At 58.6% G+C, this 57,671-nt stretch carries 50 protein-coding genes, 2 tRNA genes and 1 pseudogene (2 of these 53 only partly in view); 41 read left to right on the forward strand and 12 right to left on the reverse strand.

The window, feature by feature from the left end; translation table 11 throughout:
- Positions 1-285: the 5' portion of an SsrA-binding protein SmpB gene (smpB, locus tag B3N48_RS02360; RefSeq protein WP_062389795.1), read on the reverse strand. It extends 198 nt beyond the left edge of the window; the window shows 285 of its 483 coding nt (coding positions 1-285); its start codon is at positions 283-285; the stop codon falls past the left edge of the window.
- Between the two features lie 117 nt (positions 286-402).
- Here smpB and B3N48_RS02365 point away from each other — a divergent pair, with 117 nt between their 5' ends.
- From B3N48_RS02365 to B3N48_RS02375, 3 genes are read left to right on the forward strand one after another with little or no spacing between them, the layout of a single operon-like run.
- Positions 403-1,806 carry a sodium-dependent transporter gene (locus B3N48_RS02365; protein WP_296178921.1) on the forward strand — a complete coding sequence of 468 codons (1,404 nt, stop codon included), beginning with the start codon at positions 403-405 and terminating at the stop codon, positions 1,804-1,806.
- A 7-nt stretch (positions 1,807-1,813) separates the two neighbouring features.
- Positions 1,814-2,248, forward strand: a complete 435-nt coding sequence (locus B3N48_RS02370) for a type II toxin-antitoxin system RatA family toxin (RefSeq protein WP_296178922.1) — start codon at positions 1,814-1,816, stop codon at positions 2,246-2,248.
- Positions 2,241-2,561, forward strand: a complete 321-nt coding sequence (locus B3N48_RS02375; protein ID WP_296178923.1) for an RnfH family protein — start codon at positions 2,241-2,243, stop codon at positions 2,559-2,561. The genes B3N48_RS02370 and B3N48_RS02375 overlap by 8 nt, the downstream gene beginning before the upstream one ends.
- Before the next feature lie 86 nt (positions 2,562-2,647).
- Here the strand turns inward: B3N48_RS02375 and B3N48_RS02380 are convergent, their stop codons facing one another.
- Positions 2,648-3,172, reverse strand: coding sequence for an outer membrane protein assembly factor BamE (locus B3N48_RS02380; RefSeq protein WP_296178924.1), 525 nt, complete (start codon positions 3,170-3,172; stop codon positions 2,648-2,650).
- A gap of 98 nt (positions 3,173-3,270) precedes the next feature.
- Here B3N48_RS02380 and fur point away from each other — a divergent pair, with 98 nt between their 5' ends.
- Positions 3,271-3,678 carry a ferric iron uptake transcriptional regulator gene (fur, locus tag B3N48_RS02385; protein WP_110951407.1) on the forward strand — a complete coding sequence of 136 codons (408 nt, stop codon included), beginning with the start codon at positions 3,271-3,273 and terminating at the stop codon, positions 3,676-3,678.
- A gap of 206 nt (positions 3,679-3,884) precedes the next feature.
- Here the strand turns inward: fur and recN are convergent, their stop codons facing one another.
- Complete coding sequence (gene recN / locus B3N48_RS02390) at positions 3,885-5,558, reverse strand: DNA repair protein RecN (RefSeq protein WP_296178925.1); 1,674 nt, start codon at positions 5,556-5,558, stop codon at positions 3,885-3,887.
- Between the two features lie 276 nt (positions 5,559-5,834).
- Between recN and grpE the strand changes: the two genes are divergently transcribed.
- From grpE to greA, 7 genes are all read left to right on the forward strand, one after another.
- Positions 5,835-6,401, forward strand: coding sequence for a nucleotide exchange factor GrpE (grpE, locus tag B3N48_RS02395; protein ID WP_296178926.1), 567 nt, complete (start codon positions 5,835-5,837; stop codon positions 6,399-6,401).
- A gap of 104 nt (positions 6,402-6,505) precedes the next feature.
- A complete protein-coding gene (gene dnaK, locus B3N48_RS02400; RefSeq protein WP_296178928.1) occupies positions 6,506-8,422 on the forward strand; it encodes a molecular chaperone DnaK in 1,917 nt (638 codons plus the stop codon).
- Between the two features lie 338 nt (positions 8,423-8,760).
- A complete protein-coding gene (dnaJ, locus tag B3N48_RS02405) occupies positions 8,761-9,891 on the forward strand; it encodes a molecular chaperone DnaJ (protein ID WP_296178930.1) in 1,131 nt (376 codons plus the stop codon).
- A 10-nt stretch (positions 9,892-9,901) separates the two neighbouring features.
- Positions 9,902-10,711 carry a 4-hydroxy-tetrahydrodipicolinate reductase gene (dapB, locus tag B3N48_RS02410; RefSeq protein WP_296178931.1) on the forward strand — a complete coding sequence of 270 codons (810 nt, stop codon included), beginning with the start codon at positions 9,902-9,904 and terminating at the stop codon, positions 10,709-10,711.
- A gap of 274 nt (positions 10,712-10,985) precedes the next feature.
- Positions 10,986-12,122 (forward strand): glutamine-hydrolyzing carbamoyl-phosphate synthase small subunit, encoded by a 1,137-nt coding sequence (carA, locus tag B3N48_RS02415; protein ID WP_296178933.1) that lies wholly within the window; start codon positions 10,986-10,988, stop codon positions 12,120-12,122.
- Between the two features lie 124 nt (positions 12,123-12,246).
- Positions 12,247-15,468 (forward strand): carbamoyl-phosphate synthase large subunit, encoded by a 3,222-nt coding sequence (carB, locus tag B3N48_RS02420; RefSeq protein WP_296178936.1) that lies wholly within the window; start codon positions 12,247-12,249, stop codon positions 15,466-15,468.
- 2 nt (positions 15,469-15,470) lie between these two features.
- Entirely contained in the window at positions 15,471-15,947 is a 477-nt protein-coding gene (gene greA, locus B3N48_RS02425; RefSeq protein WP_296179137.1) for a transcription elongation factor GreA, read from the forward strand.
- Positions 15,948-16,040: 93 nt separating this feature from the next.
- Here greA and yhbY read toward each other — a convergent pair whose 3' ends face one another.
- Positions 16,041-16,349: a ribosome assembly RNA-binding protein YhbY gene (yhbY, locus tag B3N48_RS02430; protein WP_093465544.1), complete on the reverse strand. Its 309-nt coding sequence runs from the start codon at positions 16,347-16,349 to the stop codon at positions 16,041-16,043.
- Positions 16,350-16,453: 104 nt separating this feature from the next.
- Between yhbY and rlmE the strand changes: the two genes are divergently transcribed.
- From rlmE to B3N48_RS02545, 24 genes and pseudogenes are all read left to right on the forward strand, one after another.
- The gene (gene rlmE / locus B3N48_RS02435) at positions 16,454-17,104 is read left to right on the forward strand and encodes a 23S rRNA (uridine(2552)-2'-O)-methyltransferase RlmE (protein ID WP_296178941.1); all 651 of its coding nucleotides are present in this window, start codon (positions 16,454-16,456) and stop codon (positions 17,102-17,104) included.
- A gap of 187 nt (positions 17,105-17,291) precedes the next feature.
- The gene (gene ftsH / locus B3N48_RS02440) at positions 17,292-19,202 is read left to right on the forward strand and encodes an ATP-dependent zinc metalloprotease FtsH (RefSeq protein WP_166597063.1); all 1,911 of its coding nucleotides are present in this window, start codon (positions 17,292-17,294) and stop codon (positions 19,200-19,202) included.
- Positions 19,203-19,210: 8 nt separating this feature from the next.
- Positions 19,211-20,062, forward strand: coding sequence for a dihydropteroate synthase (folP, locus tag B3N48_RS02445; protein ID WP_296178944.1), 852 nt, complete (start codon positions 19,211-19,213; stop codon positions 20,060-20,062).
- 15 nt (positions 20,063-20,077) lie between these two features.
- Complete coding sequence (glmM, locus tag B3N48_RS02450; protein ID WP_296178946.1) at positions 20,078-21,421, forward strand: phosphoglucosamine mutase; 1,344 nt, start codon at positions 20,078-20,080, stop codon at positions 21,419-21,421.
- Positions 21,422-21,487: 66 nt separating this feature from the next.
- Positions 21,488-22,243 carry a triose-phosphate isomerase gene (gene tpiA, locus B3N48_RS02455; protein ID WP_296178948.1) on the forward strand — a complete coding sequence of 252 codons (756 nt, stop codon included), beginning with the start codon at positions 21,488-21,490 and terminating at the stop codon, positions 22,241-22,243.
- A gap of 4 nt (positions 22,244-22,247) precedes the next feature.
- The gene (secG, locus tag B3N48_RS02460) at positions 22,248-22,631 is read left to right on the forward strand and encodes a preprotein translocase subunit SecG (protein WP_296178950.1); all 384 of its coding nucleotides are present in this window, start codon (positions 22,248-22,250) and stop codon (positions 22,629-22,631) included.
- A 44-nt stretch (positions 22,632-22,675) separates the two neighbouring features.
- A tRNA-Leu gene (locus B3N48_RS02465) sits at positions 22,676-22,761 on the forward strand.
- 97 nt (positions 22,762-22,858) lie between these two features.
- A tRNA-Met gene (locus tag B3N48_RS02470) sits at positions 22,859-22,935 on the forward strand.
- Between the two features lie 130 nt (positions 22,936-23,065).
- On the forward strand, positions 23,066-23,524 hold the full coding sequence (rimP, locus tag B3N48_RS02475) for a ribosome maturation factor RimP (protein ID WP_296179140.1): 459 nt from the start codon (positions 23,066-23,068) through the stop codon (positions 23,522-23,524).
- Positions 23,525-23,571: 47 nt separating this feature from the next.
- Positions 23,572-25,053, forward strand: coding sequence for a transcription termination factor NusA (nusA, locus tag B3N48_RS02480; protein WP_110951422.1), 1,482 nt, complete (start codon positions 23,572-23,574; stop codon positions 25,051-25,053).
- 27 nt (positions 25,054-25,080) lie between these two features.
- A complete protein-coding gene (infB, locus tag B3N48_RS02485; protein WP_296178953.1) occupies positions 25,081-27,621 on the forward strand; it encodes a translation initiation factor IF-2 in 2,541 nt (846 codons plus the stop codon).
- A gap of 157 nt (positions 27,622-27,778) precedes the next feature.
- On the forward strand, positions 27,779-28,180 hold the full coding sequence (gene rbfA / locus B3N48_RS02490) for a 30S ribosome-binding factor RbfA (RefSeq protein ID WP_296178955.1): 402 nt from the start codon (positions 27,779-27,781) through the stop codon (positions 28,178-28,180).
- 4 nt (positions 28,181-28,184) lie between these two features.
- Positions 28,185-29,102, forward strand: coding sequence for a tRNA pseudouridine(55) synthase TruB (truB, locus tag B3N48_RS02495; RefSeq protein WP_296178956.1), 918 nt, complete (start codon positions 28,185-28,187; stop codon positions 29,100-29,102).
- Positions 29,103-29,252: 150 nt separating this feature from the next.
- Positions 29,253-29,522: a 30S ribosomal protein S15 gene (gene rpsO / locus B3N48_RS02500; protein WP_002555121.1), complete on the forward strand. Its 270-nt coding sequence runs from the start codon at positions 29,253-29,255 to the stop codon at positions 29,520-29,522.
- A 209-nt stretch (positions 29,523-29,731) separates the two neighbouring features.
- Positions 29,732-31,837, forward strand: coding sequence for a polyribonucleotide nucleotidyltransferase (gene pnp / locus B3N48_RS02505; protein WP_296179002.1), 2,106 nt, complete (start codon positions 29,732-29,734; stop codon positions 31,835-31,837).
- A gap of 289 nt (positions 31,838-32,126) precedes the next feature.
- A complete protein-coding gene (locus B3N48_RS02510) occupies positions 32,127-32,477 on the forward strand; it encodes a BON domain-containing protein (protein WP_296179004.1) in 351 nt (116 codons plus the stop codon).
- Positions 32,478-32,874: 397 nt separating this feature from the next.
- Complete coding sequence (locus B3N48_RS02515) at positions 32,875-34,395, forward strand: sensor histidine kinase (RefSeq protein WP_296179006.1); 1,521 nt, start codon at positions 32,875-32,877, stop codon at positions 34,393-34,395.
- Positions 34,382-35,002, forward strand: coding sequence for a response regulator transcription factor (locus B3N48_RS02520; RefSeq protein WP_296179008.1), 621 nt, complete (start codon positions 34,382-34,384; stop codon positions 35,000-35,002). Before B3N48_RS02515 ends, B3N48_RS02520 begins: the two co-directional genes overlap by 14 nt.
- Positions 35,003-35,230: 228 nt before the next feature.
- Positions 35,231-36,001 (forward strand): annotated as a pseudogene (locus tag B3N48_RS26760) (MCP four helix bundle domain-containing protein); the annotation flags it as partial.
- Between the two features lie 81 nt (positions 36,002-36,082).
- The gene (locus B3N48_RS26765) at positions 36,083-36,859 is read left to right on the forward strand and encodes a methyl-accepting chemotaxis protein (protein ID WP_414704186.1); all 777 of its coding nucleotides are present in this window, start codon (positions 36,083-36,085) and stop codon (positions 36,857-36,859) included.
- A 10-nt stretch (positions 36,860-36,869) separates the two neighbouring features.
- Positions 36,870-39,215 carry a putative bifunctional diguanylate cyclase/phosphodiesterase gene (locus B3N48_RS02530; RefSeq protein ID WP_296179011.1) on the forward strand — a complete coding sequence of 782 codons (2,346 nt, stop codon included), beginning with the start codon at positions 36,870-36,872 and terminating at the stop codon, positions 39,213-39,215.
- A 166-nt stretch (positions 39,216-39,381) separates the two neighbouring features.
- Positions 39,382-39,747, forward strand: a complete 366-nt coding sequence (locus B3N48_RS02535; RefSeq protein WP_296179013.1) for a response regulator transcription factor — start codon at positions 39,382-39,384, stop codon at positions 39,745-39,747.
- A 525-nt stretch (positions 39,748-40,272) separates the two neighbouring features.
- On the forward strand, positions 40,273-41,271 hold the full coding sequence (locus tag B3N48_RS02540) for a response regulator (RefSeq protein ID WP_296179016.1): 999 nt from the start codon (positions 40,273-40,275) through the stop codon (positions 41,269-41,271).
- Between the two features lie 3 nt (positions 41,272-41,274).
- A complete protein-coding gene (locus tag B3N48_RS02545) occupies positions 41,275-42,231 on the forward strand; it encodes a sensor domain-containing diguanylate cyclase (protein ID WP_296179018.1) in 957 nt (318 codons plus the stop codon).
- A 182-nt stretch (positions 42,232-42,413) separates the two neighbouring features.
- Here the strand turns inward: B3N48_RS02545 and B3N48_RS02550 are convergent, their stop codons facing one another.
- The 8 genes from B3N48_RS02550 to B3N48_RS02585 all read right to left on the reverse strand — a co-directional run bounded on the left by B3N48_RS02550 (position 42,414) and on the right by B3N48_RS02585 (position 50,060).
- Entirely contained in the window at positions 42,414-43,208 is a 795-nt protein-coding gene (locus B3N48_RS02550) for an ABC transporter ATP-binding protein (protein ID WP_296179020.1), read from the reverse strand.
- Positions 43,209-43,242: 34 nt separating this feature from the next.
- Positions 43,243-44,031 carry an ABC transporter permease gene (locus tag B3N48_RS02555; protein ID WP_296179022.1) on the reverse strand — a complete coding sequence of 263 codons (789 nt, stop codon included), beginning with the start codon at positions 44,029-44,031 and terminating at the stop codon, positions 43,243-43,245.
- Positions 44,028-44,939 (reverse strand): ABC transporter permease, encoded by a 912-nt coding sequence (locus B3N48_RS02560; protein WP_296179024.1) that lies wholly within the window; start codon positions 44,937-44,939, stop codon positions 44,028-44,030. Before B3N48_RS02560 ends, B3N48_RS02555 begins: the two co-directional genes overlap by 4 nt.
- Positions 44,940-44,943: 4 nt before the next feature.
- Positions 44,944-46,062, reverse strand: coding sequence for an ABC transporter substrate-binding protein (locus B3N48_RS02565; RefSeq protein WP_296179026.1), 1,119 nt, complete (start codon positions 46,060-46,062; stop codon positions 44,944-44,946).
- A gap of 34 nt (positions 46,063-46,096) precedes the next feature.
- Positions 46,097-47,008 (reverse strand): TauD/TfdA dioxygenase family protein, encoded by a 912-nt coding sequence (locus B3N48_RS02570; protein WP_296179028.1) that lies wholly within the window; start codon positions 47,006-47,008, stop codon positions 46,097-46,099.
- A 232-nt stretch (positions 47,009-47,240) separates the two neighbouring features.
- A complete protein-coding gene (locus B3N48_RS02575) occupies positions 47,241-48,002 on the reverse strand; it encodes a hypothetical protein (RefSeq protein WP_296179030.1) in 762 nt (253 codons plus the stop codon).
- 265 nt (positions 48,003-48,267) lie between these two features.
- The gene (locus tag B3N48_RS02580) at positions 48,268-49,167 is read right to left on the reverse strand and encodes an SMP-30/gluconolactonase/LRE family protein (protein ID WP_296179031.1); all 900 of its coding nucleotides are present in this window, start codon (positions 49,165-49,167) and stop codon (positions 48,268-48,270) included.
- 71 nt (positions 49,168-49,238) lie between these two features.
- Positions 49,239-50,060 carry an NAD-dependent epimerase/dehydratase family protein gene (locus tag B3N48_RS02585; protein WP_296179033.1) on the reverse strand — a complete coding sequence of 274 codons (822 nt, stop codon included), beginning with the start codon at positions 50,058-50,060 and terminating at the stop codon, positions 49,239-49,241.
- Between the two features lie 405 nt (positions 50,061-50,465).
- Between B3N48_RS02585 and B3N48_RS02590 the strand changes: the two genes are divergently transcribed.
- The 6 genes from B3N48_RS02590 to B3N48_RS02615 form a co-directional block, all read left to right on the forward strand.
- Complete coding sequence (locus tag B3N48_RS02590; RefSeq protein ID WP_296179035.1) at positions 50,466-51,410, forward strand: substrate-binding domain-containing protein; 945 nt, start codon at positions 50,466-50,468, stop codon at positions 51,408-51,410.
- Positions 51,411-51,493: 83 nt separating this feature from the next.
- Positions 51,494-53,005, forward strand: coding sequence for a sugar ABC transporter ATP-binding protein (locus B3N48_RS02595; protein WP_296179038.1), 1,512 nt, complete (start codon positions 51,494-51,496; stop codon positions 53,003-53,005).
- Positions 53,006-53,030: 25 nt separating this feature from the next.
- Positions 53,031-53,969, forward strand: a complete 939-nt coding sequence (locus B3N48_RS02600) for an ABC transporter permease (protein ID WP_296179143.1) — start codon at positions 53,031-53,033, stop codon at positions 53,967-53,969.
- A 186-nt stretch (positions 53,970-54,155) separates the two neighbouring features.
- Positions 54,156-55,241, forward strand: coding sequence for an alcohol dehydrogenase catalytic domain-containing protein (locus tag B3N48_RS02605; protein WP_296179040.1), 1,086 nt, complete (start codon positions 54,156-54,158; stop codon positions 55,239-55,241).
- 180 nt (positions 55,242-55,421) lie between these two features.
- The gene (locus B3N48_RS02610) at positions 55,422-56,954 is read left to right on the forward strand and encodes an FGGY-family carbohydrate kinase (RefSeq protein ID WP_296179042.1); all 1,533 of its coding nucleotides are present in this window, start codon (positions 55,422-55,424) and stop codon (positions 56,952-56,954) included.
- Positions 56,955-56,956: 2 nt separating this feature from the next.
- On the forward strand, positions 56,957-57,671 hold the 5' portion of the coding sequence (locus B3N48_RS02615) for an SDR family oxidoreductase (protein WP_296179045.1). It continues 23 nt past the right edge of the window; 715 of the gene's 738 nt are visible here — the first part of the coding sequence; the start codon lies at positions 56,957-56,959; its stop codon lies off the right edge, out of view.

Here is a 57,671-nt window from a genome sequence, read left to right on the forward strand (position 1 = left end):
GAGTTCACGCTTGTTCAGCAGCAGTTTGCGGGTGCGTGTCGGGTCAGCGATGACGTGGGTACTGGCTGTCGTCAACGGCGTGATATGGCTGCCCATCAGCCAGGCCTCACCGTCCTTGAGCAGCACGTAACTGTCCACCAGCTGCACCTTGTTGGCACGCAGGCTTTTTACTTCCCAACCGGCCAGGACCAGACCGGCCTCGAACTTGTGTTCGATGAAGTAATCGTGTCGCGCCTTCTTGTTTTGCGCGATGGTCCCTGTGGGGTGTTTCTTGAGCTTGGCCATAGGCGACGCATTATAGGGATCAACTGTGCTCTCGGCTATGGGGATGCTGCGTGCTTGAGCGCGTTGAGTGAATCCCGGACAATGCGCGATCTTTTTTGGGTGTGGGACACGTTAACGATGTCAACGGACAAGGTTTCAGTCCACGGGAGCTGGGCGAGTCGCTGGGTGTTCATCCTGGCCGCCACAGGCTCGGCGGTGGGGTTGGGCAGTATATGGAAATTTCCCTACATGGTCGGCGTCTACGGCGGCGGCGCGTTTGTGCTGGTGTTCCTGGCATGCATCGCGCTGATCGGCATTCCAGTGATGATGGCCGAAACCCTGATCGGTCGCCGCGCCCGGCAAAGCCCGGCCAACGCGCTGAAAGTGCTGGCCCGTGAGTCAGGTCATTCGACAAAGTGGTCATGGGGTGCATTTGCCGGGATGATCACCGCGCTGCTGATTCTTTCTTTTTATAGCGTGGTCGGGGGCTGGTCGCTGGAGTACATCGTCGATGTGGGCAAGGGTGATTTTCAGTCGGTCACACCCGATGGCGTCGGCGCATTTTTCGGTGAGCTGATCGCCGACCCGTGGCGCATGGTGGCGTGGCATACGTTGTTCATGGTGCTGTCGGCGATCACCATCGCCAAGGGCGTGAACGCAGGTCTGGAACGCAGTTTGCGCATTCTCATGCCGCTGTTATTTGTGCTGATGGTGATCTTGCTGGGCTACAGCCTGACCACCGGGCATTTCATGGAAGGCGTGCATTTCATGTTCGACTTCAAGCCCGAGCAGATCATGGAAGGCTTGCTGCCGGCGATGGGGCACGCGTTTTTCTCGCTGAGCGTGGGCGTCGGTTCGATCATGATTTACGGCGCCTACATGACCAAGGAGGCGTCGATCAGCGCGACGGTGGTGGGCGTGGCACTCCTGGACACGTTCGTCTCATTGCTGGCCGGCCTGGCTTTGTTTCCAATTGTGTTCGCGGCGGGGCTGAACCCGAGCGAGGGACCGGGCTTGATGTTCGTTACCTTGCCTTACGCGTTTGGTAACGTAGCGTTCGGCACCGTGATGGGCGTGGTGTTTTTCATTCTGGTCGCAGTGGCTGCCTGGAGCTCGGCGATTTCGTTACTTGAGCCTATGGTCGCGTACCTGGTGGAACGCACTAAACTGCGTCGCGGATGGGTGACGTTCTGGCTGTCTTTCATCTGCTGGTTCGTGGGTTTGGGCACCGTGTTCTCGTTCAACATCTGGAAGCAGGCCAAATTTTTCGTGAACGAAGGCGGCGCGTTTCACCTCTACCAGTGGGGCGCGACGGCGGGGCTGGACTTCTTCGGCGTGATCGATTTCTTCACGTCCCGGATCATGCTGCCGCTGGGTGGCTTGTGCTTTGTGATCTTTGCAGGTTGGGTGATGGGCCGTGAGGCAGTGCGTGACGAGTTGTCCGTGCGCAGTCCGGTCCTGTTCGCTCTGACGTTCTTTTTGATGCGCTATGTAGCGCCGATCGGCATTCTGATTGTCTTTGCCGCTCAGCTTTGGAAATGACGCTGACATGACTACGCATATTCAACGTTCGGCCCTTTTGCCCTACCCTGCGGAAGCGCTGTATGACCTGGTCAACGACGTGGCTCGCTATTCGGAATTTTTGCCATGGTGTTCCGGCGCCAAGGTGCTGGAACAAAGCGACACGTCCATGCGCGCACGGGTCGAAGTGGCCAAGGGCGGGTTGAGCCAGCATTTTGTGACCCGCAACACACTGACGCCAGGGCAGACGATTGAAATGAATCTTGAAGAGGGTCCTTTCAGCCAGCTGCACGGCGTCTGGACCTTCAAGGTGCTCAACGAGAAGGCCTGCAAGATCAGCCTTGACCTGTCATTCGAATATTCCGGCTCCATTGTACGGGCGACCCTCGGTCCTCTGTTCAATCAGGCCGCGAACACGTTGGTCGATGCGTTCTGCCAGCGTGCCAAAGAGCTGTATGGCTGACCCGATGATCCGTGTCGAAGTGGTGTATGCCACTGCCGAACGCCAGGTGTTGGTCGTTGTCGACGTGCCTGTGGGAACGACTGTGTTTGAAGCGGCGCAGGCGTCGGGCCTCACGCGTCAGTTCACTGAGCTGGATCTGGCGCAGAGCCCGATGGGAATATTTGGCAACGTCGTCAGCGACCCGAAAGTGCGCTCGTTAGCAGGAGGGGATCGGGTGGAAATTTATCGCCCGCTTCTGGCTGATCCAAAAGAGGTACGCCGTCTACGTGCCGAGAAGGCAGCGAAGGCAAAGAGGGCGCAAAAACCGATTTAAGTTTTGCATGGGCTCGATTGCACAGACGTAAAAAAGCCCGGGATTCCGGGCTTTTTTGTACCGCCGCTCTGAGCTTGCAGCGAGTATCAGCGTGGATTAGTGTCCAGCGGTTCCTGATTCGGGACCGGCACTGTCTCGACTTTGTCGACGTCGTTTTGGATCTGCTCAAGCAAAGAACCAGGCTTCGGCGGCTCTTCTTTCTGCGGCTGATCGCCTTTGTTTTCAGGGGTGACGCTGGTATCGCTCGGCTTGCCGAGGATCGCTTCGTCGCGGCTTACACCCGGTTTGAAGTCGCCAGAAAGGCTCGCCAGTTGATCGTTACCGTTGAAGATCAGGCTGATGCGTTCCTGTTGGCGTTCACCGCCACCGGGCTGCAGGCTGTAGAGATAGTCCCAGCGGTTCGGGTGGAAGGTATCGGTCAGGAGAGGGTTGCCCATGATAAACCGTACTTGCCGTCGGGTCATTCCGGGACGCAACTGGTCTATCATGTCTTGCGTGACGACATTGCCCTGTTGGATGTCGATTTTATAAACCCCGGGGAATGAACAACCGGCGAGTGCGAGCAGTCCCACGAAGGTGAAACTGGTTAGCAAGAGCTTGGTGTTTTGCATCGGTGGGCGACTTCCACTATCTTGGCTGGGACAACGTAAACCCCGATCATACCTGCATTAAGAGAAGCTGCGAAGCAGCGTCTGCGAGAAAGCTGACCATGGTTGAAAATAGCGAACTACGCAAAGCTGGACTTAAAGTGACTCTGCCACGGGTCAAGATCCTTCAAATGCTCGATTCTGCCGAGCAGCGCCATATGAGCGCGGAGGACGTCTACAAGGCACTGATGGAGGCCAACGAAGACGTCGGTCTGGCGACGGTTTACCGTGTTTTGACTCAGTTCGAAGCGGCCGGATTGGTGGTTCGCCACAATTTCGACGGCGGTCATGCTGTGTTTGAATTGGCCGACGGAGGCCACCACGACCACATGGTCAATGTGGAGTCCGGTGAGGTAATCGAGTTCTTCGACGAAGAGATCGAGAAGCTGCAAAAAGCCATTGTGGTCAAGCACGGCTTCGAGTTGGTGGACCACAATCTGGTGCTCTACGTACGCAAGAAAAAAGCGTAAGTTTTTTTTGGATGCGTAAAAAAGGCGACCTCAGGGTCGCCTTTTTTGTTTCTCGTAGATAACGTCGCGTCGCCGCTGATCTGGCTGTGGTATCGAATCCCTTCGCCCCTCGGAGCAACAGATTGCGAATTTTTAGCCCGCTGGCGGCTCTTGCATGAATTTGCCCCCACAGCGAGGGCGTGCTTGTTCCAGCGAGATCGAACGGATCAGGATTTGGAGGCAACCACCATTTTCTTCGCGTGAGCCAGCGATTCTTTGGTGAGGTCGATCCCGCCCAGCATTCGCGCCACTTCCTCCACACGCTCATTCTTGCTGAGCTTCGAAACGGCCGTACGCGTGACCTCTTCGTCGCGAACCTTGTGCACGAACAAATGCTGATGACCCTGGGCGGCCACCTGTGGCAAGTGCGTCACGGTCATGACCTGACCGCGCTCGCCGAGCCTGCGCAGCAACTGCCCGACAATTTCAGCCGTAGGTCCACCGATGCCAACGTCGACTTCGTCGAACACCAGCGTTGGCACCCTTGATGTTTGAGCGGTGATAACCTGAATTGCGAGGCTGATCCGCGACAGTTCGCCCCCCGATGCCACTTTCGCCAGAGCCTTGAGCGGTTGACCGGGGTTGGCGCTGACTAACAACTCGACCTGCTCAAGCCCGTTGGGTGACAACTCTTTGTCGGCGTTTGTCTTCAGTTCGATATTGAACCGTCCTCCGGGCATGCCCAGCCGCTGGATCTCATGCTCAACGGCGTGGGCCAACTCGGGTGCCGCACGGTGACGCAAATCGCTCAGCTCACGAGCCTTTTCTTGATAGTGGCGAGCGTACGAGCCCAGTTCGTGTTCCAGGCGCTCGATGGCCTCGTCATTGGCGTTGAGCGTCTCGATTTCGTCCAGCAGCTTTTGATGCAGGGCTGGCACTTCGGTGGGCTGCACTCGGTGTTTTCTGGCCAGCGTGTAGATCGTGTCCAGACGCTCTTCGATCTGTTGCAGTCTCGCGGGGTCGGCTTCGAAACGATCAAGAAAGCGGTTGATTTCGCCGACCGCTTCCTCGACCTGAATTTGGGCACTGGAGAGCAGATTGGTTGCCTCGTTCAGCGCGTCGGGTGAATTGTTGACGCTGGTCAGCCTGTTAAGGCTGGCGGTCAGTGCGTTCAGCGCATTGCCTGAATCGCTTTCGCTGCACAGCTCGACCACCTGGCGGCAAATGCCCAGCAGGCTTTCGGCGTTGGTCAGGGTCGTGTGTTCCTGCTCCAACTGTTCAAGCTCGTGCTCGCCCAGGCTTAAGCCTTCGAGCTCTTCGAGCTGGTAGCTCAACAGCTGGTGTTTGGCTCGCTGTTCATCGCCGGAGTTGGACAGCCGTTCCAGTTCCTGACGGGTCTGACGCCAGCGCTGCGCAGCCAGCTGTACTTGCCGCGCCAGATCAGTCGCGCCGGCGTATTCGTCCAGGAGCCGGCGATGGGTATCCGTTTTCAGCAGTGATTGATGTTCGTGCTGGCTGTGAATGTCGATCACCAGTTCGCCCAGCGCTTTCAAGTCGCCTTGAGGGCAAGGCGTACCGTTTATATACGAGCGTGAGCGACCTTCAGCGGTGATGACCCGGCGCAGGATGCACGGGCCATCGGTGTCCAGATCGCGCTCAGACAACCAGGTGCGCGCTTCCGGAATATCCGAGACATCGAAGGTGGCCAGGATGTCGGCCTTATCGGCACCCGGTCTCACTACGCCGCTGTCGGCCCGATCGCCGAGCGTCAGGCCCAGTGCGTCGAGCATGATCGACTTGCCAGCACCGGTTTCCCCGGTAATCACACTCATGCCTCGATCGAGTTCAAGGTCGAGGTGTTCAACGATGGCGTAGTTATGTATGGACAGGTGCAGCAGCATAAGGGCGGCTCCCAAGCGATTTGTCTGGTTATTTATACAGTGTTTCGCTTCGGGCTGACAATGCCCGGCCTTAGCTCGTTTCGAGAGGTGGCCCGGCATTTTTAGCACTAACGCTTTGAATTGGCAGGTCGAAACGCGATGCGAGTCATGTCGGAAATTTTGTAGGGGTATTCGCGTTCTCCTTCGCTCCGAGCCCTTGAAGCCGAAAATTCCGGCCCCATATAGCCGAACAGAAGCGTGAGTTAGGCTCACGGACGTCATTGGAAGGAGAGAGTTATGGCCGACGAACAGAACCCGGATATGCAGGCTCAGGATCAAGCTGCCGATGCAGCGCATTCCGGAGAAGATTTGGCAACCCGCGTGCAAGTGCTGGAAGAGCAACTGGCGGCAGCGAAGGACCAGTCTCTGCGTGTCGCTGCGGATCTGCAAAACGTCCGCCGCCGTGCTGAGCAGGACGTGGAGAAGGCTCACAAATTCGCATTGGAGAAATTCGCCAGCGACCTGCTGCCGATCGTCGACAGTCTGGAGCGCGGTCTGGACCTGTCCAACCCGGATGACGAGAGCATCCGTCCGATGCGTGAAGGCATCGAGCTGACCCTGAAAATGTTTGGCGACACCCTCAAGCGCTATCAGCTTGAAGCCATCGATCCGCACGGTCAGCCATTCAATGCCGAGCATCATCAGGCGATGGCAATGCAAGAGAGCGCCGACGTTGAGCCGAACAGCGTTCTGAAAGTGTTCCAGAAGGGTTATCAGCTCAATGGCCGCCTGCTGCGCCCGGCCATGGTTGTGGTCAGCAAGGCACCGTCGCCTGTTGCACCGTCAATTGACGAGCAGGCTTGAAATCAGCTGAGTGGCCCCCATTTACAGGCCATGCGTTTAAAGAATTACCGCAATTTGTAAACGCAGTTGCGGCAACCTAATTGAAGTTTCGGGAGAGTCAAAACATGGGCAAGATTATCGGTATCGACCTGGGGACCACCAACTCCTGCGTTTCGGTTCTGGAAAACGGTAAAGCCAAGGTGATCGAGAACGCCGAAGGCGCGCGGACCACCCCTTCGATCATTGCGTACGCCAATGATGGCGAAATTCTGGTCGGCCAGTCGGCCAAGCGTCAGGCTGTCACCAACCCGCACAATACGCTGTACGCGGTGAAGCGTCTGATCGGTCGTAAATTCGACGAAGAAGTCGTTCAGAAAGACATCAAGATGGTGCCCTACACCATTGCCAAGAACGACAATGGCGATGCATGGGTGTCGGTCAACGACAAGAAGATGTCGCCGCCTCAGATTTCCGCTGAAATTCTGAAGAAGATGAAAAAGACCGCCGAAGACTACCTTGGCGAGTCCGTTACTGAAGCAGTCATCACTGTTCCGGCCTACTTCAACGACAGCCAGCGTCAGGCGACTAAAGACGCTGGCCGTATCGCCGGTCTGGACGTCAAACGCATCATCAACGAACCGACCGCAGCCGCTCTGGCTTACGGTATGGACAAAGCCAAAGGCGACCACACTGTCATCGTTTATGACTTGGGTGGCGGTACGTTCGACGTCTCGGTCATTGAAATCGCCGAAGTCGATGGCGAGCACCAGTTTGAAGTGTTGGCCACCAACGGCGACACCTTCCTGGGCGGTGAAGACTTCGACATTCGCCTGATCGACTACCTGGTGGACGAATTCAAGAAAGAAAGCGGCATGAACCTCAAAGGTGACCCGCTGGCAATGCAGCGTTTGAAAGAAGCTGCCGAGAAGGCCAAGATCGAGCTGTCTTCCAGCCAGTCCACCGATGTCAACCTGCCGTACATCACTGCAGACGCCACCGGTCCTAAGCACCTGAACGTCAAGATTTCTCGTGCCAAGCTGGAATCGTTGGTCGAGGATCTCGTTCAGCGCACCATCGAGCCTTGCCGCATTGCGCTGAAAGACTCGGGTATCGACATTGGCGCGATCAACGACGTGATCCTGGTGGGCGGTCAGACCCGTATGCCGCTGGTTCAGAAGGCGGTCACCGATTTCTTCGGCAAAGAAGCCCGTAAGGACGTCAACCCTGACGAAGCCGTCGCCATGGGTGCCGCGATTCAGGGTGCGGTACTGGCCGGTGACGTGAAAGACGTGCTGCTGCTGGACGTCAGCCCGCTGACGCTGGGTATCGAAACCATGGGCGGCGTGATGACCGCGCTGATCGAGAAAAACACCACGATTCCGACCAAGAAATCGCAAGTGTTCTCGACCGCCGACGACAACCAGAGCGCCGTGACTATCCATGTCCTGCAAGGTGAGCGTAAGCAAGCCACTCAGAACAAATCGTTGGGCAAATTCGACCTGGCCGAGATTCCACCCGCTCCACGTGGCGTCCCTCAGATTGAAGTGACCTTTGACATCGACGCCAACGGCATCCTGCACGTTGGCGCTAAAGACAAGGCCACTGGCAAGACTCAATCGATCGTGATCAAGGCCAACTCGGGTCTGTCGGACGAAGAAATCCAGCAGATGATCCGCGACGCCGAAGCGAACTCGGAAGAAGACCGTAAGTTCGAAGAGCTGGCCGCTGCCCGTAACCAGGGTGACGCACTGGTTCACTCGACTCGCAAAATGGTCGCTGACGCGGGCGACAAAGTCACTGCCGAAGAGAAGACCGCAATCGAAGCGGCTGTTGTTGCGCTGGAAGCTGCTGTCAAAGGTAGCGACAAAGCCGACATCGACGCCAAGGTCGAAGAGCTGTCGAAGGTGTCTGCGCCAGTCGCTCAGAAAATGTACGCCGAACAGGCTGAAAAGCCTGAGGCTGGTGCCCAGGCGGCGCAGGAAGAGCACAAGGCTGATGACGTTGTCGACGCTGAGTTCGAAGAAGTGAAAGACCAGAAGTAATGCAAGACAAGTAGGCGCAGGCTCACTTGATCGCCGGTTGACCGCTGTTGTGCGGTCGCTGGTAGGATGTCGCCGCGCGGGGGCTTGCTCCCGCGTTGGCGTGTCTGGAATACAGGATTTTTTCTGAGGCTCGCGACGCGTCGCTGCGAGCCTTGTGGCAAAGCCGGATGCTCCTGCAGTCCGGCTGTTCTGCCGCTTTTTTCGGTAGATCGAAGGCCGTTGAACCAAGACCAGGATCGTTGAATTGACGTGAGTTGGGTCCGGGCCTGAAAGGGGCTCAACGAGTTCGGCAAACTCAGGAGGGTTATGCCGGACGTCCTCAAGAGTGCAGAAAACTTATGTCAAAGCGTGACTATTACGAAGTATTGGGGGTGGAGCGGGGCTCCAGCGAAGCGGACCTGAAAAAGGCATACCGTCGTCTCGCAATGAAATATCACCCTGACCGCAACCCGGGCGACAAAGCCTCGGAAGATGCGTTCAAGGAAGCCAACGAAGCTTACGAAGTGCTGTCCGATGCCAGCAAACGCGCGGCCTATGACCAGTATGGTCATGCCGGCGTCGATCAAGGCATGGGAGGCGGCGGCTTTGGCGGGGGTGGCGCGAATTTCTCCGACATTTTCGGCGATGTCTTCAGCGACTTTTTCGGTGGCGGCCGCGCCGGTGGCGGTGGTCGAGGCGGTGCGCAACGCGGCAGTGACCTGCGTTACACCTTGGAACTGAACCTTGAAGAAGCTGTGCGTGGCACGACTGTCAGCATTCGCGTACCCACGCTGGTGAACTGCAAACCTTGCGATGGCACCGGGGCCAAGAAAGGTTCTTCACCTGTGACCTGCCCAACCTGCGGCGGCATCGGTCAGGTGCGTATGCAGCAGGGCTTCTTCTCGGTGCAGCAAACCTGTCCGCGTTGCCACGGCAACGGCAAGATCATTTCCGACCCTTGCGAGTCCTGCCACGGTGAAGGCCGTGTCGAAGAGTACAAGACGCTATCGGTCAAGGTGCCTGCGGGCGTCGACACCGGCGACCGTATTCGTTTGTCGGGCGAAGGCGAGGCGGGTGTTCAAGGCGGGCCGACGGGCGACCTCTACGTCGTGATCAACGTGCGCGAGCACGCGATCTTTCAGCGCGATGGCAAGCACCTGTATTGCGAGGTGCCGATCAGTTTCACTGACGCAGCGTTGGGCGGCGAGCTGGAAGTGCCGACCCTGGATGGTCGCGTCAAATTGAAGATTCCTGAAGGCACACAGACCGGCAAGCAATTCCGTCTGCGCGGTAAAGGTGTTGCGCCGGTGCGTGGCGGTGGTGCAGGTGATTTGATGTGCCGCGTTGCAGTGGAAACCCCGGTCAATCTCGGTCGTCGTCAGCGCGAATTGCTCGAAGAATTCCGCGCGTCGCTGGAAGGTGACAGCTCTCATTCGCCGAAGGCCAGTGGCTGGTTCGAAGGTGTGAAGCGTTTCTTCGGCGACCTCTAAGGAGCAGGGCATGCGACGTATTGCGGTAATGGGCGCTGCCGGGCGTATGGGTAAAAACCTGGTAGAAGCCGTTCAAGAACGTGCGCCACTGACGGGACTGACGGCGGCGATCGTTCGCCCAGGCAGTACCATGATTGGCGCCGATGCAGGCGAATTGGCTTCGCTGGGTCGGATCGGCGTGCAATTGACCGGTCATCTGGAGCAGGTCGCGGACGAGTTTGATGTCCTGATCGACTTCACTCTGCCGGAGGTCATGCTGAAAAATCTGGCGTTCTGCCGTAAGGCCGGGAAGGCCATGGTGATCGGTACGACAGGGCTGAGTGCCGATCAAAAGCAGCTGTTGAGCGAAGCGAGCCAAGAGATTCCGATTGTCTTCGCCTCCAACTTCAGTGTTGGGGTGAACCTGTCCTTCAAGCTGCTGGATCTGGCGGCGAGGGTGATGGGGGGCGACGCCGACATCGAAATCATTGAGGCGCATCATCGCAATAAAGTCGATGCGCCGTCGGGCACTGCGGTCAGCATGGGCGAAGTGGTGGCCAACGCTTTGGGTCGTGATCTGAGCAAGGTGGCGGTCTATGGTCGCGAAGGCCATACCGGCGTTCGTGAACGCGAGACCATCGGTTTCGCCACTGTGCGTGGCGGCGATGTAGTCGGAGACCACACGGTGTTATTCGCGACTGAAGGTGAACGCCTCGAAATCACACACAAAGCGTCCAGCCGCATGACGTTCGCCAAAGGTGCGGTGCGGGCAGCGCTTTGGCTCGATGGAAAAACGCCGGGCCTTTACGATATGCAGGACGTGCTCGACCTGCGCACGTAGCGCACAAGCGTAATCCGGAACGCGGGCGATGAGGCTTTTTGACTGTCTCTTGCCCGCGGTTTCAACTTGCTTGGTGATGTTCTGTCGCATTCCTCCGGCTTCAAGGCGTTTTAGCGGTGGATTAAAAAACACTTTTTCTGTAAGCTACAGCTTTAGTGTGTCCACTAAAAGCGCGCAGATAATTCGATGAAAAAGCGGGGTGACGTGTCCAAACGTCATTCCGCTTTTTTACAACCTGCGATCGCCCTTTCAGGCTTTATTACGGGAGGTCTTCTTGACTAAGCCAGCCATACTCGCCCTTGCTGATGGCAGCATTTTTCGCGGCGAAGCCATTGGAGCCGACGGTCAAACCGTTGGTGAGGTGGTGTTCAACACCGCAATGACCGGCTATCAGGAAATCCTTACCGATCCTTCCTATGCCCAGCAAATCGTCACCCTGACCTACCCTCATATCGGCAACACCGGCACCACGCCGCAAGACGCCGAGTCTGACCGCGTATGGTCCGCAGGCTTGGTGATTCGAGACCTCCCGCTGGTAGCGAGCAACTGGCGTAACAAGATGTCCCTGGATGACTATCTGAAAGCCAACAATGTCGTCGCCATCGCGGGTATCGATACGCGTCGCCTGACCCGGATTCTGCGTGAGAAAGGCGCACAGAACGGCTGCATCATGGCCGGTGACAACATTTCCGAAGAGGCGGCCATTGCAGCTGCTCGTGGCTTCCCGGGCCTGAAGGGCATGGATCTGGCGAAAGAAGTCAGCACCAAAGAAACCTACGAATGGCGCTCTAGCGTATGGGGCCTGAAAACCGACAGCCATCCGGACATCGCTGCTGCCGACCTGCCGTACAACGTCGTCGCCTACGACTACGGCGTGAAGACCAATATTCTGCGCATGCTCGTCGAGCGCGGTTGCCGCGTGACTGTGGTGCCAGCACAGACGCCGGCCAGCGAAGTCCTCGCTCTCAAACCGGATGGCGTTTTCCTGTCCAACGGCCCAGGCGACCCTGAGCCTTGTGACTACGCGATTCAGGCGATCAAGGACGTGCTGCAAACCGAGATTCCCGTATTTGGCATCTGCCTGGGTCACCAATTGCTCGCCCTGGCCTCTGGCGCCAAGACGGTCAAAATGGGCCACGGTCACCACGGCGCCAACCACCCGGTTCAGGATCTGGACACCGGCGTCGTCATGATCACCAGCCAGAACCACGGTTTTGCAGTAGACGAAGCCACGCTGCCGAGCAACGTTCGTGCGATTCACAAATCGCTGTTCGACGGCACGCTGCAAGGCATCGAGCGCACCGACAAGGACGCGTTCAGCTTCCAGGGTCACCCTGAAGCGAGCCCGGGCCCGAACGATGTCGCGCCGCTGTTTGATCGCTTCATCACTGCCATGGCCAAGCGCCGCTAAGCCGCTGACGTCGACCATAGCGAGCAGGTGACTGCGGCGGGCCGGATCAGATCCGACAGCCCGCCCGGCACCTGAGAATGTTCAAGACGGCTTGCCGACTGACACAGGATTCGAGTGACAACCCATGCCAAAACGTACAGACATTAAAAGCATCCTGATTCTTGGTGCTGGCCCGATCGTGATCGGCCAGGCCTGCGAATTCGATTACTCCGGCGCTCAAGCGTGCAAGGCCCTGCGCGAAGAGGGCTATCGCGTCATTCTGGTGAACTCCAACCCGGCCACCATCATGACCGACCCGGCCATGGCCGATGCGACCTACATCGAACCGATCAAATGGGCGACCGTCGCCAAGATCATCGAGAAAGAGCGTCCAGACGCACTGCTGCCGACCATGGGCGGTCAGACTGCTCTCAACTGTGCGCTGGACCTGGAGCGCGAAGGCGTTCTGGAGAAGTTCGGGGTGGAAATGATCGGCGCCAACGCTGACACCATCGACAAGGCCGAAGACCGTTCGCGTTTCGACAAGGCCATGAAGGCCATCGGCCTGGAATGCCCGCGCTCCGGTATCGCACACAGCATGGAAGAGGCCAACGCGGTCCTCGAGAAGCTGGGGTTCCCGTGCATCATCCGTCCGTCCTTCACCATGGGTGGCACCGGCGGCGGTATTGCGTATAACCGTGAAGAGTTCGAAGAAATCTGCGCCCGCGGTCTGGACCTGTCGCCGACCAAAGAACTGCTGATCGACGAGTCGCTGATCGGCTGGAAAGAATATGAAATGGAAGTTGTCCGTGACAAAAAGGACAACTGCATCATCGTCTGCTCCATCGAAAACTTTGACCCGATGGGCGTGCACACCGGTGACTCGATCACCGTGGCCCCCGCCCAGACCCTGACCGACAAGGAATACCAGATCCTGCGTAATGCCTCTTTGGCAGTGCTGCGGGAGATCGGTGTCGAGACCGGCGGTTCCAACGTGCAGTTCGGTATCTGCCCGGACACAGGCCGCATGGTCGTGATCGAAATGAACCCGCGCGTTTCTCGTTCGTCGGCCTTGGCTTCGAAAGCCACAGGCTTCCCGATCGCCAAAGTCGCGGCCAAGCTGGCCGTGGGTTACACCCTTGACGAGCTGCAGAACGACATCACCGGCGGCAAGACCCCGGCCTCGTTCGAGCCTTCCATCGATTACGTCGTCACCAAGCTGCCACGTTTCGCCTTCGAGAAGTTCTCCAAGGCTGATGCGCGCCTGACCACCCAGATGAAGTCGGTGGGTGAAGTCATGGCTATCGGCCGTACCTTCCAGGAATCCTTGCAGAAAGCCCTGCGCGGTCTGGAAGTGGGCGTCAGCGGCCTCGATCCGAAACTGGACCTGACCGACTCTGAAAGCGCAAGCATCCTCAAGCGTGAACTGACCGTTCCAGGCGCCGAGCGTATCTGGTACGTCGCCGACGCTTTCCGCGCGGGCATGACCGTCGAGCAGATTTTCGGCATGAACATGATCGACCCTTGGTTCCTGGTGCAGATCGAAGATCTGATCAAGGAAGAAGAGAAGGTCAAGACCATGGGAATGTCGGCGATCGATCGTGACGTGATGTTCCGCCTGAAACGCAAAGGCTTCTCTGATGCGCGTCTGGCCAAGCTGCTGGGCGTGACCGAGAAGAGTGTGCGCACCCATCGCCACAAGCTGGAGATCTACCCGGTCTACAAGCGGGTCGACACCTGCGCTGCCGAATTCGCGACCGACACCGCTTACATGTACTCCACGTACGAAGAAGAGTGCGAAGCCAACCCTTCGACTCGCGACAAAATCATGATTCTGGGCGGCGGTCCTAACCGTATCGGCCAGGGCATCGAGTTCGACTACTGCTGCGTTCACGCGGCACTGGCCCTGCGCGACGACGGGTACGAGACCATCATGGTCAACTGCAACCCGGAAACCGTGTCGACCGACTACGACACCTCCGATCGTCTGTACTTCGAGCCTGTCACGCTGGAAGACGTGCTGGAAATCGTCCGTGTCGAGAAGCCGAAGGGCGTGATCGTTCAGTACGGTGGCCAGACCCCGCTGAAATTGGCTCGGGCGCTGGAAGCTGCTGGCGTGCCGATCATCGGCACCAGCCCTGACGCCATCGACCGTGCAGAAGACCGTGAGCGCTTCCAGCAGATGGTCGAGCGCCTCAACCTGCGTCAGCCGCCAAACGCGACCGTACGCAGCGAAGACGAAGCGATTCGTGCCGCAGCCAAAATCGGTTACCCGCTGGTGGTTCGCCCGTCCTACGTCTTGGGCGGCCGCGCGATGGAAATCGTGTATCAGGAAGAAGAGCTCAAGCGTTACCTGCGTGAAGCGGTTCAAGTGTCCAACGACAGCCCGGTGCTGCTGGACCACTTCCTGAACTGCGCCATCGAAATGGATGTGGATGCTGTTTGCGACGGCACCGACGTGGTGATTGGCGCAATCATGCAGCACATCGAGCAGGCGGGTGTTCACTCCGGTGACTCGGCATGCTCGCTGCCTCCTTACTCGCTGCCCGCCCACATCCAGGACGAGATGCGCGAACAGGTCAAGAAAATGGCCCTGGAACTGGGCGTCGTCGGCCTGATGAACGTTCAATTGGCGCTGCAAGGCGAAGACATTTACGTCATCGAAGTGAACCCACGCGCGTCGCGTACCGTGCCGTTCGTGTCCAAGTGCATCGGTGTTTCCCTGGCAATGATTGCTGCGCGCGTCATGGCCGGCAAAACCCTGAAAGAACTGGGTTTCACCAAGGAAATCATTCCGAACTTCTACAGCGTGAAAGAGGCCGTGTTCCCGTTCGCCAAATTCCCTGGCGTTGACCCGATCCTTGGGCCAGAGATGAAGTCCACGGGTGAAGTCATGGGTGTCGGTGACACCTTCGGCGAGGCGTTCGCCAAGGCGCAAATGGGCGCCAGCGAAGTGCTGCCGACCGGCGGTACCGCGTTCATCAGCGTGCGTGACGACGACAAGCCTCTGGTGGCTGACGTTGCTCGGAGTCTCATCGAGCTGGGCTTCGACGTAGTGGCAACCGCAGGCACTGCGCGTCTGATCGAGGCCGCAGGCTTGAAAGTGCGCCGCGTAAACAAAGTGACCGAAGGCCGCCCTCATGTGGTCGACATGATCAAGAATGACGAAGTCACGTTGATCATCAACACCACTGAGGGTCGTCAGTCGATCGCGGATTCCTACTCCATTCGCCGCAACGCCTTGCAGCACAAGATCTACTGCACCACCACCATCGCTGCGGGCGAGGCTATCTGTGAAGCGCTGAAATTCGGTCCTGAAAAGACTGTTCGTCGCTTGCAGGATCTACATGCAGGACTGAAGGCATGAGCATTAACAAATATCCGATGACCGTCCAGGGCGCCAAAGCCCTGGAGGAAGAACTGCATCAATTGAGCAAGGTCGAGCGCCCGCGCTTGAGCCAGGCCATTGGTGAGGCTCGTGAGCTGGGAGACCTCAAGGAAAACGCCGAATACCACGCTGCCCGCGAAGAGCAGGGCATGGTTGAAGCGCGTATCCGTGATATCGAAGGCCGCCTGCAGAACTCGGTGGTGATCGACGTCACCACCATCGCTCACACGGGCAAGGTGATTTTTGGCACGACCGTCGACCTGGCTAACGTCGAGACTGACGAGCAGGTCACTTACCAGATCGTGGGTGAAGACGAAGCCAACATCAAATTGGGCAAGATTTCAGTCGGCGCACCGATTGCCCGGGCGATCATCGGCAAGGAAGAGGGCGATGTCGTGGCGATCAAGACACCAAGCGGTGTGATCGAATACGAAATCGTTGAGGTCAAGCACATCTGACCTATCTGTCGCGGGCCGCTCCCTGAGCGGCTTGCGACTGAGGCAGGTTCCGTTCAGAGGCGCGCCGGTCGCGCCTTCTGACGAATCCCGCCGTTATTTATAACGGTGAATGTTGGACAGCTGTTTGTTAGGCTGCGGGTTCTTTCGGTAGATGAGCGCCATCTTGCCGATGGTCTGTACCAGTTCGGCGCGACCCTGCTTGCACAGTTCTTCGATCACGGCGCGACGCTCGTCGCGGTCTTCCAGCTTGATCTGAACCTTGATCAGTTCATGATCCACCAAAGCGCGGTCCAGTTCGGCCAAGACGCCTTCGCTCAGGCCGTTGCCGGCAACCATCAGAACCGGCTTCAGGTCATGTCCAATGGATTTGTACTGTTTCTTCTGCTCGTTATTGAGCGGCATAATCTGACCCTTTTCGTCTGATTCTGTAAAATTGGCGGGCATTTTACCCGAGGGGCCGTGGCTCCGCCCAGTTAATCACGACCCTTTCATCATCGAGGTGCCCCGTGGCGCAGCGCTCCAAGAGCAGCCATAACTGGCTGAGAGAACATTTCAACGATCCTTTCGTCAAACAGGCGCAGAAGGACGGCTACCGCTCCCGAGCGAGTTACAAGCTTCTGGAAATTCAAGAAAAGGACCGACTGATCCGTCCCGGCATGACCGTGGTCGATCTTGGCGCGGCCCCTGGTGGCTGGTCTCAAGTGACCAGTCGTCTGATTGGCGGTCAAGGTCGTTTGATAGCATCCGACATTCTAGAAATGGACAGCATCCCGGACGTGACCTTCATCCAGGGAGATTTCACTGAGGATGCAGTGTTCAGACAGATCCTGGAGGCCATCGGTAATACAGAGGTAGACCTTGTGATTTCCGATATGGCCCCCAATATGAGTGGATTGAGCGCAGTGGATATGCCACGCGCCATGTTCCTCTGTGAATTGGCGCTCGACCTGGCGGGTCGGGTGTTGCGTCCGGGTGGTGATTTTCTGATCAAGATCTTTCAAGGCGAAGGGTTTGATGCGTACCACAAAGACGTACGCAAGATGTTCGACAAGGTGCAGATGCGCAAGCCCACGTCGTCCCGGGACCGGTCTCGCGAGCAGTACCTGCTGGGCCGGGGATTCAAAGGCGGTTATCAGGCCCCGGTGCCATTTGAATGAGAGCGATAGCTTTTTTCAAATGGCTTTATTCATGAAGCGTTACGAACATCTTGTAGTCAAAGTTTCACAAAGGGTTACAGACGCCGCCTGCCACACCTGTTGGATCTGTAGTAAGTTAGGCCGGTGATTATCATGCGAGGCACGCTCCTGCGTGGAGCTTGCTTCAGAGGGTAGCTAATTGAACGATATGGCAAAGAATTTGATCCTGTGGTTGATCATCGCTGCGGTCCTGGTGACCGTGATGAACAACTTTTCCAGCCCGAACGAGCCGCAGACCCTCAACTACTCTGAGTTCATCCAGCAGGTTAAGGATGGCAAGGTCGAGAAAGTTGCCGTGGACGGTTACGTCATCACGGGCAAGCGCAGCGACGGCGACACCTTCAAGACCATTCGTCCGGCTATTCAGGACAATGGTTTGATCGGTGATCTGGTCGACAACAATGTCGTCATCGAAGGCAAGCAGCCTGAACAGCAGAGCATCTGGACTCAGTTGTTGGTAGCCAGCTTCCCGATTCTCGTCATCATCGCTGTCTTCATGTTCTTCATGCGCCAAATGCAAGGTGGGGCGGGAGGCAAGGGCGGGCCGATGAGCTTTGGTAAGAGCAAGGCGCGATTGCTGTCCGAAGATCAGGTCAAGACCACGCTGGCCGACGTCGCAGGTTGCGACGAGGCGAAGGAAGAAGTCGGTGAGCTTGTCGAGTTCCTCCGCGATCCGGGTAAATTCCAGCGTCTCGGCGGGCGTATCCCACGCGGCGTGTTGATGGTTGGCCCGCCCGGTACCGGTAAAACATTGCTCGCCAAGGCGATTGCAGGCGAGGCGAAAGTACCGTTTTTCACCATTTCTGGTTCTGACTTCGTCGAAATGTTCGTCGGCGTGGGTGCGAGCCGCGTTCGTGACATGTTCGAGCAAGCCAAGAAACATGCGCCGTGCATCATCTTCATCGACGAAATCGATGCCGTTGGTCGCCACCGCGGTGCGGGCATGGGCGGCGGTCATGATGAGCGCGAGCAGACTCTCAACCAATTGCTGGTGGAGATGGACGGCTTCGAAATGAACGACGGCATCATCGTGATCGCGGCGACCAACCGTCCGGACGTTCTTGACCCCGCGCTGCTGCGTCCGGGTCGCTTCGACCGTCAGGTAGTGGTCGGTCTGCCAGATATCCGCGGTCGTGAACAGATTCTGAAAGTGCATATGCGCAAAGTGCCAATGGGTGACGACGTCAATGCCGCTGTCATTGCGCGTGGTACGCCTGGCTTCTCAGGCGCTGACTTGGCTAACCTGGTCAACGAGGCTTCGCTGTTTGCTGCTCGCGTGGGCAAACGCATCGTCGAGATGAAAGAGTTCGAACTCGCGAAAGACAAGATCATGATGGGTGCCGAGCGCAAATCAATGGTCATGTCGGAAAAAGAGAAGCAGAACACGGCCTATCACGAAGCGGGTCACGCCATCGTCGGGCGCGTTGTTCCCGAGCATGATCCGGTATACAAGGTGTCGATCATTCCTCGTGGACGTGCGCTGGGTGTCACGATGTTCCTTCCTGAAGAAGATCGCTACAGTCTTTCCAAGCGTGCGTTGATCAGTCAAATTTGCTCGCTCTACGGCGGCCGTATCGCTGAGGAGATGACGCTGGGTTTTGACGGTGTGACCACTGGTGCGTCCAACGACATCATGCGAGCAAGTCAGATTGCCCGGAACATGGTCACCAAATGGGGCCTTTCCGAGAAAATGGGTCCTCTGATGTACTCCGAAGACGACGACGGCGGTTACCTGGGTCGTGGTGGCGGCGGGCAGAACTCCAGCCTTTCGGGTGAAACCGCCAAGATGATCGATTCGGAAGTGCGCAGCATCATCGACCAGTGCTACGGCACGGCGAAGCAGATTCTCACCGACAATCGCGACAAGCTGGATGCGATGGCCGACGCGCTGATGAAGTATGAAACCATCGATGCTGAGCAGATCGATGACATCATGGCGGGTCGCACCCCTCGCGAGCCGCGCGATTGGACAGGTGGCACCGGGACTTCCGGGACGCCCACTGCGCCAGTCGGTCCGCGTCCGGAGACACCGATTGGCGGCCCAGCTGCTGAACACTAAGGCCTGACATGACTTCTGCGCTGTACCCGACCCGGTTGCCTTGCGGCAACCGGGTTCTTGATTTGGCCCGGACACATGTCATGGGCATTCTCAATATCACCCCCGATTCGTTCTCCGACGGTGGCCGTTTCGCCCAGCGTGATCTCGCCCTCCGCCATGCAGAGGCGATGGTTGCAGCGGGTGCCACTCTGATTGACGTCGGTGGTGAGTCAACTCGCCCTGGTGCTCGCGCCGTCTCATCGACAGAAGAGCTCGAGCGTGTAGCGCCTATCGTGGAGGCCATCAGCCGTGAACTCGATGTGGTCATATCGGTTGATACGTCGACTCCAGCGGTCATCCTCGAAACCGCTCGCTTGGGCGCAGGGTTGATCAATGATGTGCGTTCACTGCGGCGGGAGGGTGCTTTGCAGGCTGCTGTCGCAACGCGTTTGCCCGTCTGCTTGATGCACATGCGCGGTGAGCCGACTGACATGCAGGATGACCCCCGCTATGACGATGTGGTGACTGAAGTGGCGTCATTCCTCAGTGAAAGGATGGACGCTTGCGTCGCTGCTGGAATTCCGGTTGAAAAGATCGTGCTTGATCCTGGTTTCGGCTTTGCAAAGAACCTCGATCACAACTTGAGCCTGTTCAAACATATGGAGGCTCTGCATGCGCTGGGCCGGCCACTGCTGGTAGGTGTGTCGCGCAAAAGCATGATCGGTAAGGTGCTCAACAAGCCTGTTGACCAGCGACTCTACGGTGCGCTCGCTTTGGCTGCGATGGCCATGGTCCAGGGTGCAAAAATTTTACGTGTGCACGATGTTGCGGAAACTGTCGACGTGGTGCGGATGATTGCCGCCGTCGAATCGGCAAAATAAGAAGGTTGGAGCCCCATGACACAGAAAAAATATTTCGGAACCGACGGCATTCGCGGTCGTGTCGGTCAATTTCCGATCACGCCTGATTTCATGCTGCGGCTCGGCTGGGCAGCCGGGATGGCGTTTCGCAAGATGGGTGCATGCCGGATTCTGGTTGGCAAGGACACGCGGATTTCAGGTTATATGTTTGAGTCAGCACTGGAAGCAGGCCTGTCTGCCGCGGGCGCGGACGTCATGCTGTTAGGTCCGATGCCAACGCCAGCCATCGCTTATCTGACACGCACGTTTCACGCCGAAGCAGGCATCGTCATCAGTGCTTCGCATAACCCGCACCACGATAACGGCATCAAGTTCTTCTCGGGGCAGGGCACCAAGCTGCCAGACGAGATCGAGATGATGATCGAGGAATTGCTGGATACACCGATGACCGTGGCCGAGTCTGAAAAGCTTGGCAAGGTTTCGCGAATCAACGACGCGGCTGGCCGTTACATCGAATTCTGCAAGAGCAGCGTGCCAACCAGTACTGATTTTGCGGGCCTCAAATTGGTCGTCGATTGTGCCCACGGGGCGACTTACAAAGTTGCGCCTAACGTGTTTCGTGAGCTGGGGGCGAAGGTTACGGTGCTCTCGGCTGCTCCGAACGGCCTGAACATCAACGACGATTGCGGCTCGACCCATATGGGCAACCTGCAAGCGGCCGTGGTTGCCGAAAAAGCCGATCTGGGCATTGGTTTCGATGGTGATGGTGATCGAGTGTTGATGGTCGACCATACCGGGGCAATCGTTGATGGGGACGAGTTGCTGTATATCATCGCGCGGGATTTGCATGAGCGCGGTCGTCTGCAGGGCGGGGTGGTCGGCACGTTGATGAGTAACCTGGGGCTTGAGCTTGCCCTGGCTGATCTGAAGATTCCGTTCGTGCGCGCCAATGTGGGTGACCGATACGTCATCGCCGAACTTCTGGAGCGCAACTGGCAGGTGGGCGGCGAAAACTCCGGTCACGTCGTCTGTTTCCAGCACACCACCACGGGTGACGCCATCATCGCAGCGCTGCAGGTGTTGTTGGCACTCAAGCGCACAGGGCAGAGCCTGGCAGAGTCGCGGCAGGGTGTGCAGAAATGCCCTCAAGTGCTGGTCAACGTGCGCTTTGAAGGTGGAGGTGTGGACCCGGTGGAGCATCCGGCGGTGAAGGAAGCGTGCGAGCGCGTAACCGTTGCGATGGGCGGGCGTGGGCGTGTCTTGCTGCGCAAGTCCGGCACTGAGCCTTTGGTGCGCGTTATGGTCGAGGGCGAGGACGAAGCATTGGTTGCAGGCTATGCCGATGAACTGGCAAAACTGGTCGCTGAAGTTTGCGCCTGATTACGGCTTGCCAGTGTTGAAACTGTTGGGTAACATCTGCGCCCACTTTGACCGACGAGGTACAGCATGCGTCGCCCTATGGTAGCTGGTAACTGGAAAATGCACGGTACCTGCGCCAGCGTCGCTGAGCTGGTGGAAGGTTTGGCTAATATGGTCATTCCTGACAGTGTCGACGTTGCGGTATTCCCTTCGAGCCTGCACGTCAGCTTCGTTGTCGAGTGCTTTGAAGAGCATTCGATTTCTGTAGGTGCGCAGAACTGTGCGCACGAAGCGGGTCAGGGTGCGCTGACCGGTGAGATTTCACCGACTCAGTTGCTAGATGCAGGTTGCAAGCTGGTGCTGGTAGGCCACTCGGAGCGTCGCCAGATCATGGATGAGAGCAACGAAGTCCTGAGCCGCAAGTTTGCAGCTGCGCAGGCAAGTGGCTTGACCCCGGTGCTGTGCATCGGCGAAACCCTTGAACAGCGTCAGGCTGGCAAAACGCTTGAAGTGGTCGGGCAGCAGCTCGACAGCATCATCGAAGAGCTGGGCATCGATGCTTTCGTGAATGCGGTCATCGCTTACGAGCCGGTCTGGGCCATTGGTACCGGACTGACAGCTTCGCCAGAACAGGCGCAGGAAGTGCACGCAGCCATTCGTGCGCAGTTGGCGAAAGAGAATTCTGAAGTCGCACAAGGTGTGCGTCTTCTATATGGCGGCAGCGTGAAGGCGGCCAATGCGGTCGAGCTGTTCAGCATGCCGGATATCGATGGGGGCCTCATTGGAGGCGCTTCCCTGAATGCAGATGAGTTCGGTGCGATCATTCGCGCCGCGGGAAACTGAAAAAATGCTGGAAACAGTCGTAGTCGTTCTTCATCTGCTGGGTGCGCTGGGCGTGGTCGCTCTGGTATTGCTGCAGCAGGGTAAAGGTGCGGACGCTGGCGCGTCGTTCGGGGCAGGTGCATCAAATACTGTCTTCGGAGGCCAAGGTTCCTCTACCTTTCTTAGTAAGTTTACTGCTATACTTGCCGCCTGTTTCTTCATAACCAGCTTGGGTTTAGGTTACTTTGCTAAAGAGAAAGCTCACCAGCTGACTCAAGTAGGTTTGCCAAACCCGGCGGTATTGGAAGTGAAGCAAAAGCCGGCGACAGATGATGTTCCGGTCCTGGAGGGACAACAGAAACCAGCCGCTGCTCCAGCTGACGTTCCTGCCGCTCCAGAACAGAAGTAACACGGGATTCGCGGTCGTTATTGGGACTGCAAAAGAGTTGTAATGCCGAGGTGGTGGAATTGGTAGACACGCAACCTTGAGGTGGTTGTGCCCATAGGGTGTAGGGGTTCGAGTCCCCTTCTCGGTACCAATTAACAAGAGAGCCCGCAGTAGCGGGCTTTCTTGTAGGTGGATGTGTCGGATTGACCCAAAACGGGATCGGTCGTATACTTCCGCCCCAGCTTTGTCGCGGGGTGGAGCAGTCTGGTAGCTCGTCGGGCTCATAACCCGAAGGTCGTTGGTTCAAATCCAGCCCCCGCAACCAGTTTTAGCGGAGCCCCTTTTCAGGGGCTTTTTGTTAGCTGGACACTTTATTACGCCGATGTTCAGCGGCGTTTTTCATGATGGGCGCTTTGCCCATTTTTTATTTGCACAGCATGCACGAGGGGGTTCAGGTGTCGAGCAAGCTAGAACAGTTGCAGGCCTTGTTGGCCCCGGTGATCGTGGCCCTTGGCTATGAATGCTGGGGTATCGAGTTTTCGGCCCAAGGTCGTTACTCAATGTTGCGCGTTTATATCGATAAAGAGGGCGGTGTGCTGGTGGACGATTGTGCCATCGTCAGCCGTCAGATCAGCGGTGTTCTGGACGTAGAAGATCCGATCCCCTCCGAATACACGCTCGAAGTTTCTTCTCCTGGCATGGAACGCCCGCTGTTCACTCTTGAGCAGTTTGCAGCCTTTCCCGGGGAACAAGTGAAGATAAAGCTGCGCTCGCCGTTCGACGGTCGACGCAACTTTCAGGGCCTTCTCCGCGGGGTGGAGGAGCAGGACGTCGTGGTGCAAGTGGATGATCACGAATACCTGTTGCCGATCGATCTGATCGACAAAGCCAACATTATTCCCACGTTTGACTGAGACGCGGATCCCGCGGATCCAATGGCTTGCGAAAGGCGAGGCGTACGATGAGCAAAGAAGTACTGCTGGTTGTTGAGTCGGTATCGAATGAAAAAGGCGTACCGGCCGGTGTAATTTTTGAAGCGCTGGAAATAGCGCTGGCCACGGCCACCAAAAAGCGTTTTGAAGACGAAGTAGATCTGCGTGTGGAAATCAATCGCCACACCGGCGCTTACGAGACGTTCCGTCGCTGGACTGTCGTCGAAGAAGACGATCTCGATGATCCGGCGATCGAGACATGGCCAAGCAAGGTTGCCGAAACGCATCCGGGTGCCAATGTTGGCGATGTCGTAGAAGAAAAGATCGAATCCATCGAGTTCGGCCGTATCGCTGCGCAAACTGCCAAGCAAGTCATTGTGCAGAAAGTGCGCGAAGCCGAGCGCGCTCAAGTCGTGGACGCTTATCGTGAGCGTCTGGGCGAAATCATTTCCGGTACTGTTAAAAAAGTTACACGTGACAATGTCATCGTCGACTTGGGTAACAATGCCGAGGCACTGCTGGCGCGTGAAGACATCATTTCCCGGGAAACTTTCCGTGTAGGTGTCCGCGTCCGTGCATTGCTCAAAGAGATCCGCACTGAAAACCGTGGTCCTCAGTTGATCCTGTCGCGTACTGCGCCAGAGATGCTGATCGAGCTGTTCCGGATTGAAGTTCCGGAAATTGCCGAAGGTCTCATCGAGGTGATGGCTGCCTCTCGTGACCCTGGTTCGCGTGCCAAAATCGCTGTTCGCTCCAAGGACAAACGCATTGACCCGCAGGGCGCGTGCATCGGCATGCGTGGTTCGCGTGTTCAGGCGGTTTCCGGCGAGTTGGGCGGTGAGCGTGTGGATATCGTGCTCTGGGACGATAACCCGGCGCAGTTCGTCATCAACGCCATGTCGCCCGCCGAAGTGGCAGCGATCATCGTTGATGAAGACGCCCACGCCATGGACATCGCTGTCGGTGCAGACAACCTGGCCCAAGCGATTGGTCGCGGCGGTCAGAACGTGCGGCTGGCAAGCCAGTTGACAGGCTGGACCCTGAACGTGATGACCGAATCGGACATCCAGGCCAAGCAGCAAGCGGAAACCGGCGACATCCTGCGCAACTTCATCGACGAGCTGGAAGTCGACGAAGAGCTCGCACAGGTGCTGGTAGACGAAGGCTTCACCAGCCTGGAAGAGATTGCCTACGTACCGTTGGAGGAAATGCTCAACATCGACGGCTTTGACGAAGACATCGTCAACGAGCTTCGTGCTCGTGCCAAGGATCGTTTGTTGACCAAAGCCATCGCTACTGAGGAAAAGCTGGCAGACGCCCATCCGGCCGAAGACCTGCTCTCGCTTGAGGGTATGGACAAGGATTTGGCGATGGAACTGGCGGTGCGCGGCGTAATTACCCGCGAAGACCTGGCCGAGCAGTCTATTGACGATCTGCTCGACATCGACGGCATTGACGATGATCGTGCCGGCAAGTTGATCATGGCCGCCCGAGCCCATTGGTTCGAGTAAGTAAATGCGGCCTGAGGAGAGAAGTGCATGACGCAAGTCACGGTGAAAGAACTGGCCAAAACGGTCGACACACCGGTAGAGCGCCTGTTACAGCAGATGCGTGAGGCAGGTCTGCCGCACACCGCCGCCGAGCAAGTTGTGACCGATAACGAAAAGCAAGCCCTGTTGACGCACCTGAAAAGCGGCCACAAGGCTAAGGTGGAAGAACCGCGCAAGATCACTTTGCAGCGTAAGACCACCAGTACCCTGCGCGTTGCTGGCAGCAAGAGCATCAGCGTTGAAGTACGTAAGAAGAAAGTCTTCGTACAACGCAGCCCGGAAGAAATCGAAGCCGAGCGCAAGCGCGAGCAAGAAGAACGCCGTGCGGTAGAAAATGCCGCGCGCCAAAAGGCTGAAGAAGAAGCCCGTCAGCGTGCCGAAGAAGAAGCGCGCCGTCAGCCAGCTCCCGCTCCGGAAACCGCTGAAGCTGTGGCGGCACCCGCTCCTGCAGTCGAGGCGGCTCCGCAAGTGCCTGCCGAGCCTGTTCAGGAAGCGCCTGTCGCTGCACCTGCACCGGTCGCCGACACTCGCAAGCGCGACGAGCCTCGTCGTCCCGACAAACCACGTGCCGATGACAACAATCGCCGTGGCGGTGGTGGCGACGGCGAGCGCAAAAACGCTCCGCATCGTGCATCGGTCAAGGAAAAGGCGCCTGCGCCACGCGTTGCACCACGTACCACCGACGAAGAAAGCGATGGCTTCCGTCGTGGCGGTCGTGGCAAGGCGAAACTCAAGAAACGCAATGCTCACGGCTTCCAGAACCCTACCGGTCCTGTGGTACGTGAAGTGAAGATCGGCGAGACCATCACTGTGGGCGACCTCGCTCAACAGATGTCGGTCAAAGCCGCTGAAATCATCAAGTTCATGTTCAAGCTGGGGACCCCGGCCACCATCAACCAGGTACTGGATCAGGAAACTGCCCAACTGGTTGCTGAAGAACTGGGCCACAAAGTGACGCTGGTCAGCGACACTGCGCTGGAAGATTCCCTGGCCGAGTCCCTGAAGTTTGAAGGTGAAACGGTTCCTCGTGCGCCAGTCGTGACTGTTATGGGTCACGTTGACCACGGTAAGACCTCGCTGCTCGACTACATCCGTCGTGCCAAGGTGGCCGCTGGCGAAGCTGGCGGTATCACTCAGCACATCGGTGCGTACCACGTGGAAACCGACCGCGGCATGGTCACGTTCCTCGACACGCCTGGTCACGCGGCGTTTACCGCGATGCGTGCCCGTGGTGCCAAGGCGACTGATATCGTGATCCTGGTTGTCGCAGCTGACGACGGCGTGATGCCGCAGACCATCGAAGCCGTGCAGCACGCACAGGCTGCCGGTGTTCCGCTGGTGGTCGCGGTCAACAAGATCGACAAGCCGGGCGCCGACATGGACCGCATCCGTAGCGAGCTGTCGGTTCACGGGGTGACGTCCGAAGACTGGGGTGGCGATACCCCATTCGTACCGGTATCGGCGAAAGTCGGTACAGGCGTAGACGAGTTGCTGGAAGCCGTTCTGCTGCAGGCTGAAGTCCTGGAGCTGGTCGCTACACCATCGGCCCCGGGTCGCGGTGTCGTGGTTGAATCGCGTCTGGACAAGGGCCGTGGTCCAGTGGCCACTGTTCTGGTTCAGGACGGTACGCTGCGCCAGGGCGATATGGTACTGGTCGGCTCCAACTACGGTCGTGTTCGCGCCATGCTCGACGAGAACGGCAAGTCCATCAAGGAAGCCGGTCCATCCATCCCTGTCGAGATTCTCGGCCTGGACGGGACGCCGGACGCTGGCGACGAGATGAGCGTGGTTGCTGACGAGAAGAAAGCCCGCGAAGTGGCGCTGTTCCGTCAAGGCAAGTTCCGCGAAGTCAAGCTGGCCCGTGCTCACGCCGGTAAGCTGGAAAACATCTTCGAGAACATGGGCCAGGAAGAGAAGAAGACGCTCAACATCGTCCTCAAATCCGACGTTCGTGGTTCGCTCGAGGCCTTGCAGGGCGCTTTGAATGGCTTGGGCAACGACGAAGTACAGGTGCGAGTAGTGGGCGGCGGCGTCGGTGGTATCACCGAGAGCGATGCCAACCTGGCGCTGGCATCCAACGCTGTTCTGTTCGGCTTCAACGTGCGTGCTGATGCTGGCGCGCGCAAGATCGTCGAGCAGGAAGGTCTGGACATGCGTTACTACAACGTCATCTACGACATCATCGAAGACGTCAAGAAGGCTCTCACCGGCATGCTTGGCAGCGACGTCCGGGAGAACATCCTGGGTATCGCCGAAGTTCGCGACGTATTCCGCTCGCCGAAGTTCGGTGCGATCGCCGGTTGCATGGTCATTGAAGGCGTTGTGTTCCGTAACCGTCCGATCCGCGTACTGCGTGAAGACATCGTTATCTTCGAAGGCGAGCTGGAATCCCTGCGTCGCTTCAAGGATGACGCTTCCGAAGTTCGTGCTGGCATGGAGTGCGGTATCGGCGTCAAGAGCTACAACGACGTCAAGGTCGGCGACAAGATCGAAGTCTTCGAGAAGGTCCAAGTGGCTCGCAGCCTCTAAATCGCGAGCTTCAGGAGTCTTGGCGTACGTCGCATGAGAATGCACAGCGTTCGTCAAGCACTCTAAACGCAACGCCCGGTCCGGCTCTCGCCAGGCCGGGCGTTTGCCGCTTTCAGACCACATGGCTTTGGCCGTGGGTCAGTACAGGTAACAAGACATGGCAAAAGAATACAGCCGTACCCAACGTATCGGCGATCAGATGCAGCGCGAGCTGGCTCAGTTGATCCGTCGTGAAGTCAAAGACCCGCGCGTGGGTCTGGTCACCATCACCGCCGTCGATGTCAGCCGCGACGTGGGCCACGCGAAGATTTTCATCACCGTGATGGGCCAGGACAACGCGGAGGACATCAGTCAATCCATCAAAGTGCTGAACTCGGCCGCTGGCTTCCTGCGCATGCAATTGGCGCGTGAAATGAAGCTGCGCAGCGTTCCGCAACTGCACTTCCATTACGATGAAAGTGTCTCTCGCGGTGCCCACCTGTCAGCGCTGATCGAGCGCGCAGTGGCTGAAGACAGCCAGCACGAACCTTCTCCGAAGCAAGATGGTTCGGAGGAGTAACGGCGTGGCTCAGGTCAAGCGTATCCGCCGCAACGTCAGCGGCATCATCCTGCTCGACAAGCCGCTGGGCTTCACCTCCAACGCCGCCTTGCAAAAGGTGCGCTGGTTGCTCAACGCGGAAAAGGCCGGCCACACCGGGAGTCTCGATCCGCTGGCCACCGGCGTACTGCCGCTGTGCTTCGGTGAGGCGACCAAGTTTTCGCAGTACCTGCTCGATTCCGACAAGGGTTACGAAACCCTGATGCAGTTGGGCAAGACCACGACCACGGCGGATGCCGAAGGCGAGGTGTTACAAACGCGTCCGGTGACCGTTGGTCGCGCCGAAATCGAGGCGGTACTGCCCGGTTTCCGTGGGCAAATCAGTCAGATACCGCCGATGTACTCCGCGCTCAAACGTGATGGCCAGCCGTTGTACAAGCTGGCGCGTGCAGGGGAAGTGGTGGAGCGTGAAGCGCGTTCTGTTACTATTGCGCGCCTGGAATTATTGGCAAGCGAAGGCGAGACCGCGCGACTGGCCGTTGACTGCAGCAAAGGCACCTATATTCGGACACTCGTGGAAGATATCGGTGAGAAGCTCGGCTGTGGTGCATATGTTGCCGAGTTGCGTCGGACGCAGGCAGGACCTTTCACGCTGGCCCAGACAGTGACGCTGGAAGAGCTGGAAGCTGTCCACGCCGAAGGTGGCAACGAAGCGGTTGATCGCTTCTTGATGCCTTCTGACAGCGGCTTGCAGGATTGGCCGCTGCTGCAATTTTCAGAGCACAGTTCGTTTTACTGGCTGCACGGTCAGCCAGTCAGAGCCCCGGACGCGCCGAAGTTCGGCATGGTGCGGGTGCAGGATCATGATGGGCGCTTCATCGGTATCGGTGAAGTGAGTGAAGACGGGCGAATTGCGCCACGTCGATTGATTCGGTCAGAGTGACCGGACCCGTCGAGTCGGGGTGTCCTGGCACGGCGGTACGAGGGTGGCTGTTAACAGGCATGGTCACTCCTCATTTATTGATACAGGGATTTGTCCCTGGCCTGTTGAAGCTGTTTCGTTGAAACGGTTTCTTGATAAAAGGATTGCCTCATGGCTCTCAGCGTTGAAGAAAAAGCTCAGATCGTAACCGACTACCAGCAAGCCGTTGGTGATACTGGTTCGCCAGAAGTGCAAGTTGCACTGCTGACCGCCAACATCAACAAACTGCAAGGTCACTTCAAGGCCAACGGTAAAGACCACCACTCCCGTCGTGGTCTGATCCGCATGGTTAACCAGCGTCGTAAGCTGCTGGACTACCTGAAAGGCAAAGACGTGAGCCGTTACAGCGCTCTGATCGGTCGCCTGGGTCTGCGTCGCTAATTCAGCGATCGCGCTAGAGGTTGGTTGTCTGTCGTGCGTCAGAGGGTTTCCCGCTGACGCACGGCAGGCTCCCAGCCTCAAGTTTTATCTGGATACACGTTTTATTCGTATGCTGCACACCTGGACTGCCGCAGGGGCCGATTCCCCTCACTGCCCAAGAATTCGCAAGAAACCAGTTCCCCCAAGAGCCACAAAGAAGGTAGGACACCGTGAACCCGGTAATCAAGACGTTTCAATTCGGTCAATCGACCGTAACCCTGGAGACAGGCCGCATCGCCCGTCAGGCTTCTGGTGCAGTATTGGTCACCGTTGACGACGACGTCACCGTACTCGTGACTGTGGTCGGCGCCAAACAAGCAGACGCTGGCAAAGGCTTTTTCCCGCTCTCCGTTCACTACCAGGAAAAAACCTACGCTGCCGGCAAGATCCCTGGCGGCTTCTTCAAGCGTGAAGGCCGTCCTTCCGAGAAAGAAACCCTGACCTCGCGTTTGATCGACCGTCCGATCCGCCCGCTGTTTCCTGAAGGCTTCATGAACGAAGTGCAGGTTGTCTGCACCGTTGTTTCCACCAGCAAAAAAACCGATCCGGACATCGCCGCGATGATCGGTACTTCGGCTGCACTGGCCATCTCCGGCATTCCGTTCGACGGCCCGATCGGCGCGGCGCGTGTAGCGTTCCACGAAAGCACCGGCTACCTGCTGAACCCGACTTACGAACAACTGAAAGCCTCGAGCCTGGACATGGTCGTCGCCGGTACCGAAGAAGCGGTGCTGATGGTTGAATCCGAAGCCAAAGAGCTGACTGAAGACCAGATGCTGGGCGCCGTGCTGTTTGCCCACGACGAATTCCAGTCGGTCATCAAGGCTGTCAAAGAGCTGGCCGCCGAAGCTGCCAAGCCAACCTGGACCTGGGCGCCTCAGCCAGAAGCCACCGCACTGCTGGGCGCTATCCGCTCCGAGTTCGGCGCGGCGATCTCCGAGGCCTACACCATCACCGTCAAGGCCGATCGTTACGCTCGACTGGGTGAGTTGAAGGATCAGGTCGTTGCCAAACTGGCCGTCGAAGAAGGCAGCCCATCGGCTTCCGAAGTCAAAGCCGCTTTCGGTGAAATCGAATACCGCACCGTTCGCCAGAACATCGTTGATGGCAAGCCACGTATCGACGGCCGCGACACTCGCACCGTGCGTCCGCTGAACATCGAAGTTGGCGTGCTGCCGAAGACCCACGGTTCGGCCCTGTTCACCCGTGGCGAAACCCAGGCGTTGGTCGTCGCCACGCTGGGTACTGCCCGTGACGCACAGCTGCTGGACACCCTTGAAGGCGAGAAAAAAGACCCCTTCATGCTGCACTACAACTTCCCTCCATTCTCGGTGGGCGAGTGTGGTCGCATGGGTGGCGCGGGTCGTCGCGAAATCGGTCACGGTCGTCTGGCCCGTCGTTCGGTCCAGGCCATGCTGCCTGCTGCTGACGCGTTCCCGTACACCATCCGTGTCGTATCGGAAATTACCGAATCCAACGGCTCCAGCTCCATGGCGTCGGTCTGCGGTGCTTCTCTGGCGCTGATGGACGCAGGTGTTCCGCTGAAGGCGCCGGTTGCCGGTATCGCCATGGGTCTGGTGAAAGAAGGCGAGAAGTTCGCCGTTCTCACCGACATCCTGGGTGACGAAGACCACCTCGGCGACATGGACTTCAAAGTGGCCGGTACCGCCAAAGGCGTCACCGCGCTGCAGATGGACATCAAGATCAAAGGCATCACCGAAGAAATCATGGAGATCGCCCTGGGCCAAGCCCTGGAAGCTCGCCTGAACATCCTCGGCCAAATGAACCAGGTCATCGGCCAGTCGCGTCCTGAACTGTCGGAAAACGCTCCGACCATGATCGCGATGAAAATCGACACCGATAAAATCCGTGACGTCATCGGTAAAGGCGGCGCGACCATTCGTGCCATCTGCGAAGAAACCAAAGCGTCGATCGACATTGAAGACGATGGCTCGATCAAGATCTTCGGCGAATCCAAGGAAGCGGCTGAAGCTGCACGTCAGCGCGTTCTGGGCATCACCGCTGAGGCGGAGATCGGCAAGATCTACGTGGGCAAGGTTGAGCGCATCGTCGACTTCGGCGCATTCGTCAACATCCTGCCGGGCAAAGACGGTCTGGTTCACATCTCGATGCTCAGCGATGCTCGGGTCGAAAAAGTGACCGACATTCTGAAAGAAGGTCAGGAAGTCGAGGTGCTGGTTCTGGACGTCGATAACCGCGGTCGCATCAAGCTGTCGATCAAAGATGTTGCTGCAGCGAAGGCATCGGGCGTTTAACTAAACCTGACGTTGAAAAAAGGGCCCCTTGCGGGCCCTTTTTTTTGAGCGCAATGAAGGGGTTACGTCGCACACCATAGCGTTTTTCTCGGTTCGAACATGCATCTTGCAAGCGGAACTTTCGGTAAACGGGCAATCTGCACGATGTGCCGGGATCCCGTTTTTTCTAACCCATTGATAATAATAAGAAAAGTTGTATGTGGCAGATTGGCACAACGCTTGCGATATACCAGTAACCCTGCAGCCAATCAGATTGGCGCAGATTTTGAGAAAAACAGGAGTTACTCGTATGAAGAAGTTCGCTATCGCTGCTGCTACCGCCACTGCTCTGACTCTGACCCTGGCTAACGTAGCCATGGCTCAAACCTCTGCCCAAGCTCCGATGGTTCTGGCTGCTGGTGAAGTCACCAAAGCTAAAGAAGCCACTTCCGATACCTGGATCACCACCAAGGTCAAATCTGATCTGGTAACCGAGAAAGGCATCCCAGGCTCCGACATCAAGGTTGAAACCAACAAAGGCGTGGTTTCCCTGTCGTCGACTGTCGCGATCACCGAAGCTCAAAAAACTACCGCAGTAGCAATCACCAAGAAAATCAAAGGTGTGAAAGCTGTTTCGGCTGATGGCTTGAAAGCTGAGTAATCAATTTCCCAAGAACCGTACGAACGGACGATTGATGGCCAGGGAGGTCGTCGATTGACCGATTGAAGGTTCATGCGAAGGCCATATGGATGTGGCCATTACAGACCCTGGCGCGAGCGCCGGGGTTTGTTCTATCTGGAGTGTTCCTGACCCAGCGACTGCTCATGTGATTGCCGTTCCCGCCGATACCTCGCTCTGTCTGTCTCCTGAATCATTTCGTGGGTATATTTGCCCCCTGCTGGTCACAAACCGGGCCGCCTGAAATAACGCGACAGGTCCGAACAGCCGATAAAACGCTTCTCACAGCGCTCGTTGTCCCGACAAGGACGAACGGACGTTCGCGTTTTCTATCTGTGCTGCTTTTCCCGATGGTTCATCACAAGGCAAGACTGTCGTAATGGATACTGTCTCAACCACCCCCATGACAGGGCACCGGCCCAAACTCGCGCCGAGCGTGTGGTTACGACGCGCAGGCGCTGTGATGCTGGCGGCGATTATTTTTCTAGTCGATTGGCTCAGTACGCTCGATATTGCCATTGCGGTGTTGTACGTCACCGTGATCCTGATGTCGGAAGATCTGGTTTCTCGGCGAAACCTGATGATTGCCACGCTGGGCTGCGGTGTGTTGACGCTGGCGGCCTATCTGTTGTCCCATGTCGCTGAATGGGGGCAGGGCACGATATGGCTCATGCCATCGTTCGGACGGTGCCTGGTCAGTTTCTGCGCGATTGCGATCACTGGCTTTCTGGCGCTGAAAAACAAGGCCTCCAAAGAAGCGCTACAGCGGCAGGTCCATCTACTCAACCGCAGTGAAGTCCTGCTGGCAGGTGCACAGCGCCTCAGCCTGACGGGGAGTATCGGATTGAAAATGCCAGGTGGCGAAATGAGCTGGTCCGACGAGGCGAGGCGCATTTTTCAGTTCGACCACGTCGTACAGCCGACGCTGGCGACCATGTTCAGCCGCGTGCATCCGGATGACGTGAATGCGCTCAAACAGTTGATCCGTGACGCGTACGCCAGCCAAGCGAACGTTGACACCGAATTTCGCCTACTGATGCCGGATGGCGCCTTCAAGTGCCTGCGGATGCTGGCTCAGCAGATTCACGATGTGGCGGGCGACTGCGAATACGTCGGCGCGTTGATGGACATTACGGCGACGAAGAACGCTGAAGACGCCTTGCATCGTTCCCAAAGCCAGCTGGCGCACGTCACCCGCGTCACGATGCTGGGAGAAATGGCAGCGTCGATCGCCCATGAAGTGAATCAACCGCTGTCTGCGATGACCACCAACGCAGAGGCGGGGTTGCGGTGGCTGGATCGCGAAGTGCCGGATATCGGCGAGGTTCGCAGCGCTATCGAACGCATACGGGGTGAGGCACACCGGGCCAGCGAAGTCATCCGGCGCATTCGTGCGTTGTCGCGGCGGACCGACCCCCGGCATGTGCAAATCGATCTCCACGAGGTGTTGCATGAGGCCGTTACCTTGGTATGCAGAGAGCTCCACCGTCATCGCGTGACGCTGGACCTCAAGCCTGTCCAGGGGGAGGTCGCCGTGCGGGGGGACCGGGTGCAGTTGCAGCAGGTGATCATCAACCTGATGATCAATGCCATGCAGGCCATGGCGGGGATGCACGGCAAGGATAAAACCCTGACCGTGCAGTTGAGCACCTCGAATAGCGGGAACGTCTCACTGAGTTTCCAGGACAACGGGCCGGGTATCTCGGCGTCCAATTTGCCCAATCTGTTTAACCCGTTCTTCACCACTAAACCCGAGGGCATGGGCATGGGATTGTCGATCTGTCGCTCGATTATCGAAGCGCACGGCGGCCGCATTTGGGCCGAAAGCGAATTGGGGCACGGCGCACTGCTGAATCTTTCCCTCCCTGCGATTGAGGTCAGCGCTGATGAGTGCAACTGACATGAGCCCCGTCGTGTTTGTTGTTGACGACGACCCTGCCATACGAGCCGGACTCGACAGTTTGTTGCGGTCAGTGGGCATGCGGGTGCACACGTTCGCGTCGGGTGGCGAATTTTTGCAGCATCCCTTCGAAGACATACCGTCGTGCCTGATTCTCGACGTGCGTTTGCAGGGCGAGAACGGCCTGGATTTTCAGGCTCGTCTGGCCGAACTGAAGATATCCATGCCGATTGTTTTCGTCAGTGGTCACGGCGACATCGCGATGTCGGTCAAGGCAATGAAGGCGGGGGCTCTGGACTTTCTGGTCAAGCCGTATCGCGAGCAGGATTTGCTTGATGCCGTCACCGGGGCCCTGCAACAGGACGCCAGGCGTCGTGAGACAGGCAAAACCTCAAGCCAGCTGCGCGCCCGTTTTCAGACGCTGACACCCCGAGAACAAGAGGTCATGGCCCTGGCGGTCACGGGCTTGATGAATAAGCAGATCGCTGCTGAGATCGGGTTGAGCGAAATCACCGTCAAGATCCATCGCGGGCATGCGATGAAAAAGATGCAGGCCAAAACATTTGCCGACCTGGTGAAGATGTCCCAGGCCCTCGAAGCGCGCTGAGTCAAGCAGTGGAGCCTGCGTGCTCTGCATTCCCCTCCTCGACAGGCCCGCCGTCCCAGCCATCGTCTGACCTCATACGTGAGTATGATCCGGCCACCCTGATGGCTAATCGGCACTACTCGCCGGCAGTGTTAATTTCCCGCCTCGTTCCTGAACCTGCTTTCAGGCCGTCATCAGTTCGTCGATCCAGCGCCGAACGCGTATCTGAACGATAAGGGGATTACACACGTGCTTCTGAGGACCATCAGTATCGGAACCCGGGCAGCGATTGGATTCGCGGTCATCACGCTCACGATGTTGTTCGTCGGCCTGTTCAGCCTGATGCAAATGGCCACGCTTGATCGCGCCGCTAACCGGATCAATGACCTCTGGATGCCCGGCATCATTTCGGTTCAGAAGCTGTCGCTGAGCATCCACACCATGCGGCTCGAAGGTCAGCGGTTTCGTGCTACCCATGACCCTGTCGTGCGACAGAAGAGCAAGGCGCTGATCAAGCGCGCCGAGCAGGAACTCGACGCTCATCTCAGCCAGTACCAAGCTCGACAGGGCGGTCCCGAAGAAGTGGCGCTGCTGGATTCAATCCAGGCTTCCCTCGGCCGCTATGTGCTGACATTGGATGAAGTCATTGCCCTGCTCGACGCACAAACCCTCGATCAGGAGGCGTTGGAGCGTCTTAACGCGAGGCTGGCCGATATCGGCAGCGAACTGACTCGTGCCATGGACCAGCTGGTGAAGCTCAATGAAGCCGGCGCAGGGGCTGCTGCCAACGAGACGCGTACGTTGTACGGCAACATGCAACTGATCATCGGCGTCGTGCTGACGCTATCAGTGGTGGTCACCGTAGCGTTGGCCTGGCTGCTGACCCGGAGCATCGTCGGACCAATTCGCGAGGCCTTGTCCGCTGCGCAGATGATTGCTAAAGGCGATCTGAGCGGCAGGATCGAGCACGCGGGTTCGGATGAGCCCGCAGCGTTACTCAAGGCCATGCGCGACATGCAGCAGAATCTGCGTTCGACCATCGAAGGCATCGGTGTGTCAGCCAATCAGCTGGCAGCCGCTGCCGAGGAAATGAGCTCGGTCATGGGCCATAGCACGCAGGGCCTGCAGCAACAATGCGAGCAGATCGAGCACACCGCCACCGCGGTGACGCAAATGAGCAGTGCCGTCGATGAGGTTGCGCTCAACGCCGTTAGCACCTCTGAGTTATCGCGGGCGTCCGATCGGCAATCGCAGAAAGGCCATGCCGAAGTCAGCGAAACCATCGCGCTGATCCAGGGGTTGGTGGAGGAAGTGTTGCAGGCCGTCGGCCAGGCCGAAAACCTGTCGCGCTACACGGACGAAATCAGCTCGGTACTCAGCGTGATTCACAGCATTTCCGACCAGACCAATCTGCTGGCGCTCAATGCGGCGATCGAAGCCGCCCGGGCGGGTGATGCCGGGCGTGGGTTTGCCGTGGTGGCGGATGAGGTTCGGTCACTGGCCAAGCGCACACAAGCGTCGACGCTGGAGATCGGCGCGATGATCCAGAGCATTCAAACGGGCACAGGGGCGACGGTCTTCGCGCTGCAACACAGTGCCGAAAAAGCGAATCAAACGCTCGATCGCGCACGTGCTGCGGGACATGCTCTGGAGCAGATCACGTTGGCCATCGCCAAGATCAACGAGCGAAATCTGTTCATTGCCACCGCCACCGAGCAGCAGGCCTTGGCAGCCCGGGACGTCGACCGCAGCCTGCTGACGATCCGCGATTTGTCGACGCAGTCTGCTGCGGGGGCCACACAGACGAGCAGTGCCAGCGGTGAGCTCGCGCGACTGGCCATCAACCTCAACGGCATGATTGCCCATTTCGCGCTGTGAGCGATGCGTCATGACCGACTTCATCGCGACCGACAATGCGCACCGCATCACCTGCCTGCTTCCGCCGGAACCAGAACCTGTGCCAGTCGGCGCCGCCCAGGCCACCCTTCGCACCTGGTCGTGGATGGTCTTGGCACTGGCAATTGTCGTCTTGCTCGGCGGTCTGCTGAGCCTTCTCTATCAGCAGGCACAGCACCAGGCGGCGTCGGACGTCGGCAACTTGAATCGCATTTTGGAATCACGCCTCAACGGCACCTTTTACGCAGCGCAGAATGGCCTCGAGAGCATCGCCTCGCGTCTCGACGAGGGGCCGCTGCATGCCGACGCTATCTCGGCCATTCAGCCGTGGCAATTACGCGCGCTGGCGCGACGATTCCCGGGAGTAGGGCATTTCGATGTGCTGGCACTTGACGGACGTTTTCTGTTTGATTCCGATGGCACCCACTCGACCTCGTTGCCGTCCACTCAGCCATTCCGCAATTCGCTGCAACACAAAACACCTGCTGACATAAAAACGTTGTCGATGGTGTTGGGCAGCGATGAGCGCAGAGAAATGTTGTACATGGCCGTGCCGGTTCTGGACAACCAGCAGCGGCTGACCGGATGGGTTGCGGCGAGTCAACCGCTGAAGCACATCCTGGAAGCCATCAGTCAAGTGGACGTCGGTGCCCATGGCGTTATTACGTTGCGTCGTACCGACCAACCCAGCGCAGTGCTGCGGGTCCCGGCGCCCACGCAACAGGTGGAACGCTACGCGCCCGATGGAATCGATCAGGCGCTGGCGCAAGGGGTTCGCGAAGGCACGCTGGTGACCACCTCGCGGGTCGACGGAATCAGGCGCCTTTACGGGTTCAAGCGCATCGGCAATTTCCCGTTGGTGCTGGTCGTCGGCCTGGCGAGCCAGGATTACCTGCTGGGCTGGAAATACACGGCCATCGCCTCGTCCGTCGTCTGTGGCGGTTTGTACCTGTTGATTCTCGGCTTGACGCTGCGCTTGCAGACCAACCGGATTCGTCGTCAGCACGTCGTCGATGAACTGCGGGCCAGTGCCTACCACGATGACCTGACTGGCCTGCCGAATCGGCGCTACCTGCTCGAACGGGTGAATCAGGCGATTATCCATTGCGGCCGTGGCCAGCGACTGACGCTGATTTATCTGGATCTGGACAACTTCAAAGTCATCAATGACTCGCTCGGCCACGTGGCGGGCGATTCGATCATCCAGCAGTTGGCCCAGCGCCTGATCGCGCTGAAGCCTTCGGTGGACACCGTTGCGCGGCTGAGTGGCGACGAGTTTCTGGTGCTGGTGGATGAAGACGACCACACGCTGCTAACGGACTTGGTAGGGCGCATTTTGCGCGCCCTGCAACAGCCGCTCGAATTGGCGGGTTACAACCTGTCGATGACGGCCTCTGCGGGCATCGCGTCGCACATCGCCCACGGCCACGACTTCGGCTCGCTGCTCAAAGCCGCTGATACGGCGCTGACGCAGGCCAAGCGTAACGGGCGCAACACATGGGTGTTCTACGAGGCCGCGATGGGCGCGCGGGAGCTGCGTTATTTGCACGTCCAGACCGAGCTGCGCCAAGCATTCGAGCAGCGAGAGCTGGAGGTCTATTACCAGCCTCAGATCGAGCTGAAGACCGGTAACGTCATCGGCGCCGAGGCGTTGTTGCGCTGGAATCATCCGGGTGAAGGGCCTATTGCGCCCAATGAGTTCATACCGGTCGCCGAGTCCAGCGGGTTGATACTTCCGATCAGCCGCTGGGTGCTGAACGAGGTGTGTCATCAGGCCGTGGCGTGGCAGGCAGCGGGCTTCGGCGAGCTGACCGTGGCGATGAATTGCTCAGCGGTTCAGTTCCGGCAGGGCAGTCTGGTTCAGGAGGTCCAGCGCGCATTGAGCGACAGTGGGCTCAAGCCGGAGTTGCTCGAGCTGGAGCTCACCGAGTCGATCCTGATTGGAGACTCTGAACGGGTACTGGAGACCGTTCAGGGATTGAAGGCCTTGGGCGTGCGCATGTCGATCGATGATTTCGGCACCGGCTATTCGAGCATGGCCTACCTGAAGCGTTTCGCCGTGGACAAGCTCAAGATCGACCAGTCCTTCGTAAGAGGCTTGCTAAAGAATCCGCAGGACGCCGCGATCGTTCAGGCGGTGATCACCCTTGGGCACAGCTTTGACATGAAGGTCATCGCCGAGGGCGTAGAAGATGCCGACATTCTTGCGGCGCTGAAAGGGAGAGGGTGCAACGAGGCGCAGGGTTATCACTACGCCAAGGCGCTATCGGTGCCAGCTTTCGACCTGTTCATGCAAGGTCGGATCGAAGCTTCCTTCATTGCTGAGCGCTGGGTTTAGGCGGCGTCAACAGGCGCTGATCCGTCGTGCCGTCGGTGTCGGTCAGATGAATTCATATAGAGGTCATACGTCCGTATACTTCTCGTTGGCGCATGGACTGGGTAAGGTGGCCTACAACGGGTTAATGTCCAGGCGATCTTCACGTCTGCAATCAAAGGTATTTCGCTTGCCCATCTCAACACTGGTCGCCGTCGTCGATGATGACGCTGCCGTCCTTGCCAGCCTCGACAGTCTCGTTCGTTCTCTAGGATTTTCAGTTGCCGTCTTTTCTTCAGCAGAAGCGTTTTTAAGTGCCGCCGACATGAGCAACATCGGATGCCTGATTACGGATGTACAGATGCCCAAGATGAGCGGTGTCGAACTTCATGAGTGGCTGATGGCGCAAAACATGCGTATCCCGACGATCTTCATTACCGCCTTTCCTGAAGAAACCGTGCGCAAGCGCGCCATGGTTGGCAGTGCCGTGTGTTTCCTCTCCAAGCCGTTTCAAGGCTCTCTGTTGATCGATTGCCTCAACCGCGCGCTGAATTGACGTTCTTCCGTCAGGCTGTCCGCCCGACAAAATGAGCCGCCCTCCATACCTCGCACTGCCGTGGTTCATCTTTCGTTCGCGTAGTCCAATGAGAGGCACGCAGCCCTTTCAGGGGCCGCAGGCACGATACCTCCCGGCGCATCTTATCGCCCTTTGAATACACTTAGCCTGAAGTTGCCGCACGCATATCAACAACTAACGTGTTGAACGCATTGGTAAAAACAGCGGCCCCGCTGTGTTTGTTATTGCGCTATAAACACAAAGAACGACTTAATGACTGAAATATTGGCGCCATAAAAATAACGCAGTTATCAGCCTGTTTAATGACAGCGTCAGCTCTATTAATGAGCACAGTTATTGCATACTGCCATTACTCCTCGAAATAGGTGAAGATTCGACTCACTTTCTCTGCTGATCTCTGATTCAACGAATCGTCAGCCTCAGCGGAAGGCGTGATTTCACAAGTAGGTTGCACAGATATTCCGGGCGATGCCTGAAACTCTTTTGCCGTGAGATTGAAAAGCAATGCCCACGATTCCTTTGTTGATTTGCGACGACTCGAACATGGCGCGCAAACAGCTGATCAGGGCCTTACCTTCCGATTGGGGGGTATCGGTCACGACGGCGACCAACGGGTATGAAGGTCTTCAGGCCATCCGCCAAGGCCTGGGCCAGGTTGTGTTACTTGACCTGACCATGCCCGATATGGACGGCTATCAGGTGTTGGCCGCCATTCTCGCGGAAAATCTGAAGGCCAAGGTCATTGTGGTGTCGGGGGACGTTCAGGAAGAGGCCGTTCGCCGCACGCTGGAGCTGGGGGCGCTGGCCTTTCTCAAGAAGCCCGCCGATCCCGTTGAATTGCAACTGACGCTGCAGCGCCTCGGGCTGCTCAATCACCCTGCAAGCTCGGCCGCCCCAGTGCCCAGGGTCGAACAGACGACCATCAGTTTTCAGGACGCCTTTCGCGAAACCATCAACGTCGCCATGGGCCGTGCCGCAGCGTTGCTGGCGCGAGTACTGGGTGTGTTTGTGCAATTGCCGGTGCCCAACGTGAACATGCTGGAGGTTGGCGAGTTGCACATGGCGTTGGCGGATGCCCAGGCCAGCGACCGGCTGACCGCGGTGTGTCAGGGCTACATCGGCGGGGGTATTGCCGGGGAAGCGCTGCTGATGTTTCACGATTCCGAGATCGCCGACATGGCGCAATTGATGAAGATCAAGGACAGCGACTATTCCGAAATGGAAATGCTGTTGGACCTGTCGTCGATCATCATCGGCGCTTGCCTGAGTGGGATCGCCGAACAGATCGACATCGCGTTTTCCCAAGGGCATCCTCAAGTTCTGGGGGCGCACAGCGGCATTGACGAGCTGATTCGCATCAATCAGCAACGCTGGAAGAAGACCTTGGCCGTAGAGATCAGTTACAGCCTGGAAGGCCACAATATTCATTTCGACTTGTTGATGTTGTTCACCGAAGATTCGGTAGAGCGGCTGTCGCGCAAACTCGCCTACCTGATGAGCTGATCCATGAACGATCGTATCGACATCAAAGAACTGCATTGGCTGCTGACCATCACCCAGAGCATCGACGTCGGCGTGGTGGTGCTGGATCAGGAGTACCGGGTCCAGGTATGGAACACCTTCATGGAAAACCGCTCCGGCGTGCTGCCCTACGAAGCGGCCAATCGCTCGTTTTTCGACATCTTTCCGGAATTGAACCCCGAGTGGCTGCAGAACAAGATCGACAGCGTGATCACGCTCGGCACCCCGGCGTTCACGATCTGGGAGCAACGTCCGTATCTGGTGCGGTTCAAGAGCTATCAGCCGATCACCGGTCAAGAAGACTTCATGTACCAGAACACGACGATGTTCCCGCTGCGTTCCACCAGCGGCGAGGTGTCTCATGTCTGTCTGGTGATTTATGACGTGACCGACGTCGCGACCAACCGCTTGCAATTGCAGCGCGCCAACAGCGAACTGCAGAAGTTGTCCAGCACCGACCGCCTGACCGGGCTGTACAACCGGGGTCATTGGGAGGAGGCTTTGCGGCTGGAGTACGCCCGGCACGTTCGTTATGGCTCGTCGGCGGCGCTGGTGATGTTCGATATCGATCACTTCAAACGGGTCAACGACACCTATGGCCATCAGTGTGGCGACAAGGTGATCCAGCGCGTGGCCGATGTCATTCGCGAGCACATCCGCGACTCAGACATCGCTGGCCGTTACGGCGGCGAAGAGTACGCAGTGCTGCTGCCGGACACCGATAAATACGGCGGCGGCACGTTCGCCGAGCGCTTGCGGCTGGCCGTAGAGGCGCAGGAAATCCTCCATGAAGGCGAGGTCATTCGCTGCACCATCAGCCTCGGCGTCGCCGACATGAACGCCCCGCTCAGCGACCACAAAAGCCTGATCGAATGGGCCGATCAGGCGCTGTATGCGTCGAAGAAAAATGGGCGCAATCAGGTCTCGTTGCATGGGGTGTGATCGAGGCAATGCATGACCCTGTAGGAGCGTGGCTTGTCCCGCGATCATCGGGGAACCCGAGGTAAAATCTGCGACCGCGATCTGCCTGATTCTCCGCAGTGGCCGATTTTGCTGCCGCTTCGCGTCAGATCGTCCGGATGCGGCCCAGAGACATGCCACGCTCCTACAGGTTTGCATTCATCTCAAGACAGCTCCGCAAAATCGCTCAACACGTCGTCCCGCAGCGCGATAAAACGGGCGTCGCTGCGGTTGCGAGGGCGGGGGAGGTCGATGTCGACGATGCGACGAATGCGCCCCGGATGCGGCTGCATCACCACCACGCGATCACCCAGATAAACCGCCTCGTCCACATCGTGGGTGACGTGCACCATGGTGATCTTTTCCTGCTGCCAGATGTTCTGCAATTCCCGTTGCAGGCGCGTGCGGGTCAGCGCGTCCAGTGCGCCGAAGGGCTCGTCCAGCAGCAATACGCTCGGGCGATTCACCAGCCCGCGCGCGATGGCCACGCGTTGCGCCATGCCGCCGGAAATCTGATGCGGGTACGACTCGGTGAAGTCTTGCAACCCCACCAACTCAATGTGCTCACGTACCGTCTCGCGCTTCTGCGCAGGCGTGAGCGGCGCATTCTTCAGGCCTACCGCGACGTTTTGCTCCACGGTCAGCCACGGGAATAGCCGATGGTCCTGAAACACGATGCCGCGCTCCGGCCCTGTGCCCTTGATCGACTTTTCGTCCAGCAAAATGCGTCCGTCAAACGCTTCGTCCAGACCGAGGATCAGCCGTAACAACGTCGATTTTCCGCAACCGCTGGCGCCGACGATGGTGATGAATTCGCCGGGGGCAATGTCCAGCTGAATGTTGTCCAGCACCTGCAATTGGGTGTCGCTGCTGGCGCCGAAGAAGCGTTTGCTGATGTTCTGCAGACGCAGCCCGTTGCCTGGCTGGCTAGGGAGAGGGAGCGCTTGACTGGCGGACATTGGGGCGTTCCTTTGAAAATGTGAAAAGGGAAAACTAACGCGGCGTGATGCCGTAGAGCCGTTGCATGCGTCGTTCGAGGCGGCGAGCCAGGACGTTCAATCCCCAGCCTACGAGACCGATGATCACCATGCCGAACAGCACCAGGTCCATCATGAAATGCTCACTGCCGTCGATCAGCGTGTTGCCGATGCCGTCGCCCGACACCAGCAGGTATTCGGCGCCGATGGTGGCGAGCCACGAGTACACCAGCGCCAGGTAGATCCCGGTGAAGATCGATGGCAGCGCGGCGGGCAACATCACGCCGATGACGGTCTGCCAGCGGCTGAAGCCGTACACCTTTGCCACTTCCAGGAATGCATTCGGCACGTTGCGCAAACCGTCGCAGGTGTTGACCACCACCGGCACCAGCGCGGCGAGGGAGAGGAACACCACTTTCGCCACGTCGCCCAGACCGAACCACACCGAGATCAGCGGAATCCACGCGAACAGCGAAATCTGCTTGAAGGTATTGAAACTGGGGCCCACCACACGCTCGAAAATGCGCGAGAACCCCAGCAGGCAACCGAGGATCAGCCCGAGCACCGTACCGATGAAAAAACCGCTGAGGTTGCGCGCCAGGCTCGACGAAATGGCGCGCCAGAATTGGCCCGAAGTCACTTGCTCCCAAGCGGTGACCGCGACCTTCTGCGGTGACACCAACAGACCCGAATCACTCCAGCCCTGATTGGCCGCCAGCCACCAAAGGGCAACGCCGGCGATGGGCAGCACCCAGCCGCGATAGCGGTGTTGGGAAGGAGCGCGAGTAACGCTTAATGAACTCATATCACCCTCCCAGGCGTCCGCGCCCGACCCTTGTTGAGACGACGCTCGATGATCTCGAACGCCCTGTCGATCAGCAGCCCGACCGTGCCGACCACGACCACTGCCGCCATCACCAGGTCCAGCTGAAACAGCTGACGTCCGTAGGCGATCAGGTAACCCAGCCCCTCGCTGGACGCCAGCAATTCGACCACCACCAGCGACAGCCAGGCTTTGGTGAACCCCAGGCGCAGGCCCGTGAAGATTGGCGCGACGGCTGACGGCAGCACGATGTCGGTGACGATCTGGCGCTGACTGAAGCCATACGCCTGGCCCACTTCCAGCAGGCGTTTGGGCACCTGATGGAACGCTTGCAACGTGCACAGCGTGACCGGCACCAGCGCGGCATGCGCAATCAGGACGTATTTCAACGGCTCGCCGATGCCGAACAGCAGCAGCGCGAAGGGCATCCAGCCCAGCACCGGAATCTGCACCAGCGCGTTGAAAGTCGGCAGCACATAATCCTCGACCGTTTTCGACAGGCCCATGACCAGACCCAGCGTGACCCCAAGGCCCGAACCGATCAGAAACCCCACCACAACCCTCTGCAGGCTGGCCGAGGCGTTGAGCCACAGGTCGCCAGTGCTGAACAGGTCGGTGAGCGTCTGATAGACGTATGCCGGAGGCGGCAGCACCTGCTCAGACAGCCAGCCACGTTCAGTACCCAGGTACCACAAGCCGAGCAGCGCGAGTGGAAGCAGCCAGGGCAAGACAAGGTTTACGGCGCGGGTTTGCCACGCCGGGGATGAGCGTTTGGTAGCCGCCACACGCCGGGGGGCGCGGGCGGGGAAGTTGGGCAGGCGCTCGACCGGCGCCAGTTTCTTTGCGTGCGCCCGGTCTTGATCGAGTAAAGGTGCGGTGGCTCTGGCCATGACCTCAGCCTCCGTTGTTGACGGTTTTATCCGATGATGCCGTCGCGGCAGTGGGGGTGGCTTTGCCGTCCGCGCCGTAGGCAGTCCAGTAGTTCTGCAGGCCTTTGGACTTCAGCGCAGTGTCCAGGTATTTGGTTTCGAACCAGCCGTCGATAGTGACGGGGCGGCGAATCATCTTCTCGTCCTTGGCCTGATCGGCAACGGCCTGATAACGCGCTTTGAGGAAGTCATCTACCAGCGGCGAGGCGCTGTCGCGAAGTGTGATGTGCCCGAAGTCCGCTTTGAGAGAGGCCAGCGGCTCGTTGGTCTTGGCCCATTCGTTCAGCACGGCGTCACGGTTCTGTTCGTCCGATTCCCATTTCGCGGCGTCGACAAGGGTGTCGACAACCTTTTGTACGTTCGCGGAGTGCTCTTTTTCATAGGCACCGCGTACCACCAGCGCGCACTGTCGGGTGTAGCGCACGTCGTTGTTCGGGTTGTCGAAAATGATGTCGACCAGGCCTTGATCCCGCAGCTTGAAGAGTTCACGACCGCCAAATGCCGCATCCACCCCTTTGGACGCCAAGGCCGCCTGGCTGCTGCCGCTGTCGAGGTTTATCACCTTCAAATCGCGCTCGGTCAACCCGTGGTCCGCCAGCAGATTGATCGACACCAGATGGCCGTTGGTGCCACGGAAAACCGCCACTTTTTTGCCCTTGAGGTCTTCGATGGTCTTGATGTCAGAGCCCTTCGGCACGGCGAGATAGACGTTGGAGCGTACGCCAATGGCGGCCAGTAGTTTGGTGTCCAGTCCATTGGCACGACCGACCACTTGCGGCAGGTCTCCCTCGTAGGCGAAGTCCAGCTGCTGGTTCGACAGCGCCTCGTTCACGGCAGGACCGGCCCCTTTGAAGAAGAACCACTGAATTTCAGTGCCGGTGCCTTCGAAGGCTTTCTCCAGCAGTTGCTGGTTGCGCACGATGCCCAGCGGAGAGCCGCTGAAGGTCACCGGATCGCCGCCCCCCGCACTGGCCACGCCGATGCGCAGCACGTCGGCTTCGGCCAAGGGCATCATCAGCAGCGCCGCCAGTGCGGTAGCTACGCTTTTCGTGCTGAATACAGATGTTCGCTTGGCCTTTGCCATGACGTGTTCTCCTTGAAAAGTGGGTAACGAAAAATCAGGCCGCCAAGTGCTTTTTGTCGGCTTCGGTTCGCGGGGAGAGGGTGTCGGGGGTCGGCTTGATCGCCTGGCTGGAGCGGCCATCGACCCCCACCGGAATGTCGCCCGCCACGGTCGTGCGGCGCACGATGCGTTGCGCCTGGCCGTAGTCGTTGATCGCGATGTGCTGAGTGGCGCGGTTGTCCCAGATCACCACGTCGCCTTCGTGCCAGCGCCAACGCACGGTGTTGTCGACCTGGGTAATGCGGTCGTGGAACAGCCGGATCAGCTGTTTCGAATCATTGCTGCTAACACCCTGAATGTGTTTCACGAAGTGGCCGAGGATCAGGGTGCGTTCACCGGTTTCAGGATGCACGCGCACGAGCGGGTGTTCGGTCTCGTACACCTCTGCGGTGAACTGCTCGCGGTAACGTTTCAGGCCCTCTTCACCGGTGTCCTTGGGTGTCGCGTAGTCATAGACGTTGGTATGCAAGGCCCGCAGGCTGTCGGCCAGCACTTTCAGCGGTTCTGGCAGGTCGGCGTAGGCCGCCGCCGTGTTGGCCCACACGGTGTCGCCACCGTAGGGCGGTATGACCACGCCGCGCAGAATCGAAACTTTCGGGTAGTCCGCAACAAAGGTCACGTCGGTGTGCCAGGAGTTGGCGCGGGTTTCCCGCGAGTCCAGGTTGAGGATCGCGGTGCTTTGCTCGGCAGAGCGCACGGTGGGGTGCGGCACCTGAGCGCCGAAACGACGAGAAAAACTTTCGTGCTGTTCGTCGGCGAGGAACTGTTCGCGGAAGAACAGCACTTTGTGTTTCAGCAAGGCTTGGTTGATGAAGTCGAAATCTTGCGCAGAGATATCACCGGTAAGTTTGATGCCGCTCAGTTCGGCGCCAATTTTCCCCGCCACGGGTTTGATCTGAATCGCCATGTCCGAACTCCTGTTCAGGTTGTTGTGGCTCAGATCATAAAGATATAAATCAGCGATCCGCTAATCACTAATTGTCATAAATATAGAAGGAGAGTTTATGCAGCTAGTTTATGAAGATAGCCAAAGTTCATAAGCTTATTCGAAAGTAAGGCGCGGCAGATTTTGTCGCGGTGGTGCAGAAAAAATTAGGGGGGTGAGCAGGCTCACCCCCCTTAAGTCATCGGCATGGAGCTCAGGTTTGCGGTACATCGTCCTGAATGTCCGGGCCGTTCAACGTTCCCAGAGACTTGCGCAACCGGCTCGCCAGCGAGCTGCTGCCGTGCACGTTGTGATAATGAAAAACTGCCGTGGCGCGCAGGGCATCCTCGGCGACCGGAAGGTTGGTGTGCAGCGAGCGGTAGCCCCAGAACAGGTAAAGATGCCCCGGCTGCATGACGATGCGGGTAAGCGCCTGGTCGTTGCGGGTGACCCGGTTTTTCATGTAGCGCTGGACCCATCGGTTGTCCACCAGGACTTTATCGATAAGGTTGCGCAAGTAGGTGCGTCTTATCGGTCGACGATTAGGCAGCATCACCAAGTCGCCGCGCTCGCCCGATTCAGGCATGCACACTGGCATGATCGTGGTCAGCACGAACGAGTCGTAGTGGAAAATCAACGATTCCCGCCGCCCACCATTGCCGGTGAGGCAGCGCAGCGTTTGCGTCAGGGTGGTATCGCTGGAGCGTTCGCCTGTGGCGCCGGCAACGATCCGGCGGCACAGATCGATGAAGTCCCTTGAGTTGCCCCAGTCATACATAGGCGTTCCGGTCACGGCCTGTCGCCCGGCGAGGGCAACGTAGTCATTTCCCGCCGCAGCCACCGTGCGTGTCACCAGCGCCTGCATTTCATTCAATTGCGTTGGACTGGCCCAGTCCGGGAGAACAGCGTATCCGTCACTGTCGATGGCCTTGATCAGGCTGTTCACCTGAGCGTCCGAAAAGCTCGAGTAGGGCATCGCGATAACCTCGTTGCGGGTCTCTGTATCGATTATTAGCCCTCGGACCTAATGCCTGAGATGTACCGTTTCAGCCGGGCGAAGCGACAGACTAGCAGCTAGCACAGCTTTTTCTACAGGCGTGGATTAAATATTTCAAAATGTGTGTTTTTGCCCGAAAAAGCCGGATTTTGTGTCCGTTTTTGAAACAGATTGACGCAGGATGCCCGGAGCGGCGGGCCGGCAAGGTGTATCAAATTTGCGTCACATTTTGTGTCTGTGTGGGTTATTTGCCGCACGCGGTACCAAACAGTGGTTCCTCAAGCCCTTTCACCCCCGGATGCAAAGCGAATACACCTCCCGCTAATGGTTGATCGCTGAGGTCGCCTCCGGGGCGGATCGAGGTCACAAACAATGTGTCCAGATCTCGCCCCCCGAACGCACACATGGACGGCTTTTTCACCGGCACTGCCAACGAGCGGTCCAGTTTGCCCGCTGGCGTGAAGCGATGGATGAGCCCTTCGTCGTTGCCGCAGATCCAATAACAGCCGTCGGCGTCCACAGCGGCGCCGTCGGGGCGGCCGGGGTAGAGGTTCATGTCCACGAAGAGTCGACGATCATGGGGCGTGCCGCTGTCAATGTCGTAGTCGAACGCCCAGATTTTTTGCACGCTGGGATGAGAGTCGGAGAGGTACATGACCTTCCCGTCGGGGCTGAAGCCCAAGCCATTGGGGACAATCATGTCGCCAACCGTTGCTTGCAGGGGCGCGGACTGACCCTCTTCGTAGCGCAAGAGCGATCCCACGGCCGACGCCTCGGCCATGTCCATGAACATGGTGCCGGCCCAGAAGCGGCCTTGGCGGTCGCAGCGGCCATCGTTGAAGCGCATGTTGGCGCGCGGGTGTTCGATATCGATCAACCGCTCGCAGCGCAGTGTTCCGTCCTCCTGAGGGTGAATTCGGAACAAGCCGTCCTCCATGCCCGCGAGCCAGGAGCCGTCGCCGTAGCTGGCAATGCAGGCCAGCATTTGCGGAGCTGTCCAGCTGTCTGTGCAAACGTCACCAAGGCGCCAGCGATGCAGCTTCCCCGCTGGAATGTCCACCCAATAAAGCGCGCGTTCGCGTGCGTTCCAGACCGGGCATTCGCCCGTAGCGTTGCGCGCGTCGAGGATCAGCTCAGGCTGCATGATGACCATTCCAGAAGAGAGACGAGGAGGGCTAAACCCGCCAGCGCGACGCTGGCGGGATCAACTGCGGATCACTGATCGCCGAACGGTCCGGACGCCACGAACGCGCCGCCTTGGTAGACCAGCAGCGGGTCGTCTGCAGCAGGCATCGGCTGCGCTTCGACCTTGGCCCGGAACGGTTCGGAGCTGTCTTGGGGGGCATACCCCAAATGGTTGGCGAGACGATTGTCCCACCAGGTGTTCGCGTTGTTGGACACGCCGTACACCACGGTATGCCCCACGTTGGGCGTGAACAGACCACGCTCGATCAACTGCGTCAGGTCGTCGTAACTCAGCCAGGTGTCGAGCATCCGGCGGTTCTGCGCTTCCGGAAATGACGAGCCGATGCGAATGCTCACCGTCTCGATGCCGTAGCGATCGAAATAGAAACTGGCCAGATCTTCGCCATAGGACTTGGACAGACCGTAGTAGCTGTCCGGCCGCTTCACGGCGCTGGCGTCGATGGTTTCGTCCTGGCGATAGAAGCCGATCACGTGGTTGGAGCTGGCAAAGATCACCCGCTTCACGCCGTGACGACGTGCCGCTTCGTAAATATGAAAGGTGCCGCAGATGTTCGGACCGAGGATGTCTTCGAATGAATGCTCGGTGGAAACGCCGCCGAAATGCACGATGGCATCGACGCCTTCGACCAGTTGATGAACAGCGGCTTTGTCGGCGAGATCGCAACGCTGCACTTCTTCATGCGGGCCCGCTGCAGGGGCCATGTCGGCGATGTCGGACAGGCGCAGCACGTTGGCATAAGGGCGCAAGGTTTCGCGCAACACCTTGCCAAGACCGCCTGCGGCGCCTGTCAGCAGAATGCGATTGAAAGGCGTGGGGGTCGATTGAGTCATCGGAAGGAACCTTGATAGACGTTGTTGTTATAGGTGTCATCGGTTGTCGTATGACATAGGGCGGGATTATCGACACCCGTTACAAACTTTGTCAACGCGAGGCTGGCTAGGGTGAAGCGCTGTGGTTAAGTCCTGTTGATCACGATCACAGGCGAAATCTTCTGCGGCATAGGGTTCGCCGAACTGTTGATCTCAAGTCGCCGGTTCTGTTGCCAGTTTCGCTTCCTTTTCCATCTGCAGCTCCTTCCCTGTGGCCAGCAGCGAGCCTAAGGTGCCTGCAATGTTGGATCGAGTGTGATGAGCGGCTGTATCGGTCTGTTGCGAAGCTCATTTTTCTCTGCTAATTTCGAAAATGTTAACGATGACATTTCCGCTTTAACAATAAAAACAACGGGATTTTTCGCCATGACAACTCGCCTCAAGAAAGGCTTTTCCACCGTTCTGTGCTCGCTCGCCGTGGCTGTGGCGTGCGCCGGTTCTTTCTCCGTTCAAGCGGCGGACGCCAAATCCGGCCCGTTGAAAATCGGAGCCTCGTTTCAAGAAATCAACAACCCCTATTTCGTGACCATGAAAGACGCGCTGACCGACGCCACCAAAAGCATCGGCGCGAGCCTCCTGGTGACCGACGCGCGCCACGATGTTTCCAAGCAAATCAGCGATATCGAGGACATGCTGCAGAAAGGCATCGACATTCTGATCATCAACCCGACTGACTCGGTGGGCGTGCAGTCCGCTGTCAAGCAGGCCCACGACAAGGGCGTCGTGGTGGTGGCAGTGGATGCTCAGGCCGACGGCCCGCTGGATTCGTTCGTCGGTTCGAAGAACTACGACGCTGGCGTTCAGGCCTGCGAATACCTGGCGACGAACATCGGCGGCAAAGGTGACGTCGGCATTCTCGACGGTATCGCAGTGGTGCCGATCCTCGAACGCGTACGTGGTTGCAAGGACGCGCTGGCCAAACACCCGGACATCAAGATCGTCAGCATCCAGAATGGCAAGCAGGAGCGTGATCAGGCGCTCAGCGTGACCGAGAACATGCTTCAGGCGCAGCCGAATCTGAAAGGCCTGTTCAGCGTCAACGACAACGGCTCCCTCGGTGCACTGGCGGCGATCGATTCCAGCGGCATGGACGTCAAGCTCACCAGCGTCGACGGCTCGCCCGAAGCCGTGAAGGAAATCCAGAAGCCGAACAGCAAGTTCATCGCCACCTCGGCGCAATATCCGCGCGATCAGGTGCGCCTGGCGCTGGGCATCGCACTGGCCAGGAAATGGGGCTCGCAAGTGCCTAAGGCCATCCCCGTCGACATCCTGCTGGTGGACCAGGCCAAGGCCAAAACCTTCAGCTGGTGACGGAACTGTCGCTGTTCGCCTGACGGTTTTTGCGTTGGGCGAACGGCGCGGATCTGAGCAACGTTTGCTTCGACGAGGTGCCCATGAGCTGCCTTCTGCAACTGGAAAACATCTGTAAAAGCTACCCCGGCGTGCACGCGCTCAAATCGATCAATCTGTCGGTCGAGCGCGGCGAAATTCATGCCCTCCTGGGTGAGAACGGCGCGGGCAAATCGACGCTGATGAAGATCCTCGCCGGTGTCGAGCATCAAGACAAAGGCAGCATCCTCATCGATGGCGCCGAGCAGCACTTCGCGACTTACAACGAAGCGATCGCAGCCGGCATCGGCATCGTGTTTCAGGAATTCAGCCTGATTCCCTACTTGAACGCCGTGGAAAACATTTTCCTCGGCCACGAAATCGTCAACGGCTTTGGCCTGCTGCGCAAAGGCGAGATGCGCGAAAAAGCCATCGCGCTGTTCGACCGGCTCGGGGTGAAGATCAATCTTGACTGTTCGGTGCAGCACCTGAGCGTCGCCGAGCAGCAGTTCGTCGAAATCGCCAAGGCGCTGGCCCTCGAAGCGCGCCTGCTGATTCTCGATGAACCCACTGCCACGCTCACGCCATCCGAGGCCGAGCTGCTGTTCGACATCATGCGCGAACTGAAAAACCAGGGCGTGGCGGTCATCTTCATTTCCCATCACCTGGAGGAAATCTTCCAGGTATGCGACCGCATCAGTGTCTTGCGCGATGGCGCCAATGTGGGCGCGCTCACGGTGGCCGACAGCGATATCGACACGCTGGTGGAGATGATGGTCGGGCGTCGTCTGGAAGCCAGCTTTCCGCCCAAACCTACTCGGCCTTTGGGTGACGTGGTGTTGCAGGTGCGCGACATTCAGCTCACTCGCAACGGCCCGCACAACAGTTTCAACCTGCACAGGGGCGAGATTCTCGGATTCGCCGGGCTGGTCGGCTCCGGGCGCACCGAACTCGCGCTGGGGGTGATCGGCGCGTTGCCGGTGGTGAGTAAAGACGTGCTGCTGCGCGGCCAGCCGGTAAACCTGAGCGACCCCGCCCACGCCCTGGCCAACGGCATCGGGCTGCTGCCCGAGAGCCGCAAGAGCGAGGGGCTGATCGTCGATTTCAGCATTCGCGAAAACATCTCGCTGAACAATCTGGGCAAGTACGAAAGCGCCGCGCACCTGCTCGATCGGCACAAGGAAGACACCACCACTGCCGCGCTGATGAAGCAGCTGTCGATCAAGGCGCCGACCTGCGAGAGCCGCGTGCTGAACCTCAGCGGGGGGAACCAGCAAAAGGTGGTGATCGCTCGCTGGATCAACCACCACTGCGACATCCTGATCTTCGACGAACCGACCCGAGGCATCGACGTCGGCGCGAAAGCGGAGATTTACAACCTGATGCGCAAACTCACAGAGCAAGGCTTCGCGATCATCATGATCTCTTCGGAACTGCCGGAAATCATCGGCATGTGCGATCGCGTGGCCGTCTTCAACAAGGGCGCCATCGTCAACGTGCTGCAGGCGAGCGACATCAACCCGCAAGAAGTGATGCGCCATGCCACCGGGAGTCTGACCAGTGAACACGTCCATTAAAACCCTGACCGCTGAGCCGAACCGCATGAAGCTCAACTTCGCCCAATTGATCCGCTCGCCAGCGTTTTACCCTTTCGTCGGGCTGGTGGTGGTGACAATTTTCATGATCTTCGCCAGCGACAAATTCCTCACCGGCGCGAACCTGGAAAACATCGCGCGGCAAGTCTCGATCAACGCCATCATCGCCGTGGGCATGACCTGCGTGATCCTGACCGGCGGCATCGATTTGTCGGTGGGGCCCGTCATGGCGCTGTCCGGAACGCTGACCACGGGCTTGATGGTGGCGGGTGTGCCGGCGCCGATTGCCATCCTCATCGGTTTGCTGATCGGCGTGGGTTTTGGCGTCGGCAACGGCATCTTCGTCGCTTACCTGAAAATGCCGCCGATCATCGTCACTCTGGCGACCATGGGCATCGCCCGCGGCCTGGGCCTGATGTACACCGACGGCTACCCGATTTCCGGTATGCCGGACTGGTTCGCCTGGTTCGGTCGCGGCACCTTGTTCGGCATTCAGGTGCCGATTCTGATCATGCTGCTGACGTATTTCTTCGCCTGGGTGCTGCTGCAACACACGCGCATCGGGCGTTACGTCTACGCCATCGGCGGCAACGAGGAAGCGGTGCGCCTGTCGGGCGTGCGGGCTTCGCGCTTCAAGTTGCTGGTGTACTCGATCAGCGGCTTGACGGCTGCGATTGCCGGACTGGTGCTGTCCTCGCGTTTGATGAGCGGCCAGCCTAACGCCGGGGTCGGTTTCGAACTGGACGCCATCGCGGCCGTGGTGCTGGGCGGCGCGTCGATCGCAGGCGGGCGCGGCGTGATCATCGGCACCCTGGTCGGTGCCCTGTTGCTCGGCGTCCTCAACAACGGATTGAACATGCTCGGCGTGTCGCCTTACGTACAGAGCGTGATCAAGGGCGGGATCATTCTGCTGGCCATTTTCATCAGCCGGCAGCGGCATAAATGAATGTGTGGGGGGGCTGGCCCTATCGCGAGCAAGCTCACTCCTACAGGTGTCATGCGTGGATGCCGCACCGCGCACCAACTGTAGGAGTGAGCTTGCTCGCGATGCCGCCAGAGCGCCCACCCACGAATCCGAATTGACATCTGCGGCCACGATCCGCATCCGAACATCCCAAACAGGTAACCCGACATGGAAACAAGCACAAACAACACCATGCAAGCCGTCGTCTGCCACGCGCCGAAAGACTACCGTCTGGAGCGCATCACCAAGCCGGTCGCGCGCAGCAACGAGCTGGTCATTCGCATCGGCGCTTGCGGCATCTGCGCCAGCGACTGCAAATGCCATTCCGGCGCGGCGATGTTCTGGGGCGGCGAGAGCCCGTGGGTCAAGGCGCCCGTGGTGCCGGGGCACGAGTTCTTCGGTTACGTGGATTCGGTAGGCGAGGGCGCTGAAGAGCACTTCGGCGTGAAGGTCGGTGACAAGGTCATCGCCGAACAGATCGTGCCCTGCGAGAAGTGCAAGTTCTGCAAATCCGGCAAGTACTGGATGTGCGAAGTGCACAACATTTTCGGCTTCCAGAAGGACGTTGCCGAAGGCGGCATGGCGCAATACATGCGCATTCCGAAAACCGCCATCGTGCACAAAATCCCGGAATCCGTTTCCCTGGAAGACTCCGCGTTGATCGAGCCGATGGCCTGCTCGATTCACACCGTCAATCGCGGCGACGTGCAGCTCGACGACGTGCTGGTGATCGCCGGTGCAGGCACGCTGGGGTTGTGCATGGTGCAAGTTGCCGCGTTGAAGACGCCGAAGAAACTGGTGGTCATCGACATGGTGGACGAGCGTCTGGAGTTGGCGAAAAAATTCGGTGCCGATGTGGTGATCAACCCGAGCCGCGATAACGCCAGGGAGATCATCAACGGCCTCACCGACGGCTATGGCTGCGACGTATACATCGAGACCACCGGCGTGCCCATCGGCGTGACCCAAGGCCTGGACCTGATTCGCAAACTGGGGCGTTTTGTCGAGTTCAGTGTGTTCGGCGCCGAAACCAGCGCTGACTGGTCGATCATCGGCGACCGCAAGGAGCTGGACGTGCGCGGCGCCCACTTGGGCCCGTATTGCTACCCGACCGCCATCGACCTGTTCGAGCGCGGGCTGGTGACGTCCAAAGGCATCGTCACCCACGACTTCGGCCTGGATGACTACGCCGAGGCCTTCGAACTGGCGAATTCGACCAAGTCGATCAAAGTGCTGCTCAAGCCGGTCAATTGATGCGTCAACTCTGTAGGAGTGTGGCTTGTCCCGCGACCGGCGACGGAGTCGTCGTAAATCCGATAAATGCGGTGTGTCAGAAAAATCGTATTGGCAGCATTTACGACGGGTTCCCCGCGGGACAAGCCACGCTCCTACAAGTGATGTGCAAGACCTTCAATAACAAGAGAGTGCGTGGAGATGGAATACGTCATCGGGGTCGACATCGGCACCCAAAGCACCAAGGCGTTGCTGGTCGATGCCCAGGGCCGCATCGTCGCGCAGCACAGCCACGGCTATAAGGTCGACACCCCCAAACCGCGTTGGGCCGAGCAGTGGCCGCAGGTCTGGCTGGACGCCGTGGAAATCTGTGTCGCAGCCTGCATGGCCAAGAGCGGCGTGCCGAAAGACAGCGTCAAATCACTCTGCGTCAGCAGTCTCTACGGCGGTTCGGGGATCGCCGTCGATGCGCAGATCAAGCCGCTTTACCCCTGTCTGATCTGGATGGACCGCCGCGCCGAAGAACAGGTCGAGTGGGTCAATCAACACATCGATCTTGAACGCCTGTATTCGATCACCGGCAACTCGGTGGACAGCTATTACGGCTTCACCAAAATGCTCTGGCTCAAGGATAAACAGCCCCGTATCTGGGCCGACACCCGCTACTTGCTGCCGCCCAACAGTTACATCAACTACTGCCTCACCGGCGAGGTGGCGGTGGATCACAGTTCGGCGGGCAACATCGGTGGCGTGTACGACATCGAAGCGCGGAGCTGGTCCGGCGAGATGCTCGACGCGCTGGGCATTGCGCAATCGATGATGCCCGAACGCCTCGTGCATTCCGGCGATGTGGTCGGTGATCTGCTGCCGGAGTGGGCCGAGCGTCTTGGCCTGCAAGCGGGTATTCCATTGCTCGGCGGCGGCGTCGATGCAGCCATGGCAACCTTCGCGGCGGGCGTCACCCAAGCGGGCAACCACGTCGCAATGATCGGCACCAGCATGTGCTGGGGCTACCTCAACCAGCAAGTCGATGCGCGCCATGGCCTGGTGAGTTTTCCCCACGTCTTCAACGGGGCGAAAGACCTCTACATCTTTGGCGGTGCGATCACGGCGGGGGCGTCGGTCAGTTGGTTTCGCGAGCAGTTCTGCCAGGCTGAAGAGCAGCAGGGCCGCGAGAGCGGCGAAGACAGCCATGTGATTCTCGAACGTGCTGCGACCCAAATCCCCGCAGGCTGCGACGGCGTTCTGTTTCAGCCCTATCTCATGGGCGAACGCAGCCCTGTCTGGGACGCGAAGGCCAGCGGCAGTTTCGTCGGCTTGACCCTCTTTCACAGTCGCATTCACCTGTACCGCGCAGTGCTCGAAGGCGTGACCTTCGCGCTGCGGCATAACATCGAAGCCGGGACCCAAGGCGCGCAATCCCTTGACCCGCGCTTGATCGTGGTCGGCGGCGCGAGCCATTCGGATCTGTGGATGCAGATCATCGCCGACGTCACCCACTTCCCGGTCTACACCATCGTGCAAGAAGTCGAAGCGGCCCTCGGTGCGGCGCTTCTGGCGGCCCACGCGGTGGGGTTGGTGGACGATGCGCAAGTGCACAAGGGCTGGGTTCAATTAGAGCGTCGGGCCGAACCGCAGGCAGAAAACGTCGCGCTGTATTCGCGTCTTTTCGCCGATTACGTGGCGCTGTACCCGGCGCTCAAACCGATCATGCATCGCCTTCAGGGAGCGTGAATGTGAGCACTGCCCACTTTGATTTCAGCGGCCAGCGCGTGCTGGTGACGGGAGCCAGCAGCGGCATCGGTCGGGAGGTCGCGCAGCAGTTGCGGGCCAGCGGCGCCGAGGTGTATGCCCTGGGCCGCGACCCCTCGGCGTTGCAAGCAATGGCCGATCAGGGTTGCCATGTACTGCGTGTGGACGTGGCGGATCAGGCGCAGTTGGCCGCGTTGCTCGCCGAATTGCCGGTGATGCACGGCTTGGTCAATTGTGCGGGTATTTCCATCCTCGAAGCGGCGACCGACGTCAGCGCTGCGGCCTTCGATCAGGTCATGGCCGTCAACGTGCGGGCGTCGGCGATGGTGGCCGGGAGCGTGGCCAAAGCAATGATCAGCGAGGGGGTGAAAGGCAGCCTCGTCAACGTGTCGAGCCAGGCGTCATTGGTGGCGCTGGACGATCACCTGAGCTACTGCGCGTCCAAAGGTGCGATGGACGCCATGACCCGCGTGCAGTGTGGGGAATGGGGCAAGCATGGGATTCGGGTCAACAGCGTCAATCCCACTGTGACGCTGACGCCAATGGCGCAGATGGCCTGGAGCGAGCCGAGCAAACGCGATCCGGCCTTGGCCGCGATTCCGTTGGGGCGTTTTGCCGAAACCGCGGAAGTCGCTGCGCCGATTCTGTTTCTGTTGAGCGACGCGGCCTCGATGATCAGCGGCGTGTCGTTGCCGATCG

It is taken from the genome of Pseudomonas sp. UBA1879 (assembly GCF_002338065.1).
Taxonomy (GTDB): domain Bacteria; phylum Pseudomonadota; class Gammaproteobacteria; order Pseudomonadales; family Pseudomonadaceae; genus Aquipseudomonas.

What these genes read in the sequence shown, in the direction of transcription:
- B3N48_RS02370 (WP_296178922.1), top strand. Translation starts at nt 1,814, where the DNA reads ATGACTACGCATATTCAACGTTCGGCCCTTTTGCCCTACCCTGCGGAA.
- dnaJ (WP_296178930.1), top strand. Translation starts at nt 8,761, where the DNA reads ATGTCAAAGCGTGACTATTACGAAGTATTGGGGGTGGAGCGGGGCTCC.
- grpE (WP_296178926.1), top strand. Translation starts at nt 5,835, where the DNA reads ATGGCCGACGAACAGAACCCGGATATGCAGGCTCAGGATCAAGCTGCC.
- B3N48_RS02595 (WP_296179038.1), top strand. Translation starts at nt 51,494, where the DNA reads ATGAGCTGCCTTCTGCAACTGGAAAACATCTGTAAAAGCTACCCCGGC.
- dapB (WP_296178931.1), top strand. Translation starts at nt 9,902, where the DNA reads ATGCGACGTATTGCGGTAATGGGCGCTGCCGGGCGTATGGGTAAAAAC.
- B3N48_RS02585 (WP_296179033.1), bottom strand. Translation starts at nt 50,060, where the DNA reads ATGACTCAATCGACCCCCACGCCTTTCAATCGCATTCTGCTGACAGGC.
- B3N48_RS02605 (WP_296179040.1), top strand. Translation starts at nt 54,156, where the DNA reads ATGGAAACAAGCACAAACAACACCATGCAAGCCGTCGTCTGCCACGCG.
- folP (WP_296178944.1), top strand. Translation starts at nt 19,211, where the DNA reads ATGACTTCTGCGCTGTACCCGACCCGGTTGCCTTGCGGCAACCGGGTT.
- B3N48_RS02570 (WP_296179028.1), bottom strand. Translation starts at nt 47,008, where the DNA reads ATGGCGATTCAGATCAAACCCGTGGCGGGGAAAATTGGCGCCGAACTG.
- ftsH (WP_166597063.1), top strand. Translation starts at nt 17,292, where the DNA reads ATGGCAAAGAATTTGATCCTGTGGTTGATCATCGCTGCGGTCCTGGTG.
- rbfA (WP_296178955.1), top strand. Translation starts at nt 27,779, where the DNA reads ATGGCAAAAGAATACAGCCGTACCCAACGTATCGGCGATCAGATGCAG.
- B3N48_RS02530 (WP_296179011.1), top strand. Translation starts at nt 36,870, where the DNA reads ATGACCGACTTCATCGCGACCGACAATGCGCACCGCATCACCTGCCTG.
- B3N48_RS02550 (WP_296179020.1), bottom strand. Translation starts at nt 43,208, where the DNA reads ATGTCCGCCAGTCAAGCGCTCCCTCTCCCTAGCCAGCCAGGCAACGGG.
- B3N48_RS02375 (WP_296178923.1), top strand. Translation starts at nt 2,241, where the DNA reads ATGGCTGACCCGATGATCCGTGTCGAAGTGGTGTATGCCACTGCCGAA.
- dnaK (WP_296178928.1), top strand. Translation starts at nt 6,506, where the DNA reads ATGGGCAAGATTATCGGTATCGACCTGGGGACCACCAACTCCTGCGTT.
- glmM (WP_296178946.1), top strand. Translation starts at nt 20,078, where the DNA reads ATGACACAGAAAAAATATTTCGGAACCGACGGCATTCGCGGTCGTGTC.
- infB (WP_296178953.1), top strand. Translation starts at nt 25,081, where the DNA reads ATGACGCAAGTCACGGTGAAAGAACTGGCCAAAACGGTCGACACACCG.
- yhbY (WP_093465544.1), bottom strand. Translation starts at nt 16,349, where the DNA reads ATGCCGCTCAATAACGAGCAGAAGAAACAGTACAAATCCATTGGACAT.
- tpiA (WP_296178948.1), top strand. Translation starts at nt 21,488, where the DNA reads ATGCGTCGCCCTATGGTAGCTGGTAACTGGAAAATGCACGGTACCTGC.
- B3N48_RS02380 (WP_296178924.1), bottom strand. Translation starts at nt 3,172, where the DNA reads ATGCAAAACACCAAGCTCTTGCTAACCAGTTTCACCTTCGTGGGACTG.
- B3N48_RS02540 (WP_296179016.1), top strand. Translation starts at nt 40,273, where the DNA reads ATGCCCACGATTCCTTTGTTGATTTGCGACGACTCGAACATGGCGCGC.
- B3N48_RS02580 (WP_296179031.1), bottom strand. Translation starts at nt 49,167, where the DNA reads ATGCAGCCTGAGCTGATCCTCGACGCGCGCAACGCTACGGGCGAATGC.
- B3N48_RS02560 (WP_296179024.1), bottom strand. Translation starts at nt 44,939, where the DNA reads ATGGCCAGAGCCACCGCACCTTTACTCGATCAAGACCGGGCGCACGCA.
- B3N48_RS02555 (WP_296179022.1), bottom strand. Translation starts at nt 44,031, where the DNA reads ATGAGTTCATTAAGCGTTACTCGCGCTCCTTCCCAACACCGCTATCGC.
- recN (WP_296178925.1), bottom strand. Translation starts at nt 5,558, where the DNA reads ATGCTGCTGCACCTGTCCATACATAACTACGCCATCGTTGAACACCTC.
- B3N48_RS02365 (WP_296178921.1), top strand. Translation starts at nt 403, where the DNA reads ATGTCAACGGACAAGGTTTCAGTCCACGGGAGCTGGGCGAGTCGCTGG.
- B3N48_RS02565 (WP_296179026.1), bottom strand. Translation starts at nt 46,062, where the DNA reads ATGGCAAAGGCCAAGCGAACATCTGTATTCAGCACGAAAAGCGTAGCT.
- B3N48_RS02515 (WP_296179006.1), top strand. Translation starts at nt 32,875, where the DNA reads ATGGATACTGTCTCAACCACCCCCATGACAGGGCACCGGCCCAAACTC.
- nusA (WP_110951422.1), top strand. Translation starts at nt 23,572, where the DNA reads ATGAGCAAAGAAGTACTGCTGGTTGTTGAGTCGGTATCGAATGAAAAA.
- B3N48_RS02520 (WP_296179008.1), top strand. Translation starts at nt 34,382, where the DNA reads ATGAGTGCAACTGACATGAGCCCCGTCGTGTTTGTTGTTGACGACGAC.
- B3N48_RS02610 (WP_296179042.1), top strand. Translation starts at nt 55,422, where the DNA reads ATGGAATACGTCATCGGGGTCGACATCGGCACCCAAAGCACCAAGGCG.
- B3N48_RS26765 (WP_414704186.1), top strand. Translation starts at nt 36,083, where the DNA reads ATGGGCCATAGCACGCAGGGCCTGCAGCAACAATGCGAGCAGATCGAG.
- B3N48_RS02590 (WP_296179035.1), top strand. Translation starts at nt 50,466, where the DNA reads ATGACAACTCGCCTCAAGAAAGGCTTTTCCACCGTTCTGTGCTCGCTC.
- B3N48_RS02600 (WP_296179143.1), top strand. Translation starts at nt 53,031, where the DNA reads ATGAAGCTCAACTTCGCCCAATTGATCCGCTCGCCAGCGTTTTACCCT.
- carB (WP_296178936.1), top strand. Translation starts at nt 12,247, where the DNA reads ATGCCAAAACGTACAGACATTAAAAGCATCCTGATTCTTGGTGCTGGC.
- B3N48_RS02510 (WP_296179004.1), top strand. Translation starts at nt 32,127, where the DNA reads ATGAAGAAGTTCGCTATCGCTGCTGCTACCGCCACTGCTCTGACTCTG.
- B3N48_RS02545 (WP_296179018.1), top strand. Translation starts at nt 41,275, where the DNA reads ATGAACGATCGTATCGACATCAAAGAACTGCATTGGCTGCTGACCATC.
- secG (WP_296178950.1), top strand. Translation starts at nt 22,248, where the DNA reads ATGCTGGAAACAGTCGTAGTCGTTCTTCATCTGCTGGGTGCGCTGGGC.
- B3N48_RS02575 (WP_296179030.1), bottom strand. Translation starts at nt 48,002, where the DNA reads ATGCCCTACTCGAGCTTTTCGGACGCTCAGGTGAACAGCCTGATCAAG.
- rpsO (WP_002555121.1), top strand. Translation starts at nt 29,253, where the DNA reads ATGGCTCTCAGCGTTGAAGAAAAAGCTCAGATCGTAACCGACTACCAG.
- fur (WP_110951407.1), top strand. Translation starts at nt 3,271, where the DNA reads ATGGTTGAAAATAGCGAACTACGCAAAGCTGGACTTAAAGTGACTCTG.